Annotated in this window: 56 protein-coding genes (2 of these 56 only partly in view); 28 read left to right on the top strand and 28 right to left on the bottom strand. The window is 60.2% G+C overall.

Annotation, left to right across the window (positions count from 1 at the left end):
• The 9 genes from JUI81_RS26535 to JUI81_RS26495 all read right to left on the bottom strand — a co-directional run.
• On the bottom strand, positions 1-636 hold the 5' end (the start) of the coding sequence (locus tag JUI81_RS26535) for an MFS family transporter (protein WP_019580913.1). Its footprint begins 660 nt before the window's first position; only the first 636 of its 1296 coding nucleotides appear in the window; its start codon is at positions 634-636; its stop codon lies beyond the left edge, outside the window.
• A gap of 232 nt (positions 637-868) precedes the next feature.
• Positions 869-1435, bottom strand: a complete 567-nt coding sequence (gene pcaG, locus JUI81_RS26530) for a protocatechuate 3,4-dioxygenase subunit alpha (RefSeq protein ID WP_204125344.1) — start codon at positions 1433-1435, stop codon at positions 869-871.
• Position 1436: 1 nt separating this feature from the next.
• Entirely contained in the window at positions 1437-2141 is a 705-nt protein-coding gene (pcaH, locus tag JUI81_RS26525) for a protocatechuate 3,4-dioxygenase subunit beta (RefSeq protein ID WP_204125343.1), read from the bottom strand.
• 37 nt (positions 2142-2178) lie between these two features.
• Positions 2179-3384: a 3-oxoadipyl-CoA thiolase gene (pcaF, locus tag JUI81_RS26520; protein ID WP_172901227.1), complete on the bottom strand. Its 1206-nt coding sequence runs from the start codon at positions 3382-3384 to the stop codon at positions 2179-2181.
• Positions 3381-4160, bottom strand: coding sequence for a CoA-transferase subunit beta (locus JUI81_RS26515; protein ID WP_019580916.1), 780 nt, complete (start codon positions 4158-4160; stop codon positions 3381-3383). Before JUI81_RS26515 ends, pcaF begins: the two co-directional genes overlap by 4 nt.
• The gene (locus tag JUI81_RS26510) at positions 4160-5017 is read right to left on the bottom strand and encodes a CoA transferase subunit A (protein WP_018926877.1); all 858 of its coding nucleotides are present in this window, start codon (positions 5015-5017) and stop codon (positions 4160-4162) included. Before JUI81_RS26510 ends, JUI81_RS26515 begins: the two co-directional genes overlap by 1 nt.
• Before the next feature lie 293 nt (positions 5018-5310).
• The gene (locus JUI81_RS26505; RefSeq protein ID WP_018926878.1) at positions 5311-6657 is read right to left on the bottom strand and encodes an MFS transporter; all 1347 of its coding nucleotides are present in this window, start codon (positions 6655-6657) and stop codon (positions 5311-5313) included.
• Between the two features lie 288 nt (positions 6658-6945).
• Positions 6946-7788: a pca regulon transcriptional regulator PcaR gene (gene pcaR / locus JUI81_RS26500; RefSeq protein WP_007935836.1), complete on the bottom strand. Its 843-nt coding sequence runs from the start codon at positions 7786-7788 to the stop codon at positions 6946-6948.
• Between the two features lie 261 nt (positions 7789-8049).
• Positions 8050-8235 carry a hypothetical protein gene (locus JUI81_RS26495; RefSeq protein WP_138866217.1) on the bottom strand — a complete coding sequence of 62 codons (186 nt, stop codon included), beginning with the start codon at positions 8233-8235 and terminating at the stop codon, positions 8050-8052.
• Between the two features lie 210 nt (positions 8236-8445).
• Between JUI81_RS26495 and JUI81_RS26490 the strand changes: the two genes are divergently transcribed.
• Positions 8446-8646, top strand: a complete 201-nt coding sequence (locus tag JUI81_RS26490) for a hypothetical protein (protein ID WP_007935837.1) — start codon at positions 8446-8448, stop codon at positions 8644-8646.
• Between the two features lie 377 nt (positions 8647-9023).
• Positions 9024-10499 (top strand): inorganic phosphate transporter, encoded by a 1476-nt coding sequence (locus JUI81_RS26485; RefSeq protein WP_019580918.1) that lies wholly within the window; start codon positions 9024-9026, stop codon positions 10497-10499.
• 192 nt (positions 10500-10691) lie between these two features.
• Here JUI81_RS26485 and ccoM read toward each other — a convergent pair whose 3' ends face one another.
• The 3 genes from ccoM to JUI81_RS26475 all read right to left on the bottom strand — a co-directional run bounded on the left by ccoM (position 10692) and on the right by JUI81_RS26475 (position 11560).
• Positions 10692-10808 carry a cytochrome c oxidase subunit CcoM gene (gene ccoM, locus JUI81_RS32060; protein WP_018926882.1) on the bottom strand — a complete coding sequence of 39 codons (117 nt, stop codon included), beginning with the start codon at positions 10806-10808 and terminating at the stop codon, positions 10692-10694.
• 144 nt (positions 10809-10952) lie between these two features.
• Entirely contained in the window at positions 10953-11114 is a 162-nt protein-coding gene (locus tag JUI81_RS26480; protein WP_007935839.1) for a hypothetical protein, read from the bottom strand.
• Positions 11115-11218: 104 nt separating this feature from the next.
• Positions 11219-11560 (bottom strand): hypothetical protein, encoded by a 342-nt coding sequence (locus JUI81_RS26475; protein WP_019580919.1) that lies wholly within the window; start codon positions 11558-11560, stop codon positions 11219-11221.
• 229 nt (positions 11561-11789) lie between these two features.
• On the opposite strand from JUI81_RS26475, the gene rapA reads away from it, so the two are divergent.
• A complete protein-coding gene (gene rapA, locus JUI81_RS26470; RefSeq protein ID WP_204125342.1) occupies positions 11790-14636 on the top strand; it encodes an RNA polymerase-associated protein RapA in 2847 nt (948 codons plus the stop codon).
• Positions 14637-14781: 145 nt separating this feature from the next.
• Here the strand turns inward: rapA and JUI81_RS26465 are convergent, their stop codons facing one another.
• Positions 14782-16149, bottom strand: coding sequence for an MFS transporter (locus tag JUI81_RS26465; RefSeq protein WP_269210591.1), 1368 nt, complete (start codon positions 16147-16149; stop codon positions 14782-14784).
• 262 nt (positions 16150-16411) lie between these two features.
• Between JUI81_RS26465 and JUI81_RS26460 the strand changes: the two genes are divergently transcribed.
• Entirely contained in the window at positions 16412-16777 is a 366-nt protein-coding gene (locus tag JUI81_RS26460) for a YkgJ family cysteine cluster protein (RefSeq protein ID WP_018926887.1), read from the top strand.
• A gap of 148 nt (positions 16778-16925) precedes the next feature.
• Positions 16926-19202 carry a bifunctional diguanylate cyclase/phosphodiesterase gene (locus JUI81_RS26455; protein WP_204125341.1) on the top strand — a complete coding sequence of 759 codons (2277 nt, stop codon included), beginning with the start codon at positions 16926-16928 and terminating at the stop codon, positions 19200-19202.
• Here the strand turns inward: JUI81_RS26455 and JUI81_RS26450 are convergent.
• Positions 19093-19989, bottom strand: coding sequence for an NAD(P)-dependent oxidoreductase (locus JUI81_RS26450; RefSeq protein WP_172901171.1), 897 nt, complete (start codon positions 19987-19989; stop codon positions 19093-19095). The two genes, JUI81_RS26455 and JUI81_RS26450, sit on opposite strands and share 110 nt — an antisense overlap.
• A gap of 197 nt (positions 19990-20186) precedes the next feature.
• On the opposite strand from JUI81_RS26450, the gene JUI81_RS26445 reads away from it, so the two are divergent.
• A complete protein-coding gene (locus JUI81_RS26445; RefSeq protein ID WP_019580924.1) occupies positions 20187-22385 on the top strand; it encodes a hypothetical protein in 2199 nt (732 codons plus the stop codon).
• A gap of 238 nt (positions 22386-22623) precedes the next feature.
• Here JUI81_RS26445 and JUI81_RS26440 read toward each other — a convergent pair whose 3' ends face one another.
• Complete coding sequence (locus JUI81_RS26440) at positions 22624-22929, bottom strand: DUF2288 domain-containing protein (protein WP_026286481.1); 306 nt, start codon at positions 22927-22929, stop codon at positions 22624-22626.
• A 350-nt stretch (positions 22930-23279) separates the two neighbouring features.
• On the opposite strand from JUI81_RS26440, the gene JUI81_RS26435 reads away from it, so the two are divergent.
• The 9 genes from JUI81_RS26435 (at position 23280) to JUI81_RS26395 (ending at position 30918) form a co-directional block, all read left to right on the top strand.
• On the top strand, positions 23280-24407 hold the full coding sequence (locus tag JUI81_RS26435) for a branched-chain amino acid ABC transporter substrate-binding protein (protein ID WP_019580926.1): 1128 nt from the start codon (positions 23280-23282) through the stop codon (positions 24405-24407).
• Between the two features lie 227 nt (positions 24408-24634).
• The gene (gene livH / locus JUI81_RS26430) at positions 24635-25558 is read left to right on the top strand and encodes a high-affinity branched-chain amino acid ABC transporter permease LivH (RefSeq protein ID WP_018926893.1); all 924 of its coding nucleotides are present in this window, start codon (positions 24635-24637) and stop codon (positions 25556-25558) included.
• Positions 25555-26811, top strand: coding sequence for a high-affinity branched-chain amino acid ABC transporter permease LivM (locus tag JUI81_RS26425; RefSeq protein WP_019580927.1), 1257 nt, complete (start codon positions 25555-25557; stop codon positions 26809-26811). Before livH ends, JUI81_RS26425 begins: the two co-directional genes overlap by 4 nt.
• Positions 26808-27575, top strand: coding sequence for a high-affinity branched-chain amino acid ABC transporter ATP-binding protein LivG (gene livG, locus JUI81_RS26420; protein WP_019580928.1), 768 nt, complete (start codon positions 26808-26810; stop codon positions 27573-27575). Before JUI81_RS26425 ends, livG begins: the two co-directional genes overlap by 4 nt.
• Positions 27576-28277 (top strand): ABC transporter ATP-binding protein, encoded by a 702-nt coding sequence (locus JUI81_RS26415; RefSeq protein ID WP_095054074.1) that lies wholly within the window; start codon positions 27576-27578, stop codon positions 28275-28277. It abuts the gene before it with no gap.
• 223 nt (positions 28278-28500) lie between these two features.
• On the top strand, positions 28501-28806 hold the full coding sequence (locus tag JUI81_RS26410; RefSeq protein WP_019580935.1) for a DUF2282 domain-containing protein: 306 nt from the start codon (positions 28501-28503) through the stop codon (positions 28804-28806).
• 26 nt (positions 28807-28832) lie between these two features.
• Entirely contained in the window at positions 28833-29687 is an 855-nt protein-coding gene (locus JUI81_RS26405; protein ID WP_204125340.1) for a DUF692 domain-containing protein, read from the top strand.
• The gene (locus tag JUI81_RS26400; protein ID WP_204125339.1) at positions 29684-30442 is read left to right on the top strand and encodes a DUF2063 domain-containing protein; all 759 of its coding nucleotides are present in this window, start codon (positions 29684-29686) and stop codon (positions 30440-30442) included. Before JUI81_RS26405 ends, JUI81_RS26400 begins: the two co-directional genes overlap by 4 nt.
• A complete protein-coding gene (locus tag JUI81_RS26395) occupies positions 30439-30918 on the top strand; it encodes a DoxX family protein (RefSeq protein WP_204125338.1) in 480 nt (159 codons plus the stop codon). The genes JUI81_RS26400 and JUI81_RS26395 overlap by 4 nt, the downstream gene beginning before the upstream one ends.
• Positions 30919-30959: 41 nt before the next feature.
• On the opposite strand, the gene JUI81_RS26390 is transcribed toward JUI81_RS26395, so the two are convergent.
• A complete protein-coding gene (locus tag JUI81_RS26390; RefSeq protein ID WP_019580939.1) occupies positions 30960-31874 on the bottom strand; it encodes a LysR family transcriptional regulator in 915 nt (304 codons plus the stop codon).
• A gap of 106 nt (positions 31875-31980) precedes the next feature.
• On the opposite strand from JUI81_RS26390, the gene JUI81_RS26385 reads away from it, so the two are divergent.
• From JUI81_RS26385 to JUI81_RS26375, 3 genes are all read left to right on the top strand, one after another.
• Entirely contained in the window at positions 31981-32580 is a 600-nt protein-coding gene (locus JUI81_RS26385; protein ID WP_019580940.1) for a short chain dehydrogenase, read from the top strand.
• Positions 32581-32673: 93 nt separating this feature from the next.
• A complete protein-coding gene (locus JUI81_RS26380) occupies positions 32674-33339 on the top strand; it encodes a COG3650 family protein (RefSeq protein WP_204125337.1) in 666 nt (221 codons plus the stop codon).
• A 95-nt stretch (positions 33340-33434) separates the two neighbouring features.
• The gene (locus tag JUI81_RS26375) at positions 33435-35048 is read left to right on the top strand and encodes an NAD(P)/FAD-dependent oxidoreductase (protein WP_019580942.1); all 1614 of its coding nucleotides are present in this window, start codon (positions 33435-33437) and stop codon (positions 35046-35048) included.
• Between the two features lie 43 nt (positions 35049-35091).
• Here JUI81_RS26375 and JUI81_RS26370 read toward each other — a convergent pair whose 3' ends face one another.
• Positions 35092-36189, bottom strand: coding sequence for a PLP-dependent cysteine synthase family protein (locus tag JUI81_RS26370; RefSeq protein ID WP_173861174.1), 1098 nt, complete (start codon positions 36187-36189; stop codon positions 35092-35094).
• A 247-nt stretch (positions 36190-36436) separates the two neighbouring features.
• On the opposite strand from JUI81_RS26370, the gene nhaA reads away from it, so the two are divergent.
• The 3 genes from nhaA (at position 36437) to JUI81_RS26355 (ending at position 39159) form a co-directional block, all read left to right on the top strand.
• Positions 36437-37624, top strand: a complete 1188-nt coding sequence (gene nhaA, locus JUI81_RS26365) for a Na+/H+ antiporter NhaA (RefSeq protein ID WP_192350781.1) — start codon at positions 36437-36439, stop codon at positions 37622-37624.
• Between the two features lie 120 nt (positions 37625-37744).
• Complete coding sequence (locus tag JUI81_RS26360; RefSeq protein WP_204125336.1) at positions 37745-38926, top strand: S-type pyocin domain-containing protein; 1182 nt, start codon at positions 37745-37747, stop codon at positions 38924-38926.
• On the top strand, positions 38923-39159 hold the full coding sequence (locus JUI81_RS26355; RefSeq protein WP_018926910.1) for a hypothetical protein: 237 nt from the start codon (positions 38923-38925) through the stop codon (positions 39157-39159). Before JUI81_RS26360 ends, JUI81_RS26355 begins: the two co-directional genes overlap by 4 nt.
• Positions 39160-39242: 83 nt before the next feature.
• Here the strand turns inward: JUI81_RS26355 and JUI81_RS26350 are convergent, their stop codons facing one another.
• The gene (locus JUI81_RS26350; protein ID WP_018926911.1) at positions 39243-39707 is read right to left on the bottom strand and encodes a glycine zipper 2TM domain-containing protein; all 465 of its coding nucleotides are present in this window, start codon (positions 39705-39707) and stop codon (positions 39243-39245) included.
• Positions 39708-39873: 166 nt separating this feature from the next.
• On the opposite strand from JUI81_RS26350, the gene JUI81_RS26345 reads away from it, so the two are divergent.
• Positions 39874-40110 carry a hypothetical protein gene (locus JUI81_RS26345; RefSeq protein ID WP_204125335.1) on the top strand — a complete coding sequence of 79 codons (237 nt, stop codon included), beginning with the start codon at positions 39874-39876 and terminating at the stop codon, positions 40108-40110.
• Positions 40111-40115: 5 nt separating this feature from the next.
• On the opposite strand, the gene pdxH is transcribed toward JUI81_RS26345, so the two are convergent.
• From pdxH to dinG, 5 genes are all read right to left on the bottom strand, one after another.
• Positions 40116-40763 (bottom strand): pyridoxamine 5'-phosphate oxidase, encoded by a 648-nt coding sequence (gene pdxH, locus JUI81_RS26340; protein WP_007935906.1) that lies wholly within the window; start codon positions 40761-40763, stop codon positions 40116-40118.
• A gap of 24 nt (positions 40764-40787) precedes the next feature.
• Complete coding sequence (locus tag JUI81_RS26335; RefSeq protein WP_019580948.1) at positions 40788-41780, bottom strand: OmpA family protein; 993 nt, start codon at positions 41778-41780, stop codon at positions 40788-40790.
• 115 nt (positions 41781-41895) lie between these two features.
• Positions 41896-43041: a serine hydrolase domain-containing protein gene (locus JUI81_RS26330; RefSeq protein ID WP_204125334.1), complete on the bottom strand. Its 1146-nt coding sequence runs from the start codon at positions 43039-43041 to the stop codon at positions 41896-41898.
• A 264-nt stretch (positions 43042-43305) separates the two neighbouring features.
• Positions 43306-45810 (bottom strand): beta-galactosidase, encoded by a 2505-nt coding sequence (locus JUI81_RS26325; RefSeq protein ID WP_204125333.1) that lies wholly within the window; start codon positions 45808-45810, stop codon positions 43306-43308.
• A gap of 96 nt (positions 45811-45906) precedes the next feature.
• A complete protein-coding gene (gene dinG / locus JUI81_RS26320; protein WP_007935913.1) occupies positions 45907-48051 on the bottom strand; it encodes an ATP-dependent DNA helicase DinG in 2145 nt (714 codons plus the stop codon).
• Between the two features lie 99 nt (positions 48052-48150).
• On the opposite strand from dinG, the gene JUI81_RS26315 reads away from it, so the two are divergent.
• On the top strand, positions 48151-48615 hold the full coding sequence (locus tag JUI81_RS26315; protein WP_019580951.1) for a CopD family protein: 465 nt from the start codon (positions 48151-48153) through the stop codon (positions 48613-48615).
• A 163-nt stretch (positions 48616-48778) separates the two neighbouring features.
• Here JUI81_RS26315 and JUI81_RS26310 read toward each other — a convergent pair whose 3' ends face one another.
• The 4 genes from JUI81_RS26310 to JUI81_RS26295 all read right to left on the bottom strand — a co-directional run bounded on the left by JUI81_RS26310 (position 48779) and on the right by JUI81_RS26295 (position 51470).
• A complete protein-coding gene (locus JUI81_RS26310; protein WP_204125332.1) occupies positions 48779-49537 on the bottom strand; it encodes a collagen-like protein in 759 nt (252 codons plus the stop codon).
• Complete coding sequence (locus JUI81_RS26305; protein ID WP_019580953.1) at positions 49530-49808, bottom strand: DUF1145 domain-containing protein; 279 nt, start codon at positions 49806-49808, stop codon at positions 49530-49532. The genes JUI81_RS26310 and JUI81_RS26305 overlap by 8 nt, the downstream gene beginning before the upstream one ends.
• Positions 49809-49970: 162 nt before the next feature.
• Positions 49971-50684, bottom strand: a complete 714-nt coding sequence (locus JUI81_RS26300) for an OmpA family protein (RefSeq protein WP_019580954.1) — start codon at positions 50682-50684, stop codon at positions 49971-49973.
• A 90-nt stretch (positions 50685-50774) separates the two neighbouring features.
• Entirely contained in the window at positions 50775-51470 is a 696-nt protein-coding gene (locus JUI81_RS26295; protein WP_019580955.1) for an OmpA family protein, read from the bottom strand.
• Positions 51471-51650: 180 nt separating this feature from the next.
• On the opposite strand from JUI81_RS26295, the gene JUI81_RS26290 reads away from it, so the two are divergent.
• The 4 genes from JUI81_RS26290 to JUI81_RS26275 all read left to right on the top strand — a co-directional run bounded on the left by JUI81_RS26290 (position 51651) and on the right by JUI81_RS26275 (position 53572).
• Positions 51651-52148, top strand: a complete 498-nt coding sequence (locus tag JUI81_RS26290; RefSeq protein ID WP_204125331.1) for a DUF6231 family protein — start codon at positions 51651-51653, stop codon at positions 52146-52148.
• 4 nt (positions 52149-52152) lie between these two features.
• Positions 52153-52629, top strand: a complete 477-nt coding sequence (locus JUI81_RS26285) for a YchJ family protein (protein ID WP_028939241.1) — start codon at positions 52153-52155, stop codon at positions 52627-52629.
• A 239-nt stretch (positions 52630-52868) separates the two neighbouring features.
• Positions 52869-53357, top strand: a complete 489-nt coding sequence (locus JUI81_RS26280) for an LEA type 2 family protein (protein ID WP_204125330.1) — start codon at positions 52869-52871, stop codon at positions 53355-53357.
• A gap of 5 nt (positions 53358-53362) precedes the next feature.
• Positions 53363-53572 carry an SEC-C metal-binding domain-containing protein gene (locus tag JUI81_RS26275; protein ID WP_007906737.1) on the top strand — a complete coding sequence of 70 codons (210 nt, stop codon included), beginning with the start codon at positions 53363-53365 and terminating at the stop codon, positions 53570-53572.
• A 190-nt stretch (positions 53573-53762) separates the two neighbouring features.
• Here JUI81_RS26275 and JUI81_RS26270 read toward each other — a convergent pair whose 3' ends face one another.
• The gene (locus tag JUI81_RS26270; protein WP_204125329.1) at positions 53763-54320 is read right to left on the bottom strand and encodes a cysteine hydrolase family protein; all 558 of its coding nucleotides are present in this window, start codon (positions 54318-54320) and stop codon (positions 53763-53765) included.
• Between the two features lie 201 nt (positions 54321-54521).
• On the opposite strand from JUI81_RS26270, the gene JUI81_RS26265 reads away from it, so the two are divergent.
• Positions 54522-56657, top strand: partial view of a penicillin acylase family protein gene (locus tag JUI81_RS26265; RefSeq protein WP_019580960.1) — the 5' portion only. It continues 315 nt past the right edge of the window; 2136 of the gene's 2451 nt are visible here — the first part of the coding sequence; its start codon is at positions 54522-54524; its stop codon lies beyond the right edge, outside the window.

Genomic DNA, 56657 nt, shown 5'->3' with positions numbered 1-56657 from the left:
ACGACGCAGGAACAACGAAATCAACGCCGCCGCCGCACCGACCACGAACGGAATCCGCCAGCCGTAGGCACGCAATTCATCCTCATTGAGGAACTGCTGCAGGATCACCACCAGCGACACCGCCAGCAACTGTCCGCCAATCAGCGTCACGTACTGGAACGACGCGAAGAACCCGCGCTGGCCCTTGAGGGCGACTTCGCTCATGTAAGTCGCGGTGGTGCCGTATTCGCCGCCCACCGACAAGCCCTGCAGCAAGCGCGCGAACAGCAACAGGATCGGCGCCCAGACACCGATACTGTTGTAGGTCGGCAGGCAAGCGATGAGCAGCGAGCCGAAGCACATCATCAGAATCGAGATCAGCATCGAATTCTTGCGCCCGTGCTTGTCCGCCAGCCGGCCGAAAATCCAGCCGCCGATGGGGCGCATCAGAAACCCGGCGGCAAACACGCCCGCGGTATTGACCAACTGCACCGTGGGGTTATCGGACGGGAAAAAGGCCGGGGCAAAGTAGATCGCACAGAAGGCGTAGACGTAGAAGTCGAACCACTCGACCAGATTGCCGGACGAGGCGCCGACAATCGCAAAGATTCTTTTGCTGCGTTCTTCACCGGTGTAGACAGCTGTGGAGGTTGTCATTGTTTTTTCACTCTGTGGGGACCGTGAGAGTCTAGACATATTTCGCAACAGCTGTGGCGAGGGGGCTTGCCCCCGTTGGCTTGCGAAGCAAGCCCTAGACCGGTTGGCGCGACCTGTTAGGTAGATCGCGCCAACCGGTTTACGACTGCTTCGCAGCCGAACGGGGCGGTTCGGCGATCCGACAAGCCCCCTCGCCACAAAAAAGCTCCTTGGTCAGCAGAGCCCTCGCCACTCAATAGTCGAAGAACACCGTTTCCGCATCCGTCCCCTGCAGAATCACATTCCACTGATAAACACCCGCAGCATCCTGCTTCGCCAACAAGGTGCCACGACGTTCGGCAGGCACGCATTCGAGCAGTGGGTCCGCCACGTTGGCTAGCTCACCATCGAAGTAAATCCGCGTCAGCAAGTGCTTCACCAACCCGCGAGCAAACACCAGCACCACCAGGTGCGGCGCCTGGGTCGTGCCCTTCAGGCCTTCCACGGTGCCCGGCTTGATCGTGGTAAAGCGAAAGCGCCCTTGTGCATCCACCGGCACCCGGCCAAACCCTTCGAAGTTCGGGTCCAGGGGCTTGTCCTGATCGTCTTCGGGGTGGTCGTACTTGCCAGCGGCGTTGGCTTGCCAGACTTCGAGCATGGCGTCGTTGACGAAGTCGCCATTGCCATCGACGACTTGCCCGGTGATCGCCACACGCTCGCCGAGGGTCTGTTCAACGGTCAGGTCTTCACGGTTCAGCCAGGTCAGGCCGATGTGATAGTACGGTCCGACGGTGTGGGATGTGGTCGCGTTCAGCGTCATCTTATTTCTCCATCGGCGTGGCGTCGCGGCCGCGCAAAACGATGTCCCAACGATAAGCGAGGGCATAGGAAGGGATGGTTTTTTCCAGGTCGAAACTGGCGATCAAACGCTCTTTGGCGCTGGTATCGGGCACGCAGTTGTAGATCGGGTCGTAGGCCAGCAACGGGTCACCCGGGAAATACATCTGGGTCACCAGGCGCGTCAGAATACTCGGCCCGAACAGGGAGAAATGGATATGCGCCGGGCGCCAGGCGTTATGGTGGTTACCCCACGGATAAGCACCGGGCTTGATGGTCTGGAACTGATACCAACCTTCGGCGTCGGTCACGGTACGACCGGTGCCGGTGAAGTTCGGGTCCAGCGGCGCGTCGTGCAGGTCGCGGGCATGGTTGTAACGACCGGCGGCATTGGCCTGCCAGATCTCCACCAGAATGCCCGGCACTGGCAGACCGTCTTCATCCAGTACACGACCGTGGATAATGATCCGCTCACCCAATGGCTCGCCCGAGTGCTGGGCGGTCAGGTCGTTGTCCCGCTCCTGAATACGCTCGACGCCGATGGTCGGGCCGGTGATTTCCGACAGCGAATGAGGCAAAAACACCAACGGCTTGGACGGCGAGCGAAGGTTGGTGGATTGATAAGGAGGGTGCAGGTATTCCGGCTGAGTGCCCGCCTGCGGGCGACGGTAACCTGGTTTGTCAGTCATTGCGCTTTCCTCAATTCTTATTAGTCGCTTCTGTGCGTCAGACCCGTTCGATCGCCAGGGCCAGGCCCTGACCGACACCGACACACATGGTCGCCAAGCCTTTCTTGCCGCCCGTCTTTTCCAGTTGATGCAGTGCGGTCAGCACCAGACGCGCACCGCTCATGCCCAGTGGATGGCCCAAGGCAATGGCGCCACCGTTCGGGTTGACCTGGGCCGCGTCATCCGCCAGTCCCAGTTCACGCAGCACCGCCAGACCCTGGCTGGCGAAGGCTTCGTTGAGTTCGATCACGTCGAAATCGTTGACCGCCAGGCCCAGGCGCTCAGTCAATTTACGCACCGCCGGCACCGGGCCAATACCCATCACCCGTGGTGCGACACCGGCGCTGGCCATGCCGAGCACTTTGGCGCGGGCGGTCAGGCCGTGTTTCTTCACGGCTTCGGCCGAAGCCAGAATCAGCGCTGCAGCACCGTCGTTCACACCGGAGGCATTGCCGGCGGTGACGGTTTTGTCGGGGCCGTTGACCGGTTTGAGTTTGGCCAGGGTCTCGAGTGTGGTATCGGCGCGCGGATGTTCGTCCTGGCTGACCACTGTTTCACCCTTCTTGTGGGCAATGCGCACTTCAACGATTTCTTCGGCGAAAAATCCTGCGGCTTGCGCGGCGGCTGTCCGTTGCTGACTGCGCAGTGCGAAAGCGTCCTGATCCTCGCGGGAAACCTGGTAATCGTCGGCTACGTTATCGGCGGTTTGCGGCATTGCATCGACGCCGTACTGGGCTTTCATCAACGGGTTGATGAAACGCCAACCGATGGTGGTGTCTTCCAGCTTCATGTTGCGCGAAAACGCGGCGTCCGCCTTGCCCATCACGAATGGCGCGCGGGACATCGATTCGACGCCACCGGCAATCGCCAGCTCCATCTCACCGCTGGCGATGGCCCGAAACGCAGTGCCGATAGCGTCCATGCCCGAAGCGCAGAGGCGATTGAGGGTGACGCCAGGAATGGTTTCCGGCAGCCCCGCCAGCAGCAACGCCATGCGAGCCACGTTGCGGTTGTCTTCGCCGGCCTGGTTGGCGCAGCCAAGGAACACCTCGTCCACCGCGTTCCAGTCCACCGACGGGTTGCGCGCCATCAGCGCCTTGATCGGCACGGCGGCCAGGTCATCGGCGCGAACCGCCGACAGGCCACCGCCGAAACGGCCGATGGGGGTACGAATCGCGTCGCAGATATAAACGTCACGCATCAGGCTTCTCCGGGTGCTTGGCCGTGGGCCGCCGCAGTGCGGGCTTCCAGATCACGCAGCGCGGTCAACTCGACTTCAGTTGGCTCGGCAGTGTTTTCAACGGTGTCGGCAAAACGAATCGGCCAACCGGTGGCCGCGATCACTTGCTCGCGGGTCACCCCTGGGTGCAGCGCGGTGACCACGAATTCATGGGTGCCGGCTTCCGGTTCCATGATGCACAGGTCGGTAATAATGCCGACAGGACCGGCGCCTGGCAGGCCGAGACGTTTGCGCGAATCACCGCCCTCGCCATGACCAACCGAGGTAATGAAGTCGAGCTTGTCGACGAACGAACGCGCCGACTGCTTGAGGATGATCAGCACGCTCTTGGCGGAACCGGCGATCTCCGGCGCGCCACCTGCACCCGGCAGGCGAACTTTCGGCTGGTGGTAGTCGCCGACTACCGTGGTGTTGATGTTGCCGAAACGGTCGACTTGCGCGGCACCGAGGAAACCGACGTCAATGCGCCCGCCCTGCAGCCAGTAGCGAAAAATCTCGCCGGTCGGGACGACGGTGTCGGCGGTTTCCGCCAGCTCACCGTCACCGATCGACAATGGCAGTACGCTTGGCTTGGCACCGATCGGACCCGATTCGTAGATCAGGACTACATCGGGCGAGGACGTCAGTCGCGCCAGGTTGGCGGCTTTCGACGGCAGGCCGATACCAACGAAGCACACCGAACCGTTTTTCAGGCGGCGGGCGGCGGCGACGGTCATCATTTCATTGGTGGTGTAAGTCATTACTTGGCCTCCGAAGCAGCGGCCAGCTTGGCCTGGAACTCGCTGAAGTCAGCGCAGCCGTGGATGTACTCGTTGATCCACGCGGTGAAGGTTTCACGGTCGCGGGCAATCGGATCCCAGGCCTGGTAGAAGCGGTTGTCACGCTCGGTGTAACCGTGGGCGTAGGACGGATGCGCGCCGCCCGGTACGTGGCAGACCGCGCTCAGAGCCCAGGTCGGCAGCACGCAAGCGTTCATCGGTGCGTTGAGGTCATCGACGATTTCTTCGACGGTGACGATGCAACGCTTGGCCGCCAGCGCCGCTTCTTTCTGCACCCCGAGAATGCCCCAGAGCAACACGTTGCCTTGGCGGTCGGCTTTCTGCGCGTGAATCACGGTGATGTCCGGACGCACCGACGGTACCGCCGCCAGCACTTCGCCGGTGAACGGGCACGTGACGGTTTTGATCAGCGGGTTGACCTTCGGCAGGTCGGAACCGGCGTAGGCTCGCAGCACCGCGAACGGTAAGCCCGAAGCGCCCGCGACGTAGGCATTGGCCAGGTCGGCGTGGCTGTGCTCTTCGATTTCCAGCGCATGCGGCCACTGCCGCTCGACTGCGTCACGCAGACGGTGCAGCGAACCGACGCCGGGGTTGCCGCCCCAGGAGAAAATCAGTTTGCGAGCACAACCGGCACCGATCAACTGGTCGTAGATCAAGTCAGGCGTCATCCGCACCAGGGTCAGGTCTTTCTTACCCTGACGAATGATTTCGTGACCGGCCGCCGTAGGAATCAGGTGAGTGAAGCCTTCGAGCGCGACGGTATCGCCGTCGTTGACGAACTGCTTCACCGCGTCATGCAGCGAAAGGATTTCAGCCATGGGGCAGGCTCCCGTTTATTGTTAACCGACAGTGTGGGAAAAAGGCGCCGATGCGCAGCGCCGGAATGACTGAAGATTAAGCCCCTGGAATGACCCAAACAATCCGATAATCGACTGAGTGTTCGTTTATCGAACAGATTGTTACCTCACTATCGTTCTCTTTCAGATCGTTCCCACGCTCTGCGTGGGAATGCAGCCAGGGACGCTCCGCGCCCCAAAAGCGGACGCAGAGCGTCCATTGAGGCGTTCCCACGCAGAGCGTGGGAACGATCGAACAATCTCGGAAATCGCCCTCAGGTCGCATCCGCATGGCTGACCATGCCCTTGATCACCACCGCCGTGGTCGCCAACGCGGCCGGAATCACCAGCGCCGTCAGCACCTGCTCGAAGTTCCAGCCCAGGCCCAGCAACGTCGCGCCCATCCACGCCCCGAGGATCGCGCCGAAGCGGCCAATCCCAAGCATCCACGACACACCGGTCGCCCGCCCTTGCGTCGGGTAAAAACGCGCCGCCAGCGACGGCATTGCCGATTGCGCGCCGTTGACACACATCCCGGCCACCAGCACCAGGGTCGCCAGCACGGCGATGTTGCCCAGGCTCTGCCCTACCGCGTAGGCAAACACCCCGGCCAATAGGTAGAAAGTGCCGATGACCTTGTGCGGATTGAACCGGTCCATCGCCCAACCTACGCCCACTGCGCTCAACACCCCACCCAGCTGGAACAGCGCACCAATGAATGCGGCCTGCTCCATGCTCGCGCCGCTGTCACGCATCAGCGTCGGCAACCAACTGGTCAGCAGATAAACAATCACCAGCCCCATGAAGTACGTCAGCCACAGCAACAATGTGCCGGTGCTGTAAGTGCCGGAGAAGATCACCGCGAACACATTGCGTGCCTTCACGGTTTTCTGTTCCGGCACGCTGAAGCTCGAAGCCTGGGCCACCAGCGCTGGGTCGATCGGTGCCAGAGCCTTGCGCACTTTGTCGGTACCGCGATTGCGCACCACCAGATAGCGCGCCGATTCAGGCAACCACAACAGCAAAACGACGGTGAGTATCAGCGGCAGAATCCCGCCGATCATCAACAGGCTGTGCCAGCCGAAGGCCGGGATCAGTTTGGCCGAGATGAAACCGCCCCCGGCCATGCCGAGGTTGAAGCCGCAGAACATGCTGGTCACCAGCAGCGACTTCTTGCGTTCCGGGGTGTATTCGGACAGCAGCGTGGTCGCGTTCGGCATGCCGGCGCCCAGGCCCAGGCCGGTGAGGAAACGCAGCACCAGCAGTTGATCGACATTGGTGCTGTAAGCCGATGCCAGGCTGAACGCACCGAACAACAACACCGCGCCTACCAGTACGACTTTTCGCCCGAAGCGGTCAGCCAACGGCCCGGAACCCAAGGCGCCAAAGACCATGCCGATCAGTGCCGCACTCATCACCGGGCCGAGGCTGGCGCGATCGATGCCCCAGTCCTGGGACAATGCCGGCGCGATAAACCCCATGGCCGCGGTGTCGAGGCCATCGAGGAAGACAATCAGGAAACACAGGATCACCACCCGCCATTGGTAGCGCGAAATGGGTTGAGCGTTGATGAAGGACTGCACGTCGAGGCAGTTCCCTACAGCAGACTGAGGCTGGTTCATTATTTTTATTCCACGCAAAGAACGCAGTCGAACAAGTGCCAGCCGAGGCTGACGCCGTCACAAGAAAAGAAGGTCGGGATCAGACGATCCGGTTTCGGCAGTTAGGGCGGTGGGAACAGCGACAGTGGGGAAACGTGCACATGACGATGCCTCTTCTCATTATTATTGGGTCGTCGTCCGGCAACCGGCTGAGGGCCAGCAGCGCCGGATGACGCTGCCGCGACATTAATGATCCGAGAGAAACAGCGTCAATTCGATAAACGCGACTCTGTGCGTTTATCGAACAGCTTAGGCGAAGAGCTGCGCGCTAAGGTCGCGGCTGGCACTCAACAAACCTGGCAGGAAACGTTGCTCCAGCTCGCTGCGGCTGACCCGGCCGGCATGGGTGCTGACGTTCAGCGCCGCCACTACCTGGCCAGAAGCGTCATACACCGGCACGGCAATCGAGCGCAGGCCTTGCTCCAGTTCCTGATCGACGATGCACCAGCCTTGTCGCCGTACTTCTTGCAAGCATTCGAGCAAGGCCTCGGGGGTGTGCAGGGTGCGACTGGTCTTGGCTTGCAAGTCTGCATGGTCGAGGTATTCGCGCAGCGACGTGTCGTCCAGCGCGGCGAGCAGAATCCGGCCCATGGAGGTGCAATAGGCCGGCAAGCGCCCACCCACCGAGAGGTCGACGGAAATCAGCCGTTGGGTAGTCGCCGAGCGCGCGATGTACAAAATGTCATCGCCCTCCAGCGTGGCCATGTTGCAGGCCTCGTGCAGTTGCTCGCTCATGCGGTCCAGGTACGGCTGGGCAGACACCGCCAGTGGAGTCGACGACAGATAGGCATGGCCCAGGGTCAAGACTTTGGGCAGCAGCGAATAGGTGCGCCCGTCGGTGGTGGCGTAGCCGAGCTTGATCAGCGTATGCAGGCAACGTCGCACAGCGGCGCGGGGTATTTCCGTGCGGTGGCTGATCTGTGCAATGGTCAGGTGCCGCTTGCGCTCCTGGAACGCTTGCACCACCGCCAGGCCACGGGCCAGGGAAGTCATGAAATCCGGGTCACCGGTCAGGGCCTGGATTCGCTTGGCGGGCGAGGCGACGATCGGCGGCGCCACTGAAGCGAAGGAATTGCGCATTTGATCGTTCATATCAGGTTCCCCATACGGATCAGCGACTATTACAAGCGGCCCCGGTCTGACACACAAGCCAGCGGCTGCCAGGATTGGGCGATTATCGAACCGCAGGCCGATAATCGCAATCGTGCTGCGTACATTCAGCCATCCTGCTTTCACTCACCCACAATACGGTTGTTATTTTCGGTCACTGGTTTAAAGGAGAACGATGTAATAATTTGTCCGGCTTAATGGCGCCAGAAAGTCACCACTGCAACTGGCATCAGTCCACCGTAGTTACCGGCAAGTTGCGAGCAACAAAACAATCACACATGAGGAACTACTTTTAACTGCCAAGAGATAGTGTTCTTCGAATCGACCGCTATAATGCATTTCAGAGGCGACCGGTTTTTTTGTACCGATTCCGCCCGCCGGCAGCGCGATATCCATCGCCGCTGTCCGCAGCAAGCGCTTGACGCTCATTTAATATGTTCCGCCAACGCGCTCGCTGAAACAGGAGACTGATGCTGCGTCAGCTGTTTTGCTCTGGTGCCGTGGCCGCCTGCAACATTGAAGTATTGATTGTGCCGTGGGAACGATGTCGTATCAGGCATTGTCCTTTCGACGAGCATGGTCAATAGATCGATGCAGCGCGTTTCACCAGAATTAATCTCAACTCAATCAGGTAGCACTGTGACGAAAGACGAACTGCGCGCGGAACTTGAGCGCCAGGAACAACGTTACAAGGAAGTTTACGGCGGGGAAGTCACCACCTACGCCGCTCAGCCCGAACCCGAACGCAAACCCTGGCGTAAACGCGCCACCGTTCAGGATCAGGCCTTCACCCAGGAATTGCAGAAGATGGAAAAGGAACTCAAAGCCGAAGAGCCATGACCGCCTCGACTTGAATCCTTTCAAGAGCCTGCATCTGCGCCCGTTAAAAGCGGGTTGTATCGATGGTGCTTTTCGCGCCCGCTACAAGCGGGCAGCGGCTTCCTCATCCATTCGATGAGGCAAACGGCTCTTGCCTGACCTTCTTCTCAGATATTTCACACAAGCGTTCAAGCCTCTCGTCCCAACGAGAGAAACCCTTGTGGCTGCTGCCTTTCCAAGCGAATTCAATGACTTGTAGGCCCCTGAAAAAACCTGGGATTCAGGGGATTGCCACCCACTAATTCATTGAAGAATGTAACCGATGAGCAGCAAGTGCATCGATTATCAGTCTTTTCTGGCATAATCGCGCCCCCTTACGAACGGGTCAGAAAACCTTCATGATCGATTTATTCAGCGGACTGGATGCTTGGGTGCTTGTGAGCCTCTTGCTCGCCCTGGCCTTTGTCCTCGCCTTCGAGTTCATCAACGGCTTTCATGACACCGCAAACGCGGTGGCCACTGTTATCTACACCAAAGCCATGCCGCCTCATCTGGCGGTGTTCTTTTCCGGTGTGTTCAACTTCCTCGGCGTGCTGCTGGGCGGTGTGGGGGTGGCGTATGCCATCGTCCATCTGCTGCCGGTAGAACTGCTGATCAATGTGAACACCGGTCACGGGCTGGCCATGGTGTTCTCGTTACTCGCCGCCGCCATCACCTGGAACCTGGGCACCTGGTACTTCGGTATCCCGGCCTCCAGTTCCCATACGCTTATCGGTTCGATCCTCGGTGTCGGCCTGGCCAACGCCCTGATCAACGACATTCCGTTGGCCGACGGCGTGAACTGGCAGAAAGCGATCGACATCGGCGCGTCCCTGGTGTTCTCGCCTATGGCCGGCTTCCTCGTTGCCGCCCTGGTGTTGATCGGCCTTAAATGGTGGCGTCCGCTGTCCAAGATGCACAAGACACCGGAACAGCGCCGCAAGATCGACGACAAGAAACACCCACCGTTCTGGAACCGTCTGGTACTGGTGATTTCGGCGATGGCGGTCAGCTTCGTGCACGGTTCGAACGATGGCCAGAAAGGTATCGGCCTGATCATGCTGGTGCTGATCGGTATCGTCCCGGCGCAATTCGTACTCGACCTGGGCAGCACCACCTACCAGATCGAACGGACGCGCGATGCAACCCTGCACCTGAGCCAGTTCTACAAGCGCAATGCCGATACGCTGGGTGAATTCCTGGCCCTGGGCAAAAGCGTGGAAGGTGATCTGCCGGAGAAATTCCGTTGCAACCCGCAACAGACCGAACCGACCATCGCCGCCCTGCTCGACACCCTCAAGGGTGTAGCCGACTACCACTCGCTGCCGGCGGAAAGCCGCATCGAAGTGCGTCGTTACCTGCTCTGCCTGGACGACACGGCGAAGAAAGTCAGCAAGCTGCCTGGCCTCGCTGCCCGTGAAAAGGCTGACTTGGACAAACTGCGCAAGGACCTGACCACCACCACTGAATACGCCCCGTTCTGGGTGATTCTGGCGGTCGCACTGGCCCTCGGCCTGGGTACCATGGTCGGCTGGAAGCGCGTGGTACTGACCATCGGCGAGAAAATCGGCAAGCAAGGCATGACCTATGCCCAAGGCATGTCGGCGCAGATCACCACCGCGAGCATGATCGGCCTGGCCAACATCTTCAGCCTGCCCGTCTCCACTACCCACGTCCTGTCCTCAGGCGTGGCCGGTACCATGGTCGCGAACAAAAGCGGCCTGCAAGGCGGCACCGTCAAAACCATCCTGCTGGCCTGGGTCCTGACCCTGCCAGCCACCGTAGGCCTGTCGGCCGGCCTGTTCTGGCTGGCCTCCAAGGCACTGGGTAGCTGATACACCGCTACTGAAAAAGGCGCGTTCCGTGAGGTTCGCGCCTTTTTTATTGCCCACATTTCGGTATTAGATCGTTCCCACGCGCAGCAAAGGAATGCAGCCCGGGACGCTCCGCGTCCCTTTCGATCGCACAAAAAAAAGGGCGACCGAAGTCGCCCAAAATGCCTTGCGTGCTCATTGCTCCAGAAAGACCTACGGTTTTCTCCGCTTATGCGAATCCTTCCAGATAAAAAATCCAAACCCTGCAAAAAACAGAACCATGAGGCCGACTGTCAGCACTCCGGCGATCACCACGTTATCGAAAAACATGACTGGCCTCCTGGACTTGCCCTGTTGCGATGGGGCTAAGTTAACCAATCGGGCAGGAGAGAAAATTGACCGGGATCAATGCCGCCCGCGACGGGGCGTAAAGGAAGGGAAATAACTGACCTGCATCAACAGATGCAGGGTGTTTCAACGCTTTTTCGGTTTGTTCTTCGGCTTTTTCTTCGCTTTACCCAACGGCATGGCCTGCTCAAATGCCTGGCGCACTTCGTTCAGGCGTTTTTCATTAAGGTCATGAACCCGTTTGGCACGTTCAGAATTGAGGTCGATCAGCTTGTCATCTTGGCTCATGGCGTTCAGTGCATCGCTTGGAAATGAATTCAGCTGCCGGCTAAAGGCGACAGGATTGCGCCAATAATGCGGTCTGGCGCGGGCGCTGACCAGTCTCCGACACTTCAGATCTCAATATCGACCCACAACCCCTGACGTGGCTGATTCTCCATCAACGGCACCACCGGCACGGTATTGTCGGCATTGAGCTCATTGCCGGGGATCGCCAGATGCTCTTCAGGATCCTCATCGGCCTCGCGACGGCGTCGCTCCCGCTCCTGCTGCCGACGCTGTTCCTCGCGCAGCTGCAGGCCCGCCTCTTCCGGGTCGCGCTTTTGCAGGTCGATAGTGCTTTCATTGGAGCTTTCCTGCACCGGCACCACGGGGGGAATATCCGGACGCTGGCGGATCGGATCCTGCTGTGAAGTGATCGGCACGGCGCTCAAGGGGAGCATCGGTGGCAGCATATTATTAGTCTCCTGTCAGAAGTCTGTCGGCTGCGGGGATGGCGACTTGAGCCATTGGTCGCAAACTTGTGATCCGCTTGGCACGATCTTCCATCGGACAACGTAGAACTCAAGCGTTCCCGAAGATCGAAAGATCGCAGCCTTCGGCAGCTCCTGCGCACGTAAACCTTTGGTCTGGGGCCTGATTCCGTTAAGATAGCCCGCTTTTTCAAGGTGGGAGTCAGGCAGCATGGCGCAGCAGTATCAACCGGGGCAACGCTGGATCAGTGACAGCGAAGCCGAGCTGGGTTTAGGCACCGTTCTGGCACAGGACGGCCGCTTGTTGACCGTGCTCTACCCGGCCACTGGCGACACTCGCCAGTACGCGCTACGGAATGCGCCCCTCACCCGCGTGCGGTTTTCGCCGGGTGACTCGATCACTCACTTCGAAGGCTGGAAACTGACCGTACAGGAAGTCGACGACATCGACGGCCTGCTGGTCTACCGCGGCCTCAATGGGCAGAACGAAGTGGTCACCCTGCCGGAAACCCAGCTGTCGAACTTCATTCAGTTCCGACTGGCGAGCGACCGTCTGTTCGCTGGCCAGATCGACCCGCTGGCCTGGTTCTCCCTGCGTTACCACACCCTGGAACACACCAGCCGCCAGTTGCAGTCATCGCTCTGGGGCCTGGGTGGCGTGCGCGCGCAACCGATCGCGCACCAGTTGCACATCGCCCGTGAAGTCGCCGACCGCATTGCGCCGCGGGTTCTGCTGGCCGACGAAGTGGGCCTGGGCAAGACCATCGAAGCCGGTCTGGTGATCCATCGCCAACTGCTCTCGGGCCGCGCCAACCGCGTGCTGATCCTGGTGCCGGAAAACCTCCAGCACCAGTGGCTGGTGGAGATGCGCCGCCGCTTCAACCTGCAAGTTGCGCTGTTCGATGAAGAACGCTTCATCGAAAGCGATGCCACCAACCCGTTCGAAGACACCCAGCTCGCCCTGGTGGCGCTCGAATGGCTGGTGGAAGACGAGAAGGCCCAGGACGCGCTGTTCGCCGCCGGCTGGGATTTGATGGTGGTCGACGAAGCGCACCACCTGGTGTGGCACGAAGACCAGGTCAGCCCTGAGTACTCCCTGGTGGAGCAGCTTGCTGAAACGATCCCGGGCGTATTGCTGCTGACCGCAACCCCGGAACAACTGGGCCAGGACAGCCACTTCGCCCGTCTGCGCCTGCTCGACCCGAACCGTTTCCATGACCTGCATGCCTTCCGCGCCGAGAGCGAAAACTATCGCCCGGTGGCCGAAGCCGTTCAGGAGTTGCTGGACAAAGGGCGCCTGTCGCCTGAAGCGCACAAGACCATTCACGGCTTCCTCGGCAACGAAGGCGAAGCCCTGCTGAGTGCAGTCAACGATGGCGATACCGACGCCAGCGCCCGTCTGGTCCGCGAACTGCTGGACCGCCATGGCACTGGCCGCGTGCTGTTCCGTAATACCCGCGCCGCCGTGCAGGGTTTCCCGGAGCGCAAACTGCACCCGTACCCGCTGCCGTGCCCGGCCGAATACCTCGAACTGCCGTTGGGCGATCACATCGAGCTGTACCCGGAAGTCAGCTTCCAGTCCCAGCCGGACGCCAACGAAGAAGAACGCTGGTGGAAATTCGACCCGCGCGTCGAGTGGCTGATCGACACCCTGAAAATGCTCAAGCGCACCAAAGTGCTGGTGATCTGTGCCCACGCCGAAACCGCCATGGACCTGGAAGACGCCCTGCGCGTGCGTTCCGGCATTCCGGCCACGGTGTTCCACGAAGGCATGAACATCCTTGAGCGTGACCGCGCCGCCGCCTACTTCGCCGACGAAGAATTCGGCGCCCAGGTGCTGATCTGCTCGGAAATCGGCAGTGAAGGTCGTAACTTCCAATTCTCGCACCATCTGGTGCTGTTCGACCTGCCGTCGCACCCGGACCTGCTGGAGCAGCGTATCGGTCGTCTCGACCGGATCGGCCAGAAGCACGTCATCGAACTGCACGTGCCGTACCTGGAAACCAGCCCGCAAGAGCGGCTGTTCCAGTGGTACCACGAAGCGCTGAACGCCTTCCTCAACACCTGCCCGACCGGCAACGCCTTGCAGCATCAGTTCGGCCCGCGCCTGCTGCCGCTGCTGGAAGAGACCGACGATGGCGAGTGGAAAGCGCTGATCGACGAGGCCCGCGCCGAGCGTGAGCGTCTGGAAGACGAACTGCACACCGGTCGCGACCGCTTGCTGGAGCTCAACTCCGGCGGCGCGGGTGAAGGTGATGCGCTGGTCGAAGCGATTCTCGAACAGGACGATCAGTTCGCCCTGCCGATCTACATGGAAACCCTGTTCGACGCCTTCGGCATCGACAGCGAAGACCATTCGGAAAACGCGCTGATCCTCAAGCCCAGCGAAAAAATGCTCGACGCCAGCTTCCCGCTGGGCGACGACGAAGGCGTGACCATCACCTACGACCGCAACCAGGCGCTGTCTCGCGAAGACATGCAGTTCATCACCTGGGAACACCCGATGGTTCAGGGTGGCATGGACCTGGTGCTGTCCGGCTCGATGGGCAACACCGCCGTGGCGCTGATCAAGAACAAGGCACTGAAGCCGGGCACCGTGTTGCTGGAACTGCTCTACGTCAGCGAAGTGGTTGCCCCGCGTTCGCTGCAACTGGGTCGTTACCTGCCGCCGGCCGCCCTGCGCTGCCTGCTCGACGCCAATGGCAATGACCTGTCGGCCCGGGTGTCGTTCGAAACCCTGAACGATCAACTGGAAAGCGTGCCCCGCGCCAGCGCCAACAAGTTCATCCAGGCCCAGCGCGACCAGCTGACGCCAAGGATCAACGCCGGCGAAGAGAAGATCACCCCGCGTCACGCCGAGCGCGTGGCCGAGGCACAACGTCGCCTGGCGGCCGATACCGACGAAGAACTGGCGCGCCTGACCGCCTTGCAAGCGGTCAACCCGACCGTGCGCGACAGCGAACTGGTTGCCCTGCGCAAGCAGCGCGAGCAAGGCCTGGCCATGCTCGACAAAGCGGCATTGCGACTGGAAGCGATTCGGGTGTTGGTAGCGGGTTAATCCCCCTACTCCACCGCTATAAAAAAGGCCCGCAGCGATGCGGGCCTTTTTTTGTCTGCTGGATTGTTTTGGTGTTGTTGATGGCCTCATCGCGGGCAAGCCCGCTCCCACAGGTTATATGAACGACATAAGTCCCTGTGGGCGATCAGGCAGTCACCGCAGAGCCTGCAGGCTCAACCACCGCCACCAACCCTTCTTTCATCCGCTTCGCATCCCGCACAAAACACCGCGATGCCAAAAACAGAAACACCATGGTGAAAAACAGCGCCACCGGGATCAGGTACATCGCGTCATGCAGGCCGACAGCCTTGAACGCCTCGGTCATCTGCTCGGCACCCGCCGAGAGCATCGCGGTATGGGCGAAGTGATCGGACAGACCGCCCACCACCACCGGCCCCAAACCACCGCCCAACAGATACAACCCGGCAAAGAACAACGCCATCGCCGTCGCCCGCAGGCGTGGTTCGACCACATCCTGAATCGCCGTGTACACGCAGGTGTAGAAGTTGTAGGCGAACAGCCACCCCAGGCTGAATACCGCGACAAATACCCCGATCTCGATCCGCCCGGCATGCAGCGCCCAAGCCGTGCACAACGTCGAAATGATCAGGCTGAACGCGGCGAACAGCAGTCGCCCGTTGGCCACCCGCTGGTGAATCTTGTCGGCAATCCATCCGCCTAATGTCAGGCCGAACAACCCGGTCACCCCGACGATCACCCCGGTCGCCACCGCCGCGTCCTGTAACGGCATCAGGAAATAGCGCTGCAGCATCGGCACCAGAAACGAGTTGCAGGCATAAGTGGCGAAGTTGAAGCACAGCCCCGCCATCACCAGCCACAGAAAAGTCGGCACCGCCAGCACTCGACGGATCGGCCGGTCCACGCGCTCCTGAGACACTTGCACACTTTCCGCCGCGCCACGTTTCGGCTCTTTGATGAAGAACATGAAGACCGCCAGGATCAACCCAGGCACCGCGGCGATGAAGAATGGCGCTCGCCAGCTGTCGAACGCCTTGACCATCGCACCAATGGTGAAGAACGCCAGCAGCAGGCCCAGCGGCAAGCCGAGCATGAAAATGCCCATGGCCCGTGCCCGACGATGCGCCGGGAACAAATCGCCGATCAACGAGTTGGCGGCCGGCGCGTAACTGGCTTCACCGATGCCGATGCCCATCCGCACGATCAGGAAACTCCAGAAACTGCCCACCAACCCGTTGACCGCGGTCAGCCCGCTCCACGCCGCCAGGCCCCAGCCCATCAGTTTGCTGCGCGAACCGGTATCGGCCAATCGCCCCAGAGGCAGGCCGGCAATGGCGTAAACGATGGTGAATGCGGTGCCGATGATCCCCAGCTGAAAGTCGCTGAGGTGCCACTCCATGCGGATCGGCTCGATGATGATCGCCGGAATGGTGCGGTCGAAGAAGTTGAACAGGTTGGCCAGGAACAACAGGAACAGAATGCGCCAGGCATTCGCCGCTTGGGTCGAGTTCTGCATGGGTCCGTCTCTTTTTATTGTTGTTGGGGCCGTCACTGTCCCCGGAACCTCCAATCTAGTCAGGCCCGTCAGGGCTGTCTGTCATTATTCGCAAGGCTGATATCAGCCCATGGCGCCACACATAACTTGTGGGATCAATGCTGTCAGGGAGTCAGGTTTTTCACCATCAGTCGCAGGCTGGAAAAATACCTCCGTACCCCCCTTCCCAACGGCATGGCGAAGCCTAGAATAGCGGCCTTGTCTGCCCACCCTGCCCCCATTCCTCTTTTGATCATTGCCCATGTCCGAAGCCAGTCCGTGTCTGAATTGCGGTGCCTGCTGTTCTCATTTCCGCGTGTCTTTTTTCTGGGGTGAATGCACCTCGGCCGGGGGCACGGTGCCTGACGAACTGGTCACGTCCATCAGCCCCAGCCGGGTGGCCATGCTGGGCACAGACTGCAAACCTGTTCGCTGTGTCGGTCTGGTGGGCGAAGTGGGCAGCACCGTGCAGTGCTCGATCTACGATCAGCGCTCCAGCACTTGTCGGGAGTTCGACGCCTCTTGGGCCAATGGCGAGGCGAACGTGGATTGCGATGCGGCACGGGCCGCGTTCGGGCTGCCCGCCCTGCAACCTGAATTCGAAACGCCTTTTGAGCAGATCGCCTAAGGCTTGGCAGCGACCGCAATCAAGCCATTCGAAAAATATTTGACATCATTGCGCTATCATCCCTTGCGCTCCATGTAAGCCCTCTATACTGCCAGCATTCGCCAGCGCGCATGACGCAGGCCAAGATGACTCACAGACGGGACATGCTATGGAGTGGCTTGGTTTGCATTTCATGACCGGGCTGCCGGAAAGCGGGCAGGTCATACTCAATTGCACCCATAACCCGTTTCTGGTGTTGCTGGCCTATCTGGTCGCCTGCACGGCCGGTTTCGCCACGCTGGACATGACCGAGCGGGTGGGTCATGTGGAAAAGTCCGCCTCTCAACGACTCTGGCGCTGGGTCGGCGCCGGGTGTCTGGCGGGCGGTATCTGGTCCATGCACTTCATCAGCATGCTGGCGTTCCAGGTGCCGATCGAAATCCATTACCACCTGCCCACCACCCTGATCTCGCTGTTGTTCGCCCTGACCGCCTCGTGGCTGGCCATGTACACCCTGAGCCATCCCCAACTGAATTTCTGGCAATACCTGCGGGCCGCGGTGTGGATCGGCCTGGGCATCGCGACCATGCACTACGTGGGCATGGCCGCACTGCGATCGAATGCGCTGGTCTATTACCAACCCGCCCTGTTCGTGCTCTCCGTCGTGATCGCCATCGGTGCCAGCCTGGCTGCCCTGTTGATTTCCAGTCACTTGCGCGATGACACCGGTGCATATCATCTACTGGTCAAGTACACCGCCAGCCTGGTGCTCGGAGCCGGCATCGTCAGCATGCATTTCACCGGCATGGCATCGCTCAACCTGGTGCTGCCCGATGACAGCCTTCAACCGCTGCCCGGCGACAACAATCACCTGCAATTGGGGCTGACCGTAGCCGTGATGGCGCTGCTGATCATCGGCAGCAGCATCAGTGCCGCTCTGGCGGACAAGAAGCTGCAACACAAGGAGTCCGACCTGCAGCGGGTCAACGCCCTGCTCAGTCAACTGGACCAGGCACGCATGTCGCTGCAACAGGTGGCGCATTACGACCCCTTGACCAACCTGCTCAACCGCCGGGGTTTCAACCAGCTCTTCGCCGAGAAGCTCATCGAAAAAACCAACGAAGGCGGCATGCTCGCGGTGATATTCCTCGACATCGACCACTTCAAGCGGATCAACGACAGCCTTGGCCATGACGCCGGCGACGAATTGCTCAAAGTCCTTGCCAGTCATATCAAGGCCTCGGTGCGCAGCCACGAAGACGTGGTGGCGCGTTTCGGAGGCGACGAATTCTGCCTCCTCATCAACCTGTACGACCGTGAAGAAGCGCGGCATATGGCCCAGCGCATCATGCTGAAAATGAAGGACCCCATCGAGCTGTCCGGACGGCGCATGGTCATGACCACCAGCATCGGTATCAGTCTGTTTCCGGAAGACGGCAAGACCTGCGAAGAACTGCTGAAGCACGCCGACCTGGCGCTGTATCAGTCCAAGGGTAGCGGTCGCAACAGCTTGCACTTTTTCAGTTCCAACCTGAAAGCCCGCGCCACCCTGGAGTTGCAGCTCGAAGAAGAACTGCGTCACGCCCTGCGCGAAGACTCCGGGTTGATGCTGTATTACCAGCCGATCTATGACCTGAGAATCGGCCGAGTCACCAAACTGGAAGCGCTGGTCCGCTGGCAACATCCGGTTCACGGATTGCTGACACCGGATCGGTTCATCGCCATCGCCGAGGCCAACGGCCTGATCGCTGAACTGGACAATTGGGTATTGCGCAAAGCCTGCGAAGACCTGGGCGAACTGTCCCGCCACGATTGCGACGACCTCAAGATCGCAGTGAATTGCTCGCCCCTGAACCTGGCGCGAGAAGAGTTGGCCGATGAAATCGAACACGCCCTGCACGTCTACGGGGTGACGCCCCAGCGACTGGAGCTGGAGGTGACCGAAAATGCCCTGATGGGTAATATTTCCAACACCCTGGTGTTGCTGCGGCAGATTCGCGCCCTTGGTGTTTCGTTGTCGATCGACGACTTCGGCACCGGCTATTCATCCCTGGCCTACCTCAGGCGCCTGCCATTAAACACGCTGAAGATCGACCGCTCGTTCATTCAGGACATTCCCATGGCCACCCAGGACATGGAAATCGTCCAGGCCATTATCGTCATGGCCCATACCCTGCATTTGCAAGTCGTCACCGAAGGTGTCGAGACCCTCGAGCAATATGACTTTCTCCAACGCCACGGCTGCGATTTTGTCCAGGGCTACCTGCTTAGCCATCCGGTGCCGCTGGCTGAGTTGCGGCCGGTGCTGGCCGAAATCAACCAGCACACGCATGCCGTCAATCCGTTGAATCTGGCTCACGGTACAACTGCACTAACGTCGAGGGATCCTTTTCCAGGAACCCCTGCCCCCCATGGAGGCGCATCAGTTGTGCGGCCAATCCGCTGATCGGCGTGGCCGAACCCTGTTCGCGGGAAAACTTCACGGCGGTATCGAGATCCTTGAGCAACGTGCGTACGTGCCATTTCACGGGCTCGAAACGGCTTTCGGCCATTTGCGGCGCGAGAATCTGCAACGGTTTTGAATCGGCGAAACCACCGGCCAGCGCCTCGGCAATCAGGCTGGCATCGACCCCGGAGCGCTCAGCCAGGGCCACCACTTCAGCAATGACCAAGGCATTGCAGGCGACGATCATCTGATTGCAGGCCTTGGTCACCTGCCCCGCACCGACCGCGCCCATGTGGGTCACGCGCTGGCCAAGGGTCAGCAACACCGGCCGCACGCGCGCAAGGTCTGCCGCCTCGCCACCGACCATAATCGCCAGACTGCCGGCCTCGGCGCCGACCACCCCGCCGGACACTGGCGCATCGAGCCAACCCATCCCGGTTTTATTGGCCAGTGCTGTGGCCATTTCCCGCGTTGCGGTGGGCTCCAGGCTGGAAAAATCCACCAGCAACTGGCCGCTTTTCGCCCCCTCGGCAACGCCAGCCGCGCCAAACACCACCTCACGTACCACCGCGGTATCGGCCAGGCACAGCATCACCGCGTCGGCGTGCTGACACAGCTCGGCCGGTGTCGCCACTTGCCGCGCGCCGGCCTCGACCAGCGCTGCACACTTGGCCGGGTTGCGGTTCCACACCGTCAGCGGATAACCGGCCGCCAACAAGCGTCGGCACATCGGCAAACCCATCAGGCCGATTCCGGCGAACCCCAGCGCAGGCAACGTTGCCATCATTTAGCCTCTCTCTGATTAAAGATCATCGAATATTGGCCGATTCATCATGGTTAAGGAAAGGATTCCCCCGAGCGATGTTCAGGCCAAGGCCCTGACGCTTGGGCCACATTCGCGCTAAAAAAAGACGCGAGATCCCATTCCGTGATGACTCGATGACACTTGTCGCCGAGCCGACCAGTCCAGGTATATGGCGCACAATGACTTCTAAAAACAATCCGGCCACCGCGGTATCCGACCTGACCCTGAGCCCCGCGGCGAACAGCCCCTCATCGTCGAAGCCATTGCCCCCGTCGCGTCCGCTGTCGACTCAGCAATACCTGTACTTCACCGAAACCAATACCGACCGCATCCTCGACAACCTCGACGGCCTGCGCGACCTGGTGTTCCCGCGCCCGCCCCATCTGGAAGGCGACAACGAACAGCACAACGACCAGGAATTCCCCTCGGTGTGCCTGATCGGCCTGGGCCGCTGCGGTTCGAACATCGCGCTGGACGTGGCGGAGCTGGTGTACAACGCCCGCAAGTTCTACCTCAACGAATTCAACAACGAAGACCGTCTGTCGCCGGATAAACGCTACGCCGAAAAGGGCTACAGCCCGGCGCAGTGGATTCGCAACAACCTGCGCCTGGGGCCGAACAAGGCCACCAAACCGGTATTCCTGGTGGAACCGCTGGTGATGCTCGGCGACCTGGACAAGGACATCGCCGGTCGCATCCGTTTCTCGCGCAAGGGCGAAAAAAGCGGCTTTTTGCGCGACTACAGCAAAATGAAAATCATGGACTTGTCGGAAGTCCACGCCGGTGGCGCCGGTAACGCGCCGATCCTCGGCCAGTACCTGGCCAAGATCATCCTGAACAAGGACACCCAGCGCTTCTCCAGCCCCGACTGGAAGATGATTCACTCGTACCTGATCGACAGCTGCGGGATCAAGGCCAACCAGTCGCGCCTGTACTTCTCGATCTTCAGTGCCGGCGGCGGTACCGGTTCGGGCATGGCCTCGGAATTCGGCCTGGCCCAGCAGCACTCGTACATGAACAAGACGTTCGACACCAAGCCGATGGACGAACACGACGGCAAGAGCGGCCATTCCTTCGTCTTCGAGCCGATCTTCACCAGCGGCATCTGCGTACTGCCGAACATTTCCGATCACCGCAGTGAAATGTCCGAAGCGCTGCACATCAACGCCGGTCGCCTGCTGTGCAAATACCTGTCGGAAGAGTGGGACTTCTCCTACAACTTCGCCAACGAGGACAGCAGCGAAGCCAGCGTCATGGGCCGTATCCGCCCATGGAACGCGATGATGCTGATCTCCAACGACATCATGCGTTATGCCGAAGAAAGCGATGACGGCAACATCCAGAACATCGACGTCAACGCGATGGAAAAGCACGCCAACCAGTACATCTCACAGCAGATCTTCAACATTCTGACGGCGCAGGCGGTCACCACCGACTACGACCAGAACTATTTCCGTCGCGCTGGCATCGACATCGGCGAAACCATTCGCCTGGACGCCAACGACCTGTTCATGAGCCTGGCCGGCCCGGTGGCAATTGCCTACGCCGAGTCCGTGGTGCCGGAAACGCCGCCGCCAAGCAGCGACAAGTTCAAGGTGTTCGAGAAAGAGCCGCAGCGCCTGAACATCGACGACCTGTTCTTCCGCTCCATCGACCTCCCGCACTTCAACAAAGTCACCCAGGCGATTGAAGGCATCAGCCTGTTGCCAATCGAGTCCAAGCGCTACCGCGCCTCGCTCGAGCAGTACAAGAATTCGGGCTATGACGCGGCCGCGCTGCACGACCTGCACTTCTTCAAGAATTGCTCGTCGGTGGTGTCGATCGTGTCCTTGCCCAAAGACTACAAACTGTCCTACATGGACCTGAACCGGTTGAAGACTCACCTCAACAGCTTGTTCCCCAACACCACGCTCAAGCGTTATGCACTGGTGATCGGCGCCTCGGCCAACCTGTCGCTGACCACCCTGATCGCCAAGAGCCCATGCCTGTCGGACGACTTCCTGACGCTGATCGTGGCGTTCATCAAGCGTTGCTTCGCAAAAAATCCGTATCGCTTCGACGAAACGCTGGATAACTCGATCCTGGACTTCATCATCCATGAAGACTTCGACGAAGACCGGATCGACGACCTGCTCAACGAATTCGAAAACCCGGCGAAGATCCTCGACACCAACTGGTACGCGATCAAACCGATGTACGAGAAGAAGTACCGCGAGCTGATCAACGACAAGGACAAGTTCGTCTCGATCAATGACATTCGTTTGTCGCGCGATTGCGTGAAGAAGGCGATCAAGTACCTGCGCGAGATATACCGTCACCGGATTGGCAAGACCAAGGTTATTTCGCTGAATAACCATACGGGCAAGACGGCTTATTGAGGTCGAGCCTTTAACGATCGCAGCCTTGTGATGATCGTTCCCACGCAGAGCGTGGGAATGATCACAACACCCAGAAACAATTGAGCAGCCCATCGGCTGCTCAATAAACTGTTCCCGTTACGTTTACGTCACCGTTATACCGGCCTTTCTGTGGCCTTTCTCCACGGCAACGTGCCATCACGCTACTCGGCTACACACTTTTGCCCGACAAAACCAAGCACCAAATCGGTGCAAGCATTCAAGCCTTCGCCCTTTCCTGGATCATAATCCACGGCGAAACAACCACGGCCCACAGCTCCGGATCACGCTCGAAAAGATCCAGCGCCCGCGTTTCAGACAGCTTGGCGACCTTGTCGGCGGCCAGCCAGGCAGCGACTTTCTCGCCTTCATCGGTCGCCACCGCCTCCGCCGCAGCAATCAAATCCAGGCCTGGGTCGACCCACAATAGGGCACCCTTGGCGAAGAACGGCTCCAACTCTTTCCAGGTAATAGATGCGGTTTCACCAAGCAGCTTGGCATAGAGGGTGCTAGGTTCTTGAGTCATGGGTTGCTGTCCGCAAAAGAAATCGATGTGAATGATAACGTCGGTGTTGCGCCAGAAAAACCCGGATGCAATTGCGTTACCGATTGAAAAACCCGGGAAAGCCAGGGAATGCTGCTGCTTCAAGTATTAGCCAGCTAACATCCTGCCGCGATTCTGTCTTTTTCTTTCAACAAAGCGACACCCTCAGGTTTTGCCCCCTGGCGCCAGCTTCCCAGGCTAACAATCGGCGCTCTACACTGTACCGGTACAGTTGCCGGGGGCATTTTCCGGAGGATATCGACGATATCTGACCCGGTTCTGCTGCTACGGCGCCAGGACTATAAAAACTACAACAGTAAGAGTGGAGCACTATGACTAAGGCTACTAAGCAGATTTCAAAACTGTTTGCCGCTATGGTTCTGGCCGGGGTTGCCAGCCATTCGTTCGCCGCCGACACCATCAAGATCGGCATCGCCGGCCCTAAAACCGGCCCGGTCACTCAATACGGCGACATGCAGTTCATCGGCGCCAAGATGGCCATCGAGCAGATCAACGCGAAGGGCGGCGTCGACGGCAAGATGCTCGAAGCCAAGGAATACGACGACGCGTGCGACCCTAAACAAGCCGTGGCCGTCGCCAACAAAGTGGTCAACGATGGTGTGAAATTCGTGGTCGGCCACCTGTGCTCCAGCTCCACCCAGCCAGCTTCGGACATCTACGAAGACGAAGGCGTGATCATGATCACCCCGGCCGCCACCAACCCGGACATCACCACCCGTGGTTACAAGCTGGTGTTCCGCACCATCGGCCTGGACAGCGCCCAGGGCCCTGCCGCCGGTAACTACATTGCCGATCACGTAAAACCGAAAATCGTTGCCGTGCTGCACGACAAACAGCAATACGGTGAAGGCATCGCCACCGCCGTGAAACAGACCCTTGAGAAGAAAGGCGTCAAGGTTGCCGTGTTCGAAGGCCTCAACGCCGGTGACAAGGACTTCTCCTCGATCATCCAGAAGCTCAAGCAAGCCAACGTCGACTTCGTCTACTACGGCGGCTACCACCCGGAGCTGGGCCTGATCCTGCGTCAGTCCCAGGAAAAAGGCCTGAAAGCCAAGTTCATGGGGCCTGAAGGCGTCGGCAACGACTCCATCTCGCAAATTGCCCAGAATGCTTCCGAAGGCCTGTTGGTCACCCTGCCGAAATCCTTCGACCAGGACCCAGCCAACAAAGCCCTGGTACAAGCCTTTGCCGACAAGAAGCAGGACCCTAGCGGTCCGTTCGTGTTCCCGGCCTACTCGGCTGTCGAAGTGATTGCCGAAGGTATCAAGGCAGCCAAGAGCGAAGACACCGCCAAGGTGGCTGAAGCCATTCACAAAGGCACCTTCAAGACCCCGACCGGTGATCTGTCGTTCGACAGCAAGGGCGACCTGAAAGACTTCAAATTCGTGGTCTATGAGTGGCACTTCGGCAAACCAAAAACCGAAGTTTCCCCTCAGTAAGCTAGCTCCATGATTAATAAAGCCCACTGCGCAAGCAGTGGGCTTTGTTTTACGAGATTAATGAGTCAGAGTCCCGCGATCCGGGAGTTGGCTTACCTGAAAATCTTAAAACCGTCACCAGCGGTTCGCTGGCAAACGCTCGTGCGAAGGTGGCCACAGACCACACAGCCCGGGCCGGAACATGACTCCACCAGTGAAATGCGTATCAGGTTTTTAGGAGCGCTGTAATGCCTGAGATCTATCACTTCTTCCAACAGCTGGTTAATGGGATGACCATTGGCAGCACCTATGCCCTTATAGCCATTGGCTACACAATGGTTTACGGCATTATTGGAATGATTAACTTCGCCCATGGCGAGGTCTACATGATCGGTTCCTACGTGGCCTTCATCGTCCTTGCCGGACTGGCCATGCTGGGTATCCATTCTCTGCCGTTGTTGATGACCGCCGCTTTCCTGGCGACCATCGTAGTGACCAGTGCCTACGGCTACAGTATCGAACGGATCGCCTACCGCCCTCTGCGGGGCAGTAACCGTCTGATCCCGCTGATCTCCGCCATCGGCATGTCGATCTTCCTGCAGAACTCCGTACTGCTCTCGCAGGACTCCAAGGACAAATCGATCCCCAACCTGATTCCGGGCAGCTTCAGTTTCGGTCCAGGCGGCGCACAGGAAGTGCTGATCTCCTACATGCAGATCCTGGTGTTCGTGGTGACCCTGGTGGTGATGCTCTGTCTCACCCAGTTCATCTCGCGTTCACGACTGGGACGCGCCTGTCGGGCCTGTGCCGAAGACATCAAGATGGCCAACCTGTTGGGCATCAACACCAACAACATCATCGCCCTGACCTTCGTCATCGGTGCCGCCCTGGCGGCCGTGGCGGCAGTACTGCTGAGCATGCAGTACGGCGTGATCAACCCTAACGCCGGATTCCTGGTAGGCCTCAAAGCCTTTACCGCGGCGGTGCTGGGTGGCATCGGCAGCATTCCGGGCGCCATGCTCGGTGGTCTGGTGCTGGGGGTAGCCGAAGCATTCGGCGCCGATATATTCGGTGACCAGTATAAGGACGTGGTGGCTTTCGGCCTTCTGGTCCTGGTGCTGTTATTCCGGCCAACCGGCCTGCTGGGTCGTCCGGAGGTTGAGAAAGTATGACTAGGAATCTTAAACAGGCGCTGTTCAGCGCCCTGCTGGTATGGGCCGTGGCCTATCCGGTACTCGGCCTGAAACTGTCCATCGCCGGGATCAACCTCGAAGTGGAAGGCGCCAGCACCTCCACGCTGATCATCATCGCCACCTGCTCGGTGCTGATGTTCCTGCGTGTGCTGTTCGACCGCGAATACTCGGCGGCCATGCGCTCCGTGCCCAAGGGCAAACTGATCCCGGCCAGCGCGAGCCACTTCCTGACCCTGCCGACCACCCAGCGCTGGATCATCATGGCGTTGATCGTCGTGGCACTGGTGTGGCCGTTCTTCGGTTCACGCGGTGCGGTGGACATCGCCACGCTGATCCTGATCTACGTGCTGCTCGGCCTGGGCCTGAACATCGTGGTCGGTCTGGCCGGCCTGCTCGACCTCGGTTACGTCGGCTTCTACGCCGTGGGCGCCTACAGCTATGCGCTGCTGTCGCACTACTACGGGCTGAGCTTCTGGATCTGCCTGCCGATCGCCGGGCTGATGGCGGCCACTTTCGGCTTCCTGCTCGGCTTCCCGGTACTGCGCCTGCGCGGTGACTATCTGGCGATCGTGACCCTGGGCTTCGGTGAGATCATCCGTCTGTTCCTGCGTAACCTGACGGGCCTCACCGGCGGACCGAACGGCATCAGCAACATCCCCAAACCGTCGCTGTTCGGCCTGACCTTCGAAAGAACGGCCGCCGAAGGCATGCAGACCTTCCACGAGTTCTTCGGCCTGACGTACAACCCGGTCAGCAAGGTGGTTTTCCTCTACCTGGTGGCGCTGTTGCTGGCACTGTTCGCGCTGTTCGTGATCAACCGCCTGCTGCGCATGCCGATCGGCCGTGCCTGGGAAGCCTTGCGCGAAGACGAAATCGCCTGCCGTGCCCTGGGCCTGAACCCGACCGTGATCAAGCTGTCGGCCTTCACCCTGGGTGCCTGCTTCGCCGGTTTCGCCGGTAGCTTCTTCGCCGCGCGCCAAGGGCTGGTCACACCGGAGTCGTTCACCTTCATCGAGTCGGCCACCATCCTCGCCATCGTGGTGTTGGGCGGCATGGGCTCGCAGTTGGGCGTGGTTCTCGCGGCTGTCGTGATGATCCTGTTGCCCGAACTGATGCGTGACTTCAGCGAATACCGCATGTTGATGTTCGGCGCCTTGATGGTGCTGATGATGATCTGGCGTCCTCAAGGTCTGCTGCCGATGCAACGCCCCCACATGGAGCTGCGCAAATGAGCCGTGAGATCCTGAAAGTAGATGGCCTGAGCATGCGCTTCGGCGGCCTGTTGGCGGTCAACGGCGTAGCCTTGAGCGTCAAAGAGAAACAAGTGGTCTCGATGATCGGCCCCAACGGCGCCGGCAAGACCACTGTATTCAACTGCCTGACCGGGTTCTACAAACCCACCGCCGGCACTATCCAGCTCAACGGTGAAGCGATCGAAGGCCTGCCCGGCCACAAGATCGCCGGCAAAGGCGTGGTGCGGACTTTCCAGAACGTGCGACTGTTCAAGGACATGACCGCCGTGGAAAACCTGCTGATTGCTCAGCACCGGCACCTGAACACCAACTTCCTGGCAGGCCTGTTCAAGACTCCGTCGTTCCGCAGAAGCGAACGCGAGGCGATGGAATACGCCGAGTTCTGGCTCGACAAGGTCAACCTCAAGGAGTTCGCCAACCGCCCGGCCGGCACCCTGGCTTATGGTCAGCAGCGCCGCCTGGAAATCGCCCGCTGCATGATGACCCGTCCAAGCATCCTCATGCTCGACGAACCGGCCGCCGGCCTCAACCCGCGGGAAACCGACGACCTCAAGGCGCTGATCGGCACCCTGCGTGAAGAGCATAATGTGACGGTGCTGTTGATCGAACACGACATGAAACTGGTCATGAGCATTTCCGACCATATCTTCGTGATCAACCAGGGCACACCGTTGGCCAACGGCACGCCGGAGCAGATCCGCGACAATCCTGAAGTGATCAAAGCCTACCTGGGGGAAGCGTAAATGCTGCAGTTCGAAAACGTTTCCACCTTCTACGGCAAGATCCAGGCGCTGCACAGCGTCAACGTCGAAGTCCGCCAGGGTGAGATCGTGACCCTGATCGGCGCCAACGGTGCCGGCAAGTCGACCCTGCTGATGACCCTCTGCGGTTCGCCGCAAGCCCATAGCGGCAGCATCCGCTACATGGGCGAAGAGCTCGTCGGCCAGGACTCGTCGCACATCATGCGTAAAAGCATCGCCGTGGTTCCGGAAGGCCGTCGGGTGTTTGCTCGTCTGACCGTGGAAGAAAACCTCGCCATGGGCGGGTTCTTCACCGACAAGGGCGACTATCAGGAACAGATGGACAAAGTTCTCGGACTTTTCCCACGCCTGAAAGAACGCTTCGCCCAACGCGGCGGCACCATGTCCGGCGGCGAACAGCAGATGCTCGCCATCGGTCGCGCGCTGATGAGCAAGCCCAAGCTGTTGCTTCTCGACGAGCCATCGCTGGGGCTGGCACCGATCATCATCCAGCAGATCTTCGACATCATCGAACAACTGCGCAAGGACGGTGTGACGGTGTTCCTGGTGGAGCAGAACGCCAACCAGGCCCTGAAAATCGCCGACCGTGCCTACGTGCTGGAAAACGGCCGGGTGGTGATGCAAGGCACCGGTGAAGCGCTGCTGACTGACCCGAAAGTGCGCGAAGCGTACCTCGGTGGTTAAGCCTTTGCGGTAAACAAAAAACGGCCTTCGGGCCGTTTTTTTTTTGTGCCTGGTACAAACCTCAAAACAAATGAAGAGCCCGCTCCCACAGGGGATTCGTTGTGTTTTGAGGGTTTCTGAAAAAAAACTCAGGGTGGGCTGTAACACCTCGCCCTGTCGTTTCTCTAGAGCGGTAAGCAAGCACAAACGCTTGCCAACCCAAGCTCAATTTCGGAGAAACATCATGACTGCTACCACCCGCACCCTGTCCGCCACCGCCCTGGTTCTGGCCCTTGGTTCTGCCCTGAGCATCGCCGCGGTTTCCACTGCCCACGCCGCTGACGCCAACATGGAAAAATGCTTCGGCGTGGCCATGAAAGGTCATAACGATTGCGCCGCTGGTGCTGGCACCACTTGCGCCGGCACCGCCAAAATGGATCACCAGGCCAATGCCTGGAAACTCGTCCCGAAAGGCACCTGCATGACCACCGAGAGCAAGACCTCGCCAACCGGCTTCGGCCAGATGGAAGCCTACAAAGCCAAGTCGTAATCAGCCCCCCAGCCAGAGTGTCGACCATGAACCATTCATTCTCCGGGCTCCCGCCCCGCTCCGGGCTGGGGCTCAAGACCGAGCACTTTCGTGAAGTGCTCGGTGCACAACCGGACATCGGTTTCTTTGAAGTCCACGCCGAAAACTATATGGTGGCCGGCGGCCCGTTTCATCATTTCCTGGGGTTGATCCGTGAGCAGTATCCGCTGTCGCTGCATGGCGTTGGCCTGTCCATCGGTGCCGAAGGTCCGCTGGATGGTCAGCACCTGCAAAGGCTGGCCGCGCTGATCGAGCGCTATCAACCCCACTCCTTTTCCGAACACCTGGCCTGGTCCAGCCATGGCCCGGTGTTTCTCAATGACCTGCTGCCCCTGGCCTACGATGCGCCGACGCTGAACCGCGTCTGCGAGCACATCGATCAGGTGCAGAACACCCTCAAACGCCCGATGCTGCTGGAAAATCCGGCGACGTACCTGGCGTTCCAGAACTCGACAATCGATGAAGCCGACTTCATCGGTGAAGTCATTCACCGCACCGGCTGCGGCCTGCTGCTGGACGTCAACAACGTTTACGTTTCCTGCGTCAATCACCAAAGAGATCCGCTGGCCTACATCGACGCCCTGCCGCTGCACGCGGTGGGAGAGATTCATCTGGCGGGGTTTGCCGAAGACGCCGACAGCCTTGGCGAACGACTGCTGATCGACGATCACGGCACGCCCGTCGATAACGCGGTGTGGGCGCTGTACTCGCAGGTGCTGGAGCGGGTCGGCCCGATCGCCACGTTGATCGAACGCGACAACCGGTTACCGACCTTCAGTGTGTTGCACGCCGAAGCCCGGCATGCCGATGAGTTGTTGCACCGCGCCGGGAGCCGGCAATGAGCATTCAAGCCGCTTTTGCCTCCGCCCTGCTCGATCCGCAACGGCCCTGCCCCGAGGGCGTGTTCAGTGCCAACGGTGCCGATCCGGCCAGCCGTTTCGCGGTGTACCGCAACAATGTGCAGAGCTCGCTGATCAACGCCTTGGCCGTCAGCTATCCGGTGGTTATGCAGTTAGTCGGTGATGAATTTTTCCGGGCGATGGCAGGGTTGTATGTGCAAAGTTGTCCACCGCAAAGCCCGCTCATCAACGACTACGGCAAGGACTTCGCCGAGTTCATCGACAGTTTTGAACCGGCAGCCAGCGTGCCTTATCTGGCCGATATGGCGCGGCTGGAGCGCTTGCGCGTTCAGGCTTATCACGCCGCTGATGCGCAGCCCTTGAGCCATGAGCAGATCGCCACCGTGCTGTCGGACCCACAGGCGCTGAGCGAGCTGACCGTAGGGCTTCACCCCTCCCTGAATCTGTTGGCTTCAGCTTTCGCCGTGGTCGCCATCTGGGCGGAGCATCAACAGGACTCGACGCTGGCCGGGATGGACCTCAGCCACGGGCAAAACGCGCTGGTGTTGCGCAACGGACTGGAGGTCGAGGTCTTCGCCATCGATCACGGCGCCAGCACATTCATTCAGAACCTGCGACTCGGCCTGCCCCTGAGCCAGGTGTTGGAAACCGCGCCCGCCTTCGATCTCAGCCAAACCCTGGCGCTGCTGATCAGCCACAACGCCATCACCCATTTACACCACAAGGTATCGCCATGAACACGAACCCCATCAGCCGCGCCATCGCGCTGCTGGAAAAAATCCCCCACAGCTTGATCGCCTTCATCGCACGCTTTTCCATCGCCGCGGTGTTCTGGAAGTCCGGGCAGACCAAGGTGGAAGGCCTGGCCATCGATTTGATCGACGGCACCTTTGAGCTTGGCGTACCCAGACTGGCGGACTCGACCATCCCGTTGTTCCAGAGTGAATACCATGTGCCGTTGCTCTCCCCGGTACTGGCGGCGCACCTGGCGGCTTTCGCTGAGCATTTCTTTCCGGTACTGATCCTGATCGGCTTCGCCACGCGCTTTTCAGCCCTGGCGCTGTTGGGCATGACCTTGACCATTCAACTGTTCGTGTACCCCGATGCGTATCCGACCCACGGCACCTGGGCGGCGGTGTTGCTGTACTTGATGGCGACTGGACCTGGCAAGTTGTCGATCGATCACCTGATTGCCCGGCGTTACGCCCGCTGATACCAACCTCAGAACTCCCATAAAGGTTGTGTGGTGAGACGTTATCGTTGAAGCCGATCCAACGCCTCACCACTGCGCTTGAACCAACCGATCAAATAGTCCGCCAGCACTTGGGTACGCTTCGGCAACCCGCCCTGATACGGATGCACCAGATACATCGGCATGCTGCGGGTCTGATAATCACGAAGGAGCCAGCGCAAACGCCCGTCGGCCAATTCCTCTTGCAACAGATAGGACGGCAAACGCGCAATGCCGGCCCCGGTCAGTGCAGCTTTCTTCAAGAGGTTGTAATGGTTGCTGGCGAACGGCCCCGACACTCGCACCCGCGTTAACTCGTGCTGTTGGTGATAGAGCCATTCTTCGCGACCGCTGTAATGGCTGTTGAGAAGACAGCGGTGTTCGGCCAAGGCCTGTGGCGTCAGCGGCTCACCGAATCGCTCGAGATACGCCGGGCTGGCGCAGGTCATCTCGTGCCAGGCCAGCAACGGTCGGGCCACCAGACGTTCGTCGTTGGCCACTTCTGAACGGATCGCCAGGTCGAAACCGTCCCGGGACAAGTCGCGGTAGTGGTTGTTGAGTTCCAGCTCGATCTGCACCTCGGGGTACTGCCGGGAAAATTCCAGCAGTGCGCCATCAAAGAACGTTTCCCCCAATGAAACCGGCACCGTCATCCGCACCGGGCCGGCCATGTCGTCTTTCAGCCGTGCCAATGCCTGACGCGCACGCTCCACCTGCACCACCAGCGCCTGGGCTTGCGGCAACAACGCCGCACCCGCCGCCGTCAGGCTCAAGCGCCGAGTGGTGCGTTGCAGCAACACCACGCCAAAGCGCGTTTCCAGCAGGCTGATGCGCTTGGAGAGTTGCCCCTTGCTGCACCCCAGTTGCTGGGCGGCCAGGGTGAAACTGCCCGCTTCGATCAACACCGCGAACGCCGCCAGATCGTCCATTTCGCTCATGGATTGTTTCCATTTGAAAACCAAAGGTTGCCCATTAGCACGCTTATTAATAAAAAAAACCACACTAGACTTAACTTTAAATCCAACCCACTTAAGGAACTGCACGATGAAAATTCTGTTGATTGGCGCCTCCGGCACCGTCGGTTCGGCCATTGACCATGAACTGTCCCAGCGCCACAAAATCATCCGTATCGGCCGTAAAAGCGGGGATTTCCAGGTCGACATCAGTGACAGCGACTCGATCCGCAAACTGTTCGAACAGACCGGCAACTTCGATGCGTTGATCTGCGCCGCCGGCAGCGTCAACTTCGTGCCGCTGGCCACCATGACCGCACAGGACTTCGAACTGGGCTTGCGAGACAAGCTGATGGGCCAGGTCAACCTGCTGCTGATCGGCCGGGAATTCGCCAATGACGGTGCGTCTTTCACCTTCACCACCGGCATCCTCAGCCACGATCCGATTCGTACCGGCAGCTCCGCGGCCCTGGTCAACGGTGCCCTCGACGCCTTCGTCCGTGCGGCGGCGATCGAACTGCCGCGAGGCCTGCGTATCAACTCGGTCAGCCCGAACGTACTGGTCGAAGCCATGGGCAGCTATGCGCCGTACTTCCGTGGTTTCAAACCGGTTCCCGCCGCCGACGTGGCATTGGCCTACGCCAAAAGTGTGGAAGGCCTGCAGACCGGTCAGACCTATCGCGTCGGTTGAACCAGACTTGCCCACAGGAAAGCGAGAACATTGCAGGGTTGTGATGAACGGTCAGGCTGAGTAACGTGGCGACACTTGTCTGGAGACTCAAAGATGCGTGTTGCCCGTTCCCTGGTACTTGTTGCCCTGCTTCCGTTGTTCGCCGCTTGCCAACTGCTCGATGGCCCACGGCAGAGCGCCTCCCATGTGGGCCAGACCCGCATGCAGGGCCAATTGACGGCGGCCGACGGCAAGCTGCTGTTCCAGCCGTGTAATGAACAGCGCAGTTTTGTGGTCAATGACACCGGGGGCACCAGCATCCTGCAAGAGGCTGCGACCCTGGCTGACGAACAGGGCAAGTTGTTTGCCGACGTGCGCGGCCGGATCGTTGCCAGTGGCGCCGACAGCCAGCTCGACCTCACACAGTTGTACCGCGTCGAGCGTTCGGGCACCGCCTGCGACGATCCCAATTTCAAACAGCTGATCCTGCGCGCCGCCGGCCATGGCCCGGAGTGGAACGTCAAGGTCAGCGGCAAGGGCATGGTCATCGACCGCGCTGGTCAGCCGCCCCTGGCCCTGCCGTACGTTGAAGAACAACTGGGCGATGGCCGCTTCAACCTCAGTACCGAAGCCAATAATCAGCGCATCGAGCTCTGGGTCGCGCCGCAACGTTGCGTCGACAGCAGCAACGGCAGCGTGCAGCACATGAGCGCCGAGTTGCGTATCGACGGCCAGGTGCAACGCGGCTGCGGGTATTTTGGCGGATCGCGTAACGACTGATCGTTTTAGCCTCACGGGAATCATCCTTTGAGGCTTATAATCGCGGGCTTCAAACGCCTTGGCGCAGTTGTGCGCCCCGCGAACCGGATCCCGCCATGTTACGAATCACCGAACTCAAGTTGCCGATCGACCATCCCGAAGAAGACCTGCGCCCTGCCATCGTGCAGCGCCTGGGCATCGCCAGTGATGACCTGCTCGACTTCACCTTGTTCAAGCGCAGCTACGATGCGCGCAAAAAGTCCTCCGAACTGTGTTTCATCTACACCATCGACCTCAACGTTCGCGATGAGGCGGCGGTGCTGCGCACGTTCGCCGATGACCGTAACGTCAACGTGGCGCCGGATGTCAGCTACAAAATGGTCGGCCAGGCGCCGGCCGACCTGAGCCAGCGTCCGATCGTGGTCGGCTTCGGCCCGTGCGGGATCTTCGCCGGCCTGGTGCTGGCGCAGATGGGCTTCAAGCCGATCATTCTCGAACGCGGCACCGAAGTGCGCCAGCGCACCAAGGACACCTGGGGCCTGTGGCGTAAAAGTGTGCTCAACCCCGAATCCAACGTGCAGTTCGGTGAAGGCGGCGCGGGAACGTTCTCCGACGGCAAACTCTACAGCCAGATCAAAGACCCGAAATTCCTCGGTCGCAAGGTTCTGCATGAGTTCGTCAAGGCTGGTGCGCCGGAAGAAATCCTCTACGTCAGCAAGCCGCACATCGGGACGTTCCGTCTGACCGGTGTGGTGGAAAACATGCGTGAGCAGATTCGCTCCCTGGGCGGCGAAGTGCGCTTCCAGCAGCGGGTGACCGATGTGCTGATCGACGACGGCCAACTGGTGGGCGTCGAACTCCATGGCGGCGAACAGATCCATTCGAAGCACGTGATCCTGGCCCTCGGCCACAGCGCCCGGGACACCTTCCGCATGCTGCACGGCCGTGGCGTGTACATGGAAGCCAAGCCGTTCTCGGTGGGTTTCCGCATCGAACACCCGCAGTCGCTGATCGACCGCGCGCGCCTTGGCAAATACGCCGGCCACCCGAAACTCGGCGCTGCCGACTACAAACTGGTGCACCACGCCAAAAACGGCCGATCGGTCTACAGCTTCTGCATGTGCCCGGGCGGCACCGTAGTGGCGGCGACCTCCGAGCCGAACCGCGTGGTCACCAACGGCATGAGCCAATACTCGCGTAACGAGCGCAACGCCAACTCCGGGATCGTCGTCGGCATCACCCCGGAAGTCGATTATCCGGGCGGCCCACTGGCCGGCATCGAGTTGCAGGAACGCCTGGAATCCCACGCCTTTGTGCTGGGCGGCAGCAACTACGAAGCACCGGCGCAACTGGTCGGCGACTTCATTGCCGGCAAGCCGTCCACCGAATTGGGCAGCGTCGAGCCGTCCTACAAACCGGGCGTTGCCTTGGGTGATTTGGCCCTGGCCCTGCCGGCGTTCGCCATCGAAGCGATTCGCGAAGCCCTGCCAGCGTTCGAGAAGCAGATTCGTGGCTACTCGCTGCACGACGCCGTGTTGACCGGGATCGAGACGCGCACCTCTTCGCCGTTGCGCATTACCCGTAACGAGTCGATGCAGAGCCTTAACGTGAAGGGTTTGTTCCCGGCGGGTGAAGGCGCGGGTTATGCGGGCGGGATTCTGTCGGCGGGTGTAGACGGGATTCGGATTGCTGAAGCGGTTGCCCGGGATATCCTTGGCCTAGAAGCCTGACCCAGATGATCGTTCCCACGCTCGCGTGGGAACGATCATCTGGTCAGATATTGGCGCGCAACACGCTGGCCGGCAGCGGCTCTCCGCGCTCAACGCTGGCCGCCACGGCATCCATCAGACCACTCAACTCATACCCCTGGGCCTTGAGCCAGGCCTGATCGTAATAGGTGTCGGCATAGCGCTCGCCGCCATCGCACAGAATCGCCACGATCGACCCCGACTCCCCCGCCGTCGCCATCTGCTGGGCCGCCATCAAGGCGCCGATCAGGTTGGTCCCGCTCGAACCGCCAACCCGTCGCCCCAAACGTTGCGCCAGGTAATGCATGGCTGCCAGTGACAACGCGTCCGGCACCTTGACCATTGCATCGATGACCTTAGGCAGGAACGACGCCTCGACACGCGGCCGTCCAATGCCTTCAATCCGTGACCCGTGATCGAGGCGCAGGCTGGCGTCGCCGGTCTTGTAGTAATCGAAAAACACCGAACGCTCGGCATCGGCGCACAACACACGAGTGCAATGCTGGCGATAGCGAACGTAACGGCCCAGCGTCGCGGTGGTGCCGCCGGTGCCAGGGCTGGAAATCAGCCAGCTCGGTTCCGGGTGCTGCTCGAAGCGCATCTGATGGAAGATCGATTCGGCGATGTTGTTGTTCGCTCGCCAGTCGGTGGCGCGTTCTGCGTAGGTGAACTGGTCGATGAAATGCCCGTCGTGTTCGTGAGCCAGGCGTTCGGACTCAGCGTAAATCTGCGTCGGATCATCCACCAGATGGCTCTTGCCACCGTAGAAAGCGATTTGCGCGATCTTTTCCTTGGACGTGCTCGCGGGCATCACCGCAATGAACGGCAACCCCAGCAAGCGGGCGAAGTACGCCTCGGAAATCGCCGTCGAACCGCTGGACGCTTCAATCACCGGCGCACCGGGCTTGAGCCAGCCGTTACACAGCGCATAGAGGAACAATGAGCGGGCCAACCGATGTTTCAGGCTGCCGGTGGGATGGCTCGACTCATCCTTGAAGTACAACTCGATGCCCGGCAATCCCGGCAGCGGCAAGGGGATCAGGTGGGTATCAGCGCTGCGCTGGAAGTCGGCTTCGATGATCCGGATGGCTTCGCGGGCCCACTGTCGGTTGTCGCTCATGATGGTTTTCTCGTTGAATCAGGCAAGAGTGGGCCTTGTCGCAAGGCTCAGTTCACAAGCTTAGGAAAAAACCTACATCACGCACAGATACAGCTGGGGTTCAATACGTCTGGCAACTGCTAGGCTCAGGCCTTTGCTGACCGGGTACGTTGTAACGACATATAACAAAAAAGAATATAACTTTTGTTTTAACAACCAACGGTACGGGTTAGGGTGTGCCACCTTATGAATTCATCGATGGAGAGCGACCTTGCCTCTGCGTAGCACGTTCACGCGTTTCTTTCAGTTGGAAGCTGCCAGCGGTCTGCTATTGATCGCCGCAGCTGTCCTGGCCCTGATCATCAACAATTCATCGCTGTCGTGGCTCTATAACGGCCTGCTGGACACCCCCGTGGTGGCTCAGATCGGCGCGCTGAAAATCGCCAAGCCATTGCTGCTGTGGATCAACGACGGCCTGATGGCCCTGTTCTTCCTGTTGATCGGCCTGGAAGTGAAGCGCGAAGTCCTCGACGGCCAACTGTCGAAACCGTCGCAGATCGTCCTGCCCGGCGCGGCCGCAATTGGCGGCATGGTGGTGCCGGCGCTGATCTACTGGTTCCTCAACCGCGATAACCCGTCCGCCCTGAGCGGCTGGGCCATCCCGACGGCTACCGACATTGCCTTCGCCCTTGGCGTGCTGGCCCTGCTGGGTAAACGCGTGCCAGTGTCGCTGAAACTGTTCCTGATGACCCTGGCGATCATCGATGACCTTGGCGCAATCATCATCATTGCGATCTTCTATTCCGGCGCTCTGTCGACCCTGTCCCTGGCGCTGGCCGCGGCCTGCATCGCGGCCTTGATCGGAATGAACCGACTTGGTGTGGTGAAACTCGGGCCGTACATGATCATCGGGCTGATCCTTTGGGTCTGCGTACTCAAGAGCGGCGTGCATGCGACGCTGGCGGGTGTGACCCTGGCCTTCTGCATTCCACTGCGCACGAAAAACGCCGAGCCTTCGCCGCTGCTGATCCTGGAGCATGCCCTGCATCCGTGGGTGGCCTACGGCATCCTGCCGCTGTTTGCCTTCGCCAACGCTGGCTTGTCCCTGAGCGGCGTGACCGTCGAAAGCTTCACCCATCATGTACCGATGGGCATCGCCGTCGGCCTGCTGTTGGGCAAGACCGTCGGTGTCTTCGGCCTGACCTGGCTGGCGGTAAAAATCGGCATCGCCGCCCTGCCCCAAGGCGCCAACTGGGGCCAGATTTTGGGGGTGGCGATCCTTTGCGGCATCGGCTTCACCATGAGCCTGTTCGTCGGTTCCCTGGCCTTCGTGCCGGGCGCCAGTGAATATGCCGGGATGGACCGCATGGGTATTCTGACCGGCTCGATCCTGGCGGCATTGATCGGTTATGCGGTGACGGCGGCGGCGAGCCGCAAGAGTGCTGCGCTGCCTTCCTGAACGATAGAGAACACTCTTAGCAACATTGAGGATTCGTCCTACAGTCACGATTAGCCACGTTCGTTAACGTCGTGCAGCCCCTCTTTGGGGGTTGCCGATGGACGAGCGAAAGGACAATCAGTGGCTGGCCACAAGGACATCCCCCGGGTACAAAACCCACCGTCAGGTGACGGGCATCACGTCACTCACCGATTCATGACGGCCACCGAATTGGCCGAGCGTGATGCCAGACAAAACGCCTACGACGCCATGCTCGCGAGGCAGCAAGCCTTCGAAGACAGCCTTCAAGTCGCAGCGAAAAAGGACAACGTTGTCCGCGCGGGTTGCGTATTCGCCAAGTCCTGCAAACTGCCCGATGCAATCATCGACTACACGAATACCTCCGGCGTTGTTCCGACCGACAGCTTGAAAGACTACGGCGAACTGGTGCTGCTCGGTGCTCGAGAGGCCGATGAAACCGGTGTCGTGCCGCTGAAGAAAATCAGTGGCACCGCCATTCCAGCGGGTTTCGGCAGCTTCGCCCTGGGTGGCTCAGCGTTCGCCGCATTACCCGCCGTCGCAGCCAGCACCGCTGCGGCTACCTTGGCAGGCCTGGTGGCTCTGGTCATACCGTCAAGCCTTGGCGACAGCTCTCTCTACACCGAAGAACAACTGCGATCCCTCAAACAGGCCCGCACTCGCGTGCGTCTGCGGGTCGAGCAACAGGCTGATGGCAGTCTCAAGGGATACGGTTTTTACACTGGCAAAAACCGCGATTGGGAAATGGTCGATGTCGTGCAGTTCACCTTGCGCGGCAGTCAGCAGGTGGCTGATCTCGGGGACGGCATTGAGCTGATCTGGACGCCGGCCGAGAACGGTTCAAGCACCCTCGGCATCCCCGCTTTGGAAGCTGCGCCACAAGCGCCGCACATCTGGGTTTACCCGCCGACGAAGGCGGCTGACAGCATCATCGTGAATCCGGTTTATCCGCCGGAGTACAAGGATTTCATTCTTGTGTTTCCGGCGGATTCGGGGGTGTTGCCGGTTTATATTGTGGTGAGTGTTGCGGACCACAAATATCATCCGGCGCCAAACGGGCTTACCGCTTTTCCTGATGCCACACCGGCAAAACAGAAGACTCGGGGCAAAGGTAGAGGCACCCGAATGCGCTGGAGAACGGCTGAAGGGCGAATTCTAGAATGGGATTATCAGCATGGAGCAGTAGAAATGTATGACAAACGAGGTCGCCATCTGGGTGAGTTTGACGCTGAAACAGGTAATCAAAACAAGCCGGCGGATCCGAAAAGAAGGATAGAACCGTGAACCACGTAATTTATGCTTTTGATAAAGAAACAGAAGCGCTGGTATTCGAAGTGCCTGTCCCGGCAGACGGCATTGCACAGCTGAGGGCGATAATGAGTTGGACTGAGGCTGAAGAAGAAATCTATGGCTATGACCTTGATTCCCAGCAGATAACAAAACTGGAAACATTAGTCGGTCGATCATTTTACGATCCACAATACGATTTTCAGCTCGGTTGTTATGCAAGCAAGTAAATGCTCTGGTTCAACTCCACAGCCCAAAAGAAAACCCCGACCAGCTCACCTGATCGGGGTTTTCTTTTACCCTACATTCCCGCTTAGTGCGAAACGCGGCTGGTCCCACCCACAGTGGAAATCCGCACACGCTCACCCACACGGAACACTTCGTTTGGCTGAACTTCCTGCACGTAGGCGCGCATGCTGCCATCGTCTTCGCGTACGGTGATTTCGACGCCTTGAGTGCGAGTCAGGCCTTCTTCGGCAGCCGAGCCCACCAGGCCACCCGCTACCGCGCCGATAACCGCTGCAACGATGCTGCCGCGACCGCCGCCGACGGCGCTACCGCCTACGCCACCCACGACTGCGCCCGCAGCGCTGCCGATCGGGGTTTTGGTGCCTTCGATTTTCACCGGACGCAGGGATTCGATGGTGCCCATGCGAATCGTCTGCACGCGACGCGCTTCGTCACGGGAGTAGGAGTCACCGGTCAGGCTCGATTGGCAACCGGAGAGCAACATCGCCATCGTGGAAAAGGAAGCAACCAGCAAAACAGACTTACGCATAGCATCAAACTCCATAGGACAGGTATCCATTAAAACCCGCAGCTTGACGCCTGTCACGGCATCGCCCGGATAAAATTGGTTTCATTCAGGCCTGGTACAGGCACTTCTCGAACTCACCACAGTAGCGTCAAATTACAAAATCTGCGCCGCTGACCCAAGGATTATCATGGATTACTTCATCATTGTCGTCACGACCGTCGCAGGTTTGTACTTCCATTGGTGGTTGTACGTGCGGATCAAACGCTGGATGGACCGCGATCTGGCGTTGTCACTGGCGGGTAAAGACCAACAAAAAAGAGCCTTCATGCTCCAGCAACTGGCGAACGCTCAAGCGCAGAAGATCAAGCGTCAGGACCTGCCACAATGGCTTGAGGCCGCTGCGGCAGGGTATCCCGATCGGTAGACCGTTTACGGGGCCAGGCGCTCACGCACCCAGTCCGCACCCTGCAAGCGGTAGTTGAGGCGATCGTGCAGACGGCTCGGACGGCCCTGCCAGAATTCGATGCGCTCCGGTAGCAAGCGATAACCGCCCCAATGCTCGGGGCAATGAGGCTGAGTGTCGCTGAAACGCTGCTCGGTGTCCTTGAGCAGCGCTTCCAGTTCGGCGCGATCGGCGATCACCCGGCTCTGGGGCGACGCCCACGCACCGAGACGACTACCCAGAGGCCGAACCTGATAGTAGGCGTCGGACTCTTCCGGCGTGACCTTCACCACCCGCCCTTCGATGCGCACCTGGCGCTCCAGGGCCGGCCAGAAGAACGTCATGGCTGCAAATGGATTGGCTGCCAATTGCTGACCCTTGTCGCTCTCGTAGTTGGTGAAGAAGGTAAAGCCCTGCTCGTCCAGGCCCTTGAGCAGCAGAATGCGGCAATGCGGCCGACCATCCTGATCGACGGTGGCCAGTGTCATGGCATTCGCCTCCACCGGCACCTGTTCGGTTTTCACCGCATCGGCAAACCACTGATGAAACAGCGCGAACGGCTCAGCCGGGGCTTGCGCCTCGGTCAAGCCATCTCGGGTGTAGTCGCGACGCATATCTGCCAAGGGCCGGGTCATGGCGCATTCCTTTTGGTTAACGAATCACTGCTTTGTGGCATCGGTGGCGGTGGCGCTCTTCGAATCGACAGCGGTTTTAGCCGGTGCGGCCTTTTTCGCGGGTGCCTTTTTGGCTGGAGCCTTGGCGGCCGCTTTCTTGGCCGGTGCCTTTTTCTTCGACGAGGCAGCCGTTTTTTTCGCAGCCGGTTCCGGGGTCACCGGCTTGGCCACTGGCTTGACGTCTTGCGCGACGACTTTGGTTACCGGTGCCGGAGCCGGCATATTGTACTTGCTCAGCAGCGCGGCCATGGTGTTTTGCGGCGTCAACAACAGCTCGACGCGACGGTTCAAGGCACGACCTTCGGCACTGTCGTTGGCGGCACGCGGTGCGTCACCGCCCATACCGCGCAACATCAGGCGATCACGCTGCAGACCGCTGAGACGGAAGATCGCTGCCACCGCCTGGGCGCGCTCCTGGCTCAGTTTCACGTTGGCCGGTGCGGCACCCGACGTATCACTGTGGCCGAGTACCAGCACGGCAGTCTTTGGATCGGCTTCGAGGATTTTCGCGACACGGGTGAACGGAGCGAGGGTCACCGGCAGCAGCATGGCCGGGCGGTCCGGGTTGAACGAGCCATCTACCGGAGCCGTGACGACCAGCACGTTTTCACGGCGTTCGAGTTGCAGGTTGCTGCCCTTGACCGCCTCGCGCAGGCGCGGCTCATAGTCGTCGAGCCAGGCTTGGGTGATTTTCGGATCGGGCATCGGCACGGCTGCTTTGGCAGTGCTGGTGCTCTGTTCCTTGCCGCCGAACGGCCACCACCATTTGCCACCGGCATCGGCTTCAGCCTTGGCGACGGGTACTGCGGCAGCAGGTTTCAGGGGCGCCGGAGCCGGGGCGGGTTCTTTAGTCGCGACCTTGTCGGAAGAACCGAACGGCCACCAACTGCTGCCACCTGCGGCATCATTTTGTGGGGTTTGTGCACAACCGGTGATAGCGAAGCACAGGGCCAGGGCGAGGGTTTTATTGGACGACATTGGGTATCCACAAAATGAGGTAATGAAAAGTCAGCTGGGGGGGGCCCCCGGCTAAACAGACGCTTTGAAACCACAAAGGCTTTCGGGTTCCAGCCCTGGCCCCCTTAAGCGTGATTTACAGACAAGTGGCCAGTACTCGCACGAGCTTTTGCGCTCGTGGATCCATCAAAACGTACGGCCCCAGGGTATTTGTCACAAAACCGAAGGCCACATCATGTTCCGGATCAGCAAAACCGATGGAGCCGCCAGCACCCGGGTGACCGAACGCCCGTGGGCCGAGGCCGTAGGTGGCGTTGGGTACATCCGGTTGATCGAGCATGCAACCCAGACCGAAGCGGGTCCGGGTCAATAAAGTTTTGTCTTCGCCAACGCTATGTTCGCGGGTCAGCTCGTCGAGCATTTCGCTTTCCAGCAGGCTGCCATCGAGCAGTCCAGCGTAGAAACCGGCCAGGCTGCGGGCGTTGCCGTGGCCATTGGCGGCCGGCTGCTGCATGCGCCGCCATTCTGGTTTGTTGGTGCTGGTCATGATCGACGGCGGGTTGGTGAAGGCCCGAGTGCTCATGGCTGTCGGTTCGCGCATGGTCACTTGCAGCAAGCGCTGGGCCGCGGCATCGCCGACGTTGCCCTTACTGCGGGCGATGTGCGCCACGCGATGGAACTCTTTGTCGGCGAGGCCGACGTGGAAATCCAACCCCAAGGGCTTGGCAACCCGCGCCACGATTGACTCACCCGGCCCACGACCGTCAGCGCGACGCAGCAATTCACCCACCAGCCAGCCATAGGTGATTGCCGCATAACCGTGACCTTCACCCGGCGTCCACCAGGGTGCTTCGGCGGCCAAAGCATTGACCATGGTCTGCCAGTCGTAAAGTGCCTCAGGGGGCAGCAACTCGCGCAAGGCCGGCAGACCCGCCTGATGGCAGAGCAAGTGGCGCAGCGTCACGGATTCTTTACCGGCGGCGGCAAATTCGGGCCAGTAGCGGGCGACCGGGGCATCGAGTTGCAGCTTGCCTTCAGCCACCAATTGCAGCGCCGTCACGGCGGTGAAGGTTTTGGTGCAGGAGAACAGGTTGGCGATGGTATCGCTGTGCCAGGCCTCATGGCCGTCCTTGTCGGCGGTACCGGCCCAAAGGTCGAGGACGGTTTCACCACCGATCCGGATGCACAACGCCGCGCCACGTTCCTGAGGATCGTCGAACAGTGCTGCAAACGCTTCACGCACCGCTTCGAACTTAAGCTCGTAATGACCCTGAATCTGCACCCGCAACTCTCCCGGATAAACGCTCTACAAAGTGGCCCGCATTGTTCCAGCCCTTGAGGGATTTGGGAACAGGATCGGGTCGGATGGTCGCCCGGTTATGGAAATGCCACAGACATCAACGATGCAATCCCCGTGGCGAGGGGGCTTGCCCCCGTTCGACTGCGAAGCGGTCGCAAAGACCTGTATTCGCGGTGCATCTGTAAGCATGGGGGCCGCTTCGCGGCCCAACGGGGGCAAGCCCCCTCGCCACAGGTCTATCAGGAATCAGTGGCCATTGCCCGAATGCCCACCCGCATGCCCGGCGCCCTTGCCCGGGCCTTTGCCTGCCTCGCCCTTCCTGCCGCCCTCGACATCGTGACTGGCTTTATCCGCTTCAGCGCTGGCCTTCTCCGCCTCTTTGCCAAGCTGATCGATGATCTGCACATTGCTTTTGCGCACACTGTCGACAAAGCCCTGGAACGGCAAATCAGTAATGCCCACCAGACCAAAGTGTCCGTTCTCGCCATCCAGCAAACGACCGGTCACCGGCTGGTCGAGGTACTGGAACCAGTGCACCCCGACAATCGACGGTTCGCTCATCGCCTGTTTGAGGAAGTGGGCGTAAGCCGTGCCGCGGTCTTCTTCCTTCGCCAGTTGCGTCACGCCACCCCAGAACGGGCCGCGATCTGCCGAGCCGAAGTTGAATTCGGTGATCAGCACCGGTTTGTCCAGACTGCGCAGTTTGGCGAAGTCGTAACCGTCCTGGGGTTGCAGGGTGTACATGTTGAAGCTCAACACGTCGCAGTATTGCGCACAGGATTCGACTGCCTCGGGGGAACTGACGGCAAAGCGGCCGCCCAGCAACAATTGGTTCGGCGCGTGCCATTTGAGCGAGTCTGAAACAGTCTTGAAGTAGGTGTCGGCGAAGACCTTCTGGAAGTATTTGAAGTCGGCTTCGATTTCCGGGTGTTCGGCGCTCGGCTCCGGCGGCACGAAGCCGGGGTCTTCCATCAATTCCCAAGCCGGCAGATCAATGCCCCAGGCTTTCGACAACCCCGCCTGGTTGCGGTACTTGTCGCGCAGCTGCTTGAGGAAGGCACGTTTGGCCGGCACGTCGGTGGTCATTTTCAAGGTGCCGTAGGCCAGCGCATAGCGAGCCTTCGGGTCATCGCCGGGACCGGCCCAGGCCAGTTCGTTGTCGGCGAAGTAACCGATCAGCCACGGATCGTCGCGATGGTCGCGGGCGGCGATGGCCACGGCGCGTTCGGTGGCCATGGCGAAACGTGGATCGAACGGGTCAGGCATGCCGCCCCACCAATCGGTGCCAGTGCTGATGCTGGCGTAATCGCCGACGATCGATAGCGGCAAGGTGTACGGCACACGGTCAGCGTTGCCCAACACCGGTGCGCTCCAGTTGCCGAGGGTGTTGAAACCCCAGGCTTGCAGGCGATCGAGGGTATGACTGGCCCAACGTTGTTCGTCGACAGTTACTTTGCAGGGTTCGGCGGCCGCCTTTTCGACTGTCGCTTCAACCACGCCGGTCTTGGCCGCTTCGGCAACACCGGTACTGGACTCGGTAGGTGCTGGAGCGGCTGATTGTTCGGCGGCCTTATCGACCGAAGCCTCAACCGCATCGGCCTTGGCGGCTTCGGCAATACCGGCCTTGGTGCCACTGCCCGGTGCGCAAGGATCGCCGTACAGCCGCTGCAGGTTGGCGCCATAGAAATCGTACCAACGACCGGCGTTGTAGGCTCGGCCCTGATCAACACCGTTGCCGCCACGGTTATCGCCTTCGCCATAGTGACTGGCCAAGGGTTCTTCGGGTTTGGGCAGGGACTCGAACATCCACTCGCGTCCGGCGACGTAGGTCTGGTTGACGCTCGGGGTCACGGTGTTGACGCCGAGGGAATAGAACGGATGCCCCTCCGGAGTCACCAGGTACCAGCGGCCATCACGCTTTTCGGTGCGGAAAAAGCCGCTGGCCTTGAACACCGGACCTTTGTTCAAGCCGCCGAACTTGTCCAGAGGCGCCTTCTCGCGCTCCGCCAGCCAGGTTTTCAGTTGTTGCTGCTCTTTGCCAGCGGCGGATTTCAGTTGTTCGTCGCTGCTGATCTTCTCCGGCCATTTGGCCCGGGTCGATTGACCGTAAGCGTCCACCAGACCGCCATAAGCGGCTTTGGTCACGGCCTCGCCGTCCTGCACGCCGAAGCGCTCGAGCAGAATGCTTTGGGCGACTTTCGGCTGATCCATCGACAAGGTCACCGACACCACCTGGCTGCGGTCCAGCTCACCGGTACTGCTGGCCAGCAATACACGCTGCCCTTCGAAATTGATCGGCATCGGCGGGCCAGCTTTCATGCCCTGGCTCAGCGGCGAACTCGGCTGCAGCGGTACCAGTAAGGTCTGCGCCGGGCCGGCCGGCAGATCGACACGGCTGACCAGAGTCTTGCCGTCGTTACTCTGGATTCTCACGTACAAGGTCACGGCCCAGTTCATCGCGCTCTGGATCCGCAGGCTCATGACGCCCGACTGCGACCAGTCCCAGGCACCGGTCTGCGGTGTCAGGCGCAAGGTCGGCTGGGCAGTCGGGTTGAAGGTCACGCGACGCAACACTTCGCCTTCGGCCGTTTGCTCCGCATTGGATTGCGGCAGGCTGGCGTCCTGGGTCGCCACCTGAACCACGTCGGCAGGACGCACAAAATTGAACAGCGTCTGCTGGCCGGCGGGGGCCGCCAGCAAAGGGGCTGCGAACATCAAGGCAAAAACGGCGGGCAACGAACGGCGAATCATAAGAACGTGGTTCTCCCTAACGACCATCAATGGGCCAGTGGAAAGGCAGTGGCAGTGAGGTAGACAACGCGGTGGGCAAATTTGCCCACCGGCGCATCAGGAAATTTCACGACGAAATGGCGGCAACGCATTGAGAATAGCTTTGCCGTAGCGCTGCGTGACCAAACGACGGTCAAGCAAGGTGATGGTGCCGCGGTCTTCTTCGGTTCGCAGCAGGCGACCGCAGGCCTGGACCAGTTTCAGCGAGGCGTCCGGCACGGAGATTTCCATGAAAGGATTGCCGCCGCGAGCCTCGATCCACTCAGCCAGCGCGGCTTCGACCGGATCGTCGGGCACCGAGAACGGGATCTTGGCGATCACCACGTGCTCGCAGTAGGCACCGGGCAAATCCACGCCTTCGGCAAAACTCGCCAGGCCGAACAGCACGCTGGAATCCCCGCCATCGACCCGAGCCTTGTGCTTGTTCAGGGTTTCCTGCTTCGACAGGTTGCCTTGAATGAACACTTGCTTGCGCCAGTCGCGATCCAGCCCGTCGAATACGTCCTGCATCTGTTTGCGCGAGGAGAACAGCACCAGAGTGCCACGGGAGCCCTCGACCAGTTCCGGCAAGTCGCGAATGATCGCCGCCGTATGGGCCGGTGCATCGCGCGGGTCGGCTTTCAGGTCCGGCACCCGCAGCACACCGGCGTCGGCATGATGGAACGGGCTCGGGACCACGGCGGTCACGGCGGTTTTCGGCAGGCCGGCGCGCATGCGGAAACGGTCGAAGGTGCCGAGAGCGGTCAGGGTCGCCGAGGTCACCAGCGCCCCGTAAGCCACATTCCACAGGTTGCGCCGCAGCATTTCCGCCGCGAGGATCGGGCTGGCATTGACCTCGATGTCGAACAACGAACCGCTTTCGGCCAGCGTCAGCCAACGGGCCATGGGCGGGTTGTCTTCCGGGTCTTCGACGGTGAAGGCGGTCCACAACTCCCAGTTGCCCGAAGAACGCGACAGCAGGCTACCGAACAGCGGATACCACTCTTCGGCCTGGTTGCTGGCGATGCCGATGTTGACCTCGCCGTCCATGCCTTCCTTGAGCAGTTCGGTAAGCCGGGTGAACAGGTCGGTCAGTCGGGCGAAGCCCTTCTTCAACTCGATGCCCATTTCGCGCATGTGTTCGGGAATCACCCCGCCGACGAAACGGTGACGCGGCCGCTCGCGACCTTCGACGTCTTCGCCGGGCTTGAAGTCGGCGACTTGCTCACAGGCACTGAACATGAACTGCTGCTGGGTCTTGATCTCCCGGGCCAGTTCCGGCACCTGCTCGATCAACTTGCCCAGATCCCCCGGCAGCGGGTGTTGGGCGAGCAATTTGGTGAGGTTCTTGGCGGTGGTCTCCAGCCAGTCGGCAGTGGAGCGCAGGCGCGTGTAATGGGCGAAGTGGCCGATGGCCTTGTCTGGCAGGTGATGGCCTTCGTCGAACACGTAGATCGTGTCGCGCGGGTCCGGCAGAACCGCGCCGCCGCCCAGGGCCAGGTCGGCCAGGACCATGTCGTGGTTGGTGACGATCACGTCGACCTTGCCCATGCCTTCGCGGGCCTTGTAGAAGGCGCACTGGCCGAAGTTGGGGCAATGGCGGTTGGTGCACTGGCTGTGATCGGTAGTCAGGCGCGCCCAGTCGGCGTCTTCGAGCGCGGTGGACCAACTGTCGCGGTCGCCGTCCCACTTATTGCCGGCAAGTTTCTCGATCATGCTGGTGAACAGCTTCTGACTGGCCTCATCGACCTCGATCTTGAAGCCTTCTTCTTCGAACAGCTGTGCGGTAGCGGTTTGCGCGTGACCTTCCTGGAGCAACATGTCGAGCTTGGACAAGCACATGTAGCGCCCCCGGCCCTTGGCCAGGGCGAAGCTGAAATTCAGCCCGCTATTGCGCATCAGGTCGGGCAAATCCTTGTAGACGATCTGTTCTTGCAGGGCCACGGTGGCCGTGGCGATCACCAGACGCTTGCCAGCGGCCTTGGCGGCGGGGATCGCCGCCAGGCTGTAGGCCACGGTTTTGCCGGTACCGGTGCCGGCTTCCACCGCGACAATCGCGGGGTCGCCACTGCGCCGGCCTTCGTCGTCGGTGTCGATGTCACCGAGGACTTTGGCGATTTCGGCGATCATCAGGCGTTGGCCGTAGCGCGGCTTGAGGCTCTTGGCTTCGAGAAAACGCGAGTAGGCGCCCTGGATCGTGGTTTTGAGTTCAGTGCTGATCATTGATTGTCGGGCGCAAAAAACGCTGGATAAATTTTCAGTGGTTCGGATCGGCCGCTATCATACCCCGCTAATTAATCCCGCGCAGAACGGAGTACCCCAATGACACCTTTTGGCATCGTTTATACCCTGCACGTCCTGGCCGCCCTGGTCTGGGTCGGCGGCATGTTTTTCGCCTGGATGGTCCTGCGTCCTGCGGCGTTGAAGGCGTTGGAAGGCCCTGCCCGGTTGAAGCTGTGGGTGGAAGTGTTTCAAGGTTTTTTCCGCTGGGTCTGGGTCGCGGTGGTGCTTTTGCCGATCAGCGGTGTGGGCATGATTCATTTGCAGTTCACCGGGTTTGAAGCGGCACCGCGGTATGTGCAGGTGATGATGGGACTGTATGTGGTGATGACCGCGTTGTTTATCCGGATTCAGGCGTTGCTGCTGCCGGAACTGCGCACGGCGGTGGCGGCTGAGGATTGGCCGACGGGCGCGGCGACGCTGGGCAAGATTCGCCGGTTGGTGGGAATTAACCTGATGGTCGGGTTGGTGCTGGTGGCGATTGCTGCGGCTCGGCCGATGTTCTGAGCAATGCATAGTGTCTGTGGCGAGGGAGCTTGCTCCCGCTCGGCTGCGTAGCAGTCGTAATCGATCGCTGCGCACGTTCTGAAAGAACAGGGTCGCCGGCTTTGGGGCCGCTTCGCGACCCAGCGGGAGCAAGCTCCCTCGCCACAGGGGTTCTCGGTCGTTCTTACAACCGCTGAATGCTCACCGAACCTGCCGCCCCGGCGGGCCCAGGCTGGCCATCGGCACCGGGGCGACCGCTCTTGCCGCCATCGGCTTTATAGACAACGCAGCCCTTGGCCTTGCCGCCCGCCCCCGGTTTGCCACCCGGTCCGGCCGCGCCACCGACTCCGCCCGCCACCTCGACCTTGATCTGCTCCGCCGGATAGTCACGCGGCACTTCCAGCCGAACCAGCGCCCCCGGCGCACCGGGTTGGCCGTCGCTGCCGTCACTGCCATCGGAGCCGCGACCGGCCTGGCCCCAGGTGCAACCCGGTGCTTGGCCGTTGGCCCCGTCAAGACCGACAAAACCCGGGGCGCCCGCGCCACCGCGAGCGTCTACCGACAATTGCGGCGCCTTCAGCGCTTTGATCTGCAAATTCAGATTGCGCCCGGAGCGGGCGGCCTTGAGATAAGTTCCGGGGGCGCCCCGCGCGGTGATCTGGCTGCCTTCAGCCAACTCGGCCCGGCTGACTTTCAATTCCAGTGCCTGTTCGCTCGGCACAATGGCGATCCGCGCTTCGCGTCCCAGGCGCAGTTCACTGACCGATACTTCGGTCACATTCGAAGGAATCAGCAAGGTGCCGTAATCGGCGACTTCCAACCGTTCCAGTTGCAAGGAACTGGCAGTGTTGGGCAAACGCATCAGCGAATTGGTTTCGACGCTCACCACTTGGGCGCAAGCCAATGGGCTGATGAGTGCAGCGAGCAGACAGAGTTTACGCATGGGAAGCCTTCGCAGTGGCCGGGGCCGGAATGGTTTGCAGGTGGAAAACGCCGAAAAAGACAATCTTCAGGCGATCACGCCAGGGGTGGGCTCGACCTTTGAGGCTACGATTGCAGAACACCAGCTCCAGAAGATGAGCCAGCGCCAACAGACTGCCGGCCAGGTTGACCAACAGGTGCAGTGGATGCACAAACGGTATGAGCAGATTGACCAGCACCACCAACCAGAACAGCAGGGTCAACAACTTCCCCAGCCCCCAAAACACCTTCATACGCTCCCCCGTCGAGAATTATTATTTGCACGCACAGTAACGGCTTACACGCGGGATAAGCCAGAGGGCAACGGAAAATTCTTCCGAAAGGCATCGAATGGCCGCCGGATCAACCTTGACGGTCATCCGACGGCTCTATCACGGGCCTCTTGATCACGGAGCCTAGCGATTGATGTGCAACTCCACACGACGGTTTTTTGCCCGCCCTTCTTCCGTATCATTGTCAGCCACCGGCTGGGTTTCACCCCGTCCTTCGCTGGTGAGTTTGTTCGGCGCCAGCCCCCGGCTCAACAAGTAGGCCGCCACGCTGCTGGCACGACGCTCCGACAGCTTCTGGTTATAGGCGTCCGAACCCTGACTGTCGGTATGGCCGACGACCTTGACGCTCACCACATCGGCGCCCTGCAATTTGGGCATCAACGAATCCAGCTCGCTGCGCGCCTCGGGCGTCAGGTCGGATTTGTTGTACGCGAACAACACATTACTGCTCAGAGTGATGACTTCGGATACCGGCGGTTCAGCAGGTTTTACGCTGGCCGGATATTGCGGCAGCGGGCAACCGTGATGATCGACAGGTGTATTGGCAGGCGTATCGGGGCACCGATCGCGTCGATCGAAAACACCGTCACCGTCCTCGTCGCCATCCTGGGCGTAACAGACCAAGCCACCGGTCAAGATACCGAGCGCCGCTCCACCTGCCGCCCAACCGCCACTTTCGATCGCGCCCAAACCGCCGCCAACCAGTCCGCCAATGACACTGCAGATCGGCCAGGTACGTTGATTCAAGGGGGCGGTGCCATCGCTGTGAGTCGCGCAGCCGGTCAGAAGACTGCCAAGCAGTAGAACCGGCAAGACGGTCCTTGTGAGAACGCTCATTGTGAATGCTCCTGTGTCACCGGCCCATACCGGTCACACAGGAGTAAAGACCCGCATCCGCGACTGCACAAGCCGCGGAATACAAGGGGGTTAGCGGTCGATTTTGATTTCCGTACGCCGGTTCAGCGCACGACCTTCAGCGGTTTTGTTATCGGCCACCGGCTGGCTTTCACCGGCACCGGTCACAGACACGAAACTGCTGCGTGGCACGCCTTGGGAAATCAGGTACTCCACCACCGAATGGGCGCGTTTGTCCGACAGTTTCTGGTTGTATTTATCGCTGCCGACGCTGTCGGTATGACCGGTCACGGTCAACCGGGCGCTGGCGGATTCCTGTTTCAGGCGCGTAGCAACGGTGTTGAGTACCTCTTTATCGGCTGGGGTGAGCTTGGACGAGTCGAACTGGAAGTGAACATCACGGATAACGATGACTTCTTCCTTGACCACCGCCTTCTCTTCGACCACTGGCGCAGGCGCGGGTGGAGGGCAGCCGTCGGCATCGACTCGCACGCCTCTTGGTGTGTGCGGGCACTTGTCGCGGCTATCCGGCACGCCATCGCCGTCTTCGTCGCCATCGCCATGCACCCAGCAATAAGCCGCTGCCGTGCCGCCGACCAGTAGTGCGCCATACCCCGCCCATGAAGAGCTCTCCGTCGCACCGAGCCCTGCACCGACGACACCACCGACCGCCGCACAGGTCGGCCAGTCGGTTTTCTGCAAACCTGCGCAACCAGTCAACACACTGGTTAGCAGAACCAAAGGTAATGCTGTCCGAACTATGCTCATCTAGTTTTCTCCTGAGGGATCGGCTAATAACCGATTTCAAGGAGTAAAGACCGGACTTTTAATATCCGCCAGCAATAGGCCATTGCTGTTTTGCCTTGTGTTCACGGAAGATCGGCGCTTTTTTGCTTAAACACGCTCGACAAGACACGTTAATCTTGGCGTTCTGATTGAGGATCTTCGATGACTGCAAGTATTTCTTCGCGCACGCCCCAGCAGGCGTTGGCCGCTTTGCTTGATCGTTACGCCCCGACGCGTCTGTTGCTGATTGGCGCCAGTGAGTTCCCCGCGCTCGAGGCATTCAAACTCGCGCACCCGGACAGCATCGTGGCTTTTGCCGCACCCGGAGCATTGCCGGCTGAACTGGCGGCGCAGCGGTTTGATCTGGCGCTGGTGGTCGATTGCCTCGAACACTTGCCCAAGCGCGACGGCCTGAATCTGCTCGGCGGGATCCGCAACCTCAATGCCAGTCGCATTGCGGTGCTGGCCGACTTGCCGGCCAGCGGTTGGCAGGAGACGGATTTTTTCTCTCTGGCCTTGCAAGCCAACGAACGCTTCCAGCGTGACGATCAAGTGTTGACGCTGTTTACCTACGATCTGCTTGACTACAAACAGGTGCCCGACTGGCTCAACTCACGCTTCTGGGCCAATCCGGAAAACTTCGGGAAATACTGGTGGTAACGCAATGAGTACATCCATTTGCCCTTGCGGCAGCGGCACGCTGCTCGATGCCTGCTGCGGTCATTACCATGCCGGCCATCCGGCCCCCAGCGCCGAAGTCCTGATGCGTTCGCGCTACAGCGCCTATGTGCTGGGGCTAGTCGACTATCTGGTGGCCACCACCCTGCCCGCGCAACAGGCCGGCCTGGATCGCCAGTCGATCAGCGACTGGAGCGCCCAAAGCACCTGGCTGGGCCTGGAGGTGGAAAGCGCCGAGGTTTTCGGTGGCCAGCCGGAGCACGCCTTCGTCACCTTTACCGCTCGCTGGCACGACAGCAGCGGCGAACACAGCCACCGCGAACGTTCGTCATTCGTGCAGAACGCCGGCCGCTGGTACTTCATCGACCCTACCGTGCCGCTCAAGGCCGGGCGCAACGATGCGTGCCCGTGCGCCAGCGGGCAGAAGTTCAAGAAGTGCTGCGCGAGTTATTTCAGCGCTTGAGGTGCCCCCTGTAGCAGCTGCCGAAGGCTGCGTTCGCTGTAGCAGCTGTCGAGCCTTGGCGAGGCTGCGTTCGGCGGCGCAGCAGTCGTGAATCCGGCTGACGCGGTGTGCCTGATGCACCGCAAGTTCTGGTTTGACGACTGCTGCGCAGTCGAACGCAGCCTCGCAGGCTCGACAGCTGCTACAGCTGCTACAGCGAACGCAGGCTCGGCAGCTGCTACAAAGGGAGAAACACGACCATGATCACCGGACGACTCGCGCTCTATCTGTTCACTTTGCTGCTTCTGTTTTCAGGACTCAGCGGCTGCGCTTCATGGTTCAGCAACGACTTGCCAGACCCACAAGTGCATCTGGTCAAGGTCGAGGTGGTCCGGGCCAAGTTGCTGGAGCAGAAATTCCTGCTGCATTTTCGCGTCGACAACCCTAATGACGAAGACCTGACGGTGCGCGCCCTGGAATATCGCATTCACCTGGGGGACATCCTGCTGGCCGAAGGCGAGCACGAACATTGGTTCACCGTCGGCCCCAAGCACAGCGCCTACTTCAAGGTGCCGATCCGCACCAACCTGTGGCCCAGGGTTCGGGACGTGGTGAAACTGCTGAAAAAACCCGAGCAACCGATTCCCTATCGTCTGGAAGGAACGCTTGAAACCGGTTTATTCATCGCGCACTACGTGCACCTGGCGCGCAATGGCGTGATAATCGCCGCCGATTTAATTCCGGAGTGACCCCGATGACCCAGCAACCCCACGTCCATGGCCCTGACTGCAACCACGATCATGACCATCACGACCACCATGATCACGACCATGGCCACGTCCACGGCCCAAACTGCGGCCACGCCCACCAGGAACCGGTGCGCAACGCCCTGAAAGACGTCGGTCGCAACGACCCTTGCCCCTGCGGCAACGGCAAGAAATTCAAGAAGTGCCACGGGGCTTGAGGATTCGGGCGAATAACTTCTTCGCCTGTTGAATCGCCAATCCCTGTAGGAGCGAGGCTTGCCCGCGAAAAGGGCGCCACGATCCAGAAAAACCGCGTCATCGTTCTTCGCGGGCAAGCCTCGCTCCTACAAGTTGATCTGCACCCCAAAAGTTGGACACCAATCCTAATTTTGGGGTCAGTTCAAGGTTTCAGTCGATCATGAGAATGCTCGCGGCGCTAACGACCGTCGCATATTCCCCATGCAGATTCCCCAGCGACATCGCATGCACTTCTTCAGCTGAATGGGCATTACCGAAAAAGTCCGCCTTGTCGAAGGTAAAGCACGCATCCTCCACAACCCACGCCTCAAACCCCAGATTCCCAGCCGTTCGTGCCGTGGACTCCACCGAGTTGTGAGTCGCCACGCCAACGATGATCAATTGATCGATCTCCGCCTCGCGCAAACGCGCCTCCAGCCCCGTCGAACAAAACGCATCCGGCACTTGTTTCTGTATCAGCCACTCACCGATCGATGGCTGGAAGCGCTCCTGAAACTCCACCCCCGATTGCTGCGGCCAGAACACCGAATCCACAGAGCGGGACAGGTGCTGCACATGAATCACCGGTCGCCCGGTGCGACGCCAATGCCCCAATAACTCCAGGATGCGCTCTTCAGCCTGAGGGTTGTTTCGACGACCCAACTTGGGATGCAGGATGCCTTTTTGTTGATCGATGATGATCAGCGCCGCGTTTGTCTTAAGCTCCATGCCGACTTTCCCCATGCGAGGTCATTGAATTTGCCGCACTTCAGCATCGCCTCTTGCTACTGGCAAGCCATCAAACGCAAACAGGATGACCTGATGCCGACGATCACCGAAAAGAAATAACCCAGCCGCCGCTTGCGCGGCCACCTCCTGCTCACTAACGTAGCGCCTTTGTCGCGTCACTACCCCCGCAGGAGCTTTGCCATGGCCTCGCCAGCCCTTACACATTTTCTTCCCCGGTTCGGCGTTGCCGCAGCAGTGGCCGGTGTTTTGAGCCTGACCGGTTGTCAGACCTGGAACGCCCAGGACACCCTCCCGCCCACCTCCGGCGTGCAACCGCTCAAGGGCCTGGCACAAAACGTTTCGGTTCGCCGCAATGCCATGGGCATGCCGCTGATCGAGAGCAACAGCTTCCACGATGCGCTGTTCACCCTCGGCTACGTGCACGCCAGCGACCGCATCAGCCAAATGGTCACTCTGCGCCTGCTGGCCCAGGGCCGTCTGGCGGAGATGTCCGGCGCGGACCTGCTCGATGCCGACCGCTACATGCGAGCGGTCAACCTGAAGAAAAGCGCGGATGAGCTGTATAAGGCCTCGTCGCCACGCCTCAAGCGTTTCTTCGAAGTCTATGCCCGCGGGGTCAACGCCTACCTGTTCCGCTACCGCGACAAGCTGCCGGCGGACCTCGCGGCCACCGGCTACAAGCCTGAGTACTGGAAACCGGAAGATTCGGCGCTGATGTTCTGCCTGCTGAACTTCAGCCAGTCGGCGAACCTGCCGGAAGAAATTTCCTCGCTGATGCTGGCCCAGACCGTCAGCACCGACAAACTGGCCTGGCTGACCCCGTCCGCTCCCGACGAAAAACTGCCGGTGGCTGAAGCTGAAAAACTTCAGGGCATCAAACTCACCGGGCAAATCCCGGGGCTGAGCGAAATCAGCAAAGCCACTGGTCAACTGTCGGATCTGAATCTGCTGGGCGCTACCTCCTCGAACAACTGGGCGATCGCCCCGCAACGCAGCCGCAGCGGTAAGAGCCTGCTGGCCAGCGACAGCCATGGACCGCTGGGCGTCCCTTCGTTGTTCAGTTACGTGCAGATTCGCGCACCGAAATACCAGGCCTCCGGCGTAACCATTGCCGGGTTACCGATGGTGCTCGCTGGTTTCAACGGCAAAGTGGCGTGGAGCATGACCACAGTCATGGGCGACAACCAGGACGTGTTCCTGGAAAAAATCAAACGCCAGGGCAATGGCCTTTCCTACGAAGTGGGCGGCAAATGGCAGCCGGCGATCGTGCGCAACGAAACCTATTTCGTCAAAGGCCAGCGACCGATTCGCGAAGCGGTGTACGAAACTCGCCATGGGCCACTGCTCAACAGCGCCCAGGGCACGGCACTGGCGAATGGTTTCGGCCTGGCCCTGCAGGCGCCGGACTTCACCGATGACAAAACCCTGGACGCCTTTTTCGACCTATCCCGGGCGCAGAGTACCGAGAGAGCGTCGGACGCTAGCCGTGAAATCCGCGCCATCGCCCTGAATCTGGTGTTTGCCGATGCCAGCAATATCGGCTGGCAAGTCACCGGTCGCTACCCGAACCGTCGCGAAGGCGAAGGCTTGCTGCCGTCGCCGGGCTGGGAAGGTCGCTACGACTGGGACGGTTACGCCGACCCGATGCTCCATCCGTATGATCAGGACCCGGCGCAGGGCTGGCTCGGCACCGCCAACCAGCGGGTCATTCCCCATGGCTACGGCATGCAGCTGTCCAATTCCTGGGCGGCGCCGGAGCGTGGCGAACGCATGGCCGAACTGGCGGGCGCGGGCAAACACGACACCCGCAGCCTGATCGCCATGCAATACGACCAGACCACCACCTTCGCCGCCAAGCTGAAGAAGATGTTTGAAGCGCCGGGCATGGCCCAGCCACTCAAGCAGGCCATCGAAGCGTTGCCGGTGGCCGATCGCGGCAAGGCTCGCGAGGCGTATACCCGCTTGATGGCCTTCGACGGCAAACTCAGCCCGACTTCCGCCGACGCAGCGATTTACGAGTTGTTCCTGCAGGAAAGCACCAAACAGATTTTCCTCGACGAACTGGGCCCGGAAAGCAGCCCGGCGTGGAAAGCCTTTATCGCCAACGGCAAATTATCCTACGCGGCCCAGGCCGATCACCTGCTTGGGCGTGAGGACAGTCCGTTTTGGGATGACGTGCGCACCGCGCAGAAAGAAGACAAACCGGCGATCCTGGCCCGTAGCCTGGCGGCTGCGATCAGCGCGGGTGACAGCCAGCTGGGCGGTGATCACAAAGCCTGGCAGTGGGGCAAGCTGCACCGCTACGAGTGGAAAAAC

This window comes from Pseudomonas sp. 008 (assembly GCF_016861935.1).
In the GTDB taxonomy this organism is placed as follows: domain Bacteria; phylum Pseudomonadota; class Gammaproteobacteria; order Pseudomonadales; family Pseudomonadaceae; genus Aquipseudomonas.
This window is presented reverse-complemented; position numbering and strand designations above follow the sequence as displayed.

Bases quoted from the DNA above. Each gene is read 5' to 3' on its own strand.
- pcaG (WP_204125344.1), bottom strand. From the start codon at position 1,435: ATGACGCTGAACGCGACCACATCCCACACCGTCGGACCGTACTATCAC.
- pcaH (WP_204125343.1), bottom strand. From the start codon at position 2,141: ATGACTGACAAACCAGGTTACCGTCGCCCGCAGGCGGGCACTCAGCCG.
- JUI81_RS26515 (WP_019580916.1), bottom strand. From the start codon at position 4,160: ATGACTTACACCACCAATGAAATGATGACCGTCGCCGCCGCCCGCCGC.
- JUI81_RS26510 (WP_018926877.1), bottom strand. From the start codon at position 5,017: ATGGCTGAAATCCTTTCGCTGCATGACGCGGTGAAGCAGTTCGTCAAC.
- JUI81_RS26505 (WP_018926878.1), bottom strand. From the start codon at position 6,657: ATGAACCAGCCTCAGTCTGCTGTAGGGAACTGCCTCGACGTGCAGTCC.
- pcaR (WP_007935836.1), bottom strand. From the start codon at position 7,788: ATGAACGATCAAATGCGCAATTCCTTCGCTTCAGTGGCGCCGCCGATC.
- JUI81_RS26495 (WP_138866217.1), bottom strand. From the start codon at position 8,235: ATGAGCGTCAAGCGCTTGCTGCGGACAGCGGCGATGGATATCGCGCTG.
- JUI81_RS26485 (WP_019580918.1), top strand. From the start codon at position 9,024: ATGATCGATTTATTCAGCGGACTGGATGCTTGGGTGCTTGTGAGCCTC.
- ccoM (WP_018926882.1), bottom strand. From the start codon at position 10,808: ATGTTTTTCGATAACGTGGTGATCGCCGGAGTGCTGACAGTCGGCCTC.
- JUI81_RS26480 (WP_007935839.1), bottom strand. From the start codon at position 11,114: ATGAGCCAAGATGACAAGCTGATCGACCTCAATTCTGAACGTGCCAAA.
- JUI81_RS26475 (WP_019580919.1), bottom strand. From the start codon at position 11,560: ATGCTGCCACCGATGCTCCCCTTGAGCGCCGTGCCGATCACTTCACAG.
- rapA (WP_204125342.1), top strand. From the start codon at position 11,790: ATGGCGCAGCAGTATCAACCGGGGCAACGCTGGATCAGTGACAGCGAA.
- JUI81_RS26460 (WP_018926887.1), top strand. From the start codon at position 16,412: ATGTCCGAAGCCAGTCCGTGTCTGAATTGCGGTGCCTGCTGTTCTCAT.
- JUI81_RS26455 (WP_204125341.1), top strand. From the start codon at position 16,926: ATGGAGTGGCTTGGTTTGCATTTCATGACCGGGCTGCCGGAAAGCGGG.
- JUI81_RS26450 (WP_172901171.1), bottom strand. From the start codon at position 19,989: ATGATGGCAACGTTGCCTGCGCTGGGGTTCGCCGGAATCGGCCTGATG.
- JUI81_RS26445 (WP_019580924.1), top strand. From the start codon at position 20,187: ATGACTTCTAAAAACAATCCGGCCACCGCGGTATCCGACCTGACCCTG.
- JUI81_RS26440 (WP_026286481.1), bottom strand. From the start codon at position 22,929: ATGACTCAAGAACCTAGCACCCTCTATGCCAAGCTGCTTGGTGAAACC.
- JUI81_RS26435 (WP_019580926.1), top strand. From the start codon at position 23,280: ATGACTAAGGCTACTAAGCAGATTTCAAAACTGTTTGCCGCTATGGTT.
- livH (WP_018926893.1), top strand. From the start codon at position 24,635: ATGCCTGAGATCTATCACTTCTTCCAACAGCTGGTTAATGGGATGACC.
- JUI81_RS26425 (WP_019580927.1), top strand. From the start codon at position 25,555: ATGACTAGGAATCTTAAACAGGCGCTGTTCAGCGCCCTGCTGGTATGG.
- livG (WP_019580928.1), top strand. From the start codon at position 26,808: ATGAGCCGTGAGATCCTGAAAGTAGATGGCCTGAGCATGCGCTTCGGC.
- JUI81_RS26415 (WP_095054074.1), top strand. From the start codon at position 27,576: ATGCTGCAGTTCGAAAACGTTTCCACCTTCTACGGCAAGATCCAGGCG.
- JUI81_RS26410 (WP_019580935.1), top strand. From the start codon at position 28,501: ATGACTGCTACCACCCGCACCCTGTCCGCCACCGCCCTGGTTCTGGCC.
- JUI81_RS26405 (WP_204125340.1), top strand. From the start codon at position 28,833: ATGAACCATTCATTCTCCGGGCTCCCGCCCCGCTCCGGGCTGGGGCTC.
- JUI81_RS26400 (WP_204125339.1), top strand. From the start codon at position 29,684: ATGAGCATTCAAGCCGCTTTTGCCTCCGCCCTGCTCGATCCGCAACGG.
- JUI81_RS26395 (WP_204125338.1), top strand. From the start codon at position 30,439: ATGAACACGAACCCCATCAGCCGCGCCATCGCGCTGCTGGAAAAAATC.
- JUI81_RS26390 (WP_019580939.1), bottom strand. From the start codon at position 31,874: ATGAGCGAAATGGACGATCTGGCGGCGTTCGCGGTGTTGATCGAAGCG.
- JUI81_RS26385 (WP_019580940.1), top strand. From the start codon at position 31,981: ATGAAAATTCTGTTGATTGGCGCCTCCGGCACCGTCGGTTCGGCCATT.
- JUI81_RS26380 (WP_204125337.1), top strand. From the start codon at position 32,674: ATGCGTGTTGCCCGTTCCCTGGTACTTGTTGCCCTGCTTCCGTTGTTC.
- JUI81_RS26375 (WP_019580942.1), top strand. From the start codon at position 33,435: ATGTTACGAATCACCGAACTCAAGTTGCCGATCGACCATCCCGAAGAA.
- JUI81_RS26350 (WP_018926911.1), bottom strand. From the start codon at position 39,707: ATGCGTAAGTCTGTTTTGCTGGTTGCTTCCTTTTCCACGATGGCGATG.
- JUI81_RS26345 (WP_204125335.1), top strand. From the start codon at position 39,874: ATGGATTACTTCATCATTGTCGTCACGACCGTCGCAGGTTTGTACTTC.
- pdxH (WP_007935906.1), bottom strand. From the start codon at position 40,763: ATGACCCGGCCCTTGGCAGATATGCGTCGCGACTACACCCGAGATGGC.
- JUI81_RS26335 (WP_019580948.1), bottom strand. From the start codon at position 41,780: ATGTCGTCCAATAAAACCCTCGCCCTGGCCCTGTGCTTCGCTATCACC.
- JUI81_RS26325 (WP_204125333.1), bottom strand. From the start codon at position 45,810: ATGATTCGCCGTTCGTTGCCCGCCGTTTTTGCCTTGATGTTCGCAGCC.
- dinG (WP_007935913.1), bottom strand. From the start codon at position 48,051: ATGATCAGCACTGAACTCAAAACCACGATCCAGGGCGCCTACTCGCGT.
- JUI81_RS26315 (WP_019580951.1), top strand. From the start codon at position 48,151: ATGACACCTTTTGGCATCGTTTATACCCTGCACGTCCTGGCCGCCCTG.
- JUI81_RS26310 (WP_204125332.1), bottom strand. From the start codon at position 49,537: ATGCGTAAACTCTGTCTGCTCGCTGCACTCATCAGCCCATTGGCTTGC.
- JUI81_RS26305 (WP_019580953.1), bottom strand. From the start codon at position 49,808: ATGAAGGTGTTTTGGGGGCTGGGGAAGTTGTTGACCCTGCTGTTCTGG.
- JUI81_RS26300 (WP_019580954.1), bottom strand. From the start codon at position 50,684: ATGAGCGTTCTCACAAGGACCGTCTTGCCGGTTCTACTGCTTGGCAGT.
- JUI81_RS26295 (WP_019580955.1), bottom strand. From the start codon at position 51,470: ATGAGCATAGTTCGGACAGCATTACCTTTGGTTCTGCTAACCAGTGTG.
- JUI81_RS26290 (WP_204125331.1), top strand. From the start codon at position 51,651: ATGACTGCAAGTATTTCTTCGCGCACGCCCCAGCAGGCGTTGGCCGCT.
- JUI81_RS26285 (WP_028939241.1), top strand. From the start codon at position 52,153: ATGAGTACATCCATTTGCCCTTGCGGCAGCGGCACGCTGCTCGATGCC.
- JUI81_RS26280 (WP_204125330.1), top strand. From the start codon at position 52,869: ATGATCACCGGACGACTCGCGCTCTATCTGTTCACTTTGCTGCTTCTG.
- JUI81_RS26275 (WP_007906737.1), top strand. From the start codon at position 53,363: ATGACCCAGCAACCCCACGTCCATGGCCCTGACTGCAACCACGATCAT.
- JUI81_RS26270 (WP_204125329.1), bottom strand. From the start codon at position 54,320: ATGGAGCTTAAGACAAACGCGGCGCTGATCATCATCGATCAACAAAAA.